This is a genomic window from Sediminihabitans luteus (assembly GCF_002797595.1).
GTDB lineage: Bacteria > Actinomycetota > Actinomycetes > Actinomycetales > Cellulomonadaceae > Paraoerskovia > Paraoerskovia lutea.
Genome location: NZ_PGFE01000002.1, coordinates 112,624 through 170,294, shown reverse-complemented (window position 1 = coordinate 170,294; position 57,671 = coordinate 112,624). Strand labels below are relative to the sequence as shown.

At 68.3% G+C, this 57,671-nt stretch carries 33 protein-coding genes and 2 pseudogenes (2 of these 35 only partly in view); 9 read left to right on the top strand and 26 right to left on the bottom strand.

Going from position 1 to position 57,671, the window contains the following annotated elements:
• The 3 genes in view from CLV28_RS06790 to CLV28_RS06780 are tightly spaced (at most 11 nt apart) and all read right to left on the bottom strand, a layout consistent with a single transcriptional unit that may run on beyond the window.
• Window positions 1-104: the 5' end (the start) of a 5-oxoprolinase subunit C family protein gene (locus CLV28_RS06790; protein ID WP_100422573.1), read on the bottom strand. It extends 781 nt beyond the left edge of the window; the window shows 104 of its 885 coding nt (coding positions 1-104); it begins with the start codon at window positions 102-104; its stop codon lies beyond the left edge, outside the window.
• Window positions 101-709, bottom strand: coding sequence for a 5-oxoprolinase subunit B family protein (locus CLV28_RS06785; RefSeq protein ID WP_239073098.1), 609 nt, complete (start codon window positions 707-709; stop codon window positions 101-103). The genes CLV28_RS06790 and CLV28_RS06785 overlap by 4 nt, the downstream gene beginning before the upstream one ends.
• 11 nt (window positions 710-720) lie before the next feature.
• A complete protein-coding gene (locus CLV28_RS06780) occupies window positions 721-1,542 on the bottom strand; it encodes a LamB/YcsF family protein (protein ID WP_100422571.1) in 822 nt (273 codons plus the stop codon).
• A 141-nt stretch (window positions 1,543-1,683) separates the two neighbouring features.
• Between CLV28_RS06780 and CLV28_RS06775 the strand changes: the two genes are divergently transcribed.
• A complete protein-coding gene (locus CLV28_RS06775) occupies window positions 1,684-3,090 on the top strand; it encodes an ATP-binding protein (RefSeq protein WP_100422570.1) in 1,407 nt (468 codons plus the stop codon).
• Here the strand turns inward: CLV28_RS06775 and CLV28_RS06770 are convergent.
• Window positions 3,065-3,337, bottom strand: a complete 273-nt coding sequence (locus CLV28_RS06770; RefSeq protein WP_100422569.1) for a hypothetical protein — start codon at window positions 3,335-3,337, stop codon at window positions 3,065-3,067. The genes CLV28_RS06775 and CLV28_RS06770 overlap by 26 nt on opposite strands.
• 1,551 nt (window positions 3,338-4,888) lie before the next feature.
• Here CLV28_RS06770 and CLV28_RS06765 point away from each other — a divergent pair.
• The 3 genes from CLV28_RS06765 (at window position 4,889) to CLV28_RS15995 (ending at window position 7,226) form a co-directional block, all read left to right on the top strand.
• Entirely contained in the window at window positions 4,889-6,187 is a 1,299-nt protein-coding gene (locus tag CLV28_RS06765; protein ID WP_157802549.1) for a hypothetical protein, read from the top strand.
• Between the two features lie 222 nt (window positions 6,188-6,409).
• Window positions 6,410-6,661, top strand: coding sequence for a hypothetical protein (locus CLV28_RS15475; RefSeq protein ID WP_157802548.1), 252 nt, complete (start codon window positions 6,410-6,412; stop codon window positions 6,659-6,661).
• Window positions 6,662-6,680: 19 nt separating this feature from the next.
• Window positions 6,681-7,226 carry a hypothetical protein gene (locus CLV28_RS15995; RefSeq protein ID WP_239073099.1) on the top strand — a complete coding sequence of 182 codons (546 nt, stop codon included), beginning with the start codon at window positions 6,681-6,683 and terminating at the stop codon, window positions 7,224-7,226.
• 223 nt (window positions 7,227-7,449) lie between these two features.
• Here CLV28_RS15995 and CLV28_RS16310 read toward each other — a convergent pair.
• The 3 genes and pseudogenes from CLV28_RS16310 to CLV28_RS06755 all read right to left on the bottom strand — a co-directional run.
• Window positions 7,450-7,683: pseudogene (locus CLV28_RS16310) on the bottom strand (tyrosine-type recombinase/integrase); the annotation flags it as partial.
• Window positions 7,683-8,555: a hypothetical protein gene (locus tag CLV28_RS15810; RefSeq protein ID WP_203968085.1), complete on the bottom strand. Its 873-nt coding sequence runs from the start codon at window positions 8,553-8,555 to the stop codon at window positions 7,683-7,685. The gene CLV28_RS15810 and the pseudogene CLV28_RS16310, both read right to left, overlap by 1 nt.
• A 462-nt stretch (window positions 8,556-9,017) precedes the next feature.
• Entirely contained in the window at window positions 9,018-10,454 is a 1,437-nt protein-coding gene (locus CLV28_RS06755) for a hypothetical protein (protein WP_157802547.1), read from the bottom strand.
• Window positions 10,455-10,695: 241 nt separating this feature from the next.
• Between CLV28_RS06755 and CLV28_RS06750 the strand changes: the two are divergent.
• Window positions 10,696-11,942: pseudogene (locus tag CLV28_RS06750) on the top strand (IS256 family transposase).
• Window positions 11,943-12,573: 631 nt separating this feature from the next.
• Here CLV28_RS06750 and CLV28_RS06745 read toward each other — a convergent pair.
• Window positions 12,574-13,853 (bottom strand): IS3 family transposase gene (locus tag CLV28_RS06745; RefSeq protein WP_100422566.1). Its coding sequence is split into 2 segments (ribosomal slippage): window positions 12,574-13,550 and window positions 13,550-13,853, totalling 1,281 coding nucleotides; the frame shifts between segments, so codons are not numbered across the junction.
• 288 nt (window positions 13,854-14,141) lie between these two features.
• On the opposite strand from CLV28_RS06745, the gene CLV28_RS06740 reads away from it, so the two are divergent.
• A complete protein-coding gene (locus CLV28_RS06740; protein ID WP_100422565.1) occupies window positions 14,142-14,555 on the top strand; it encodes a hypothetical protein in 414 nt (137 codons plus the stop codon).
• Here CLV28_RS06740 and CLV28_RS06735 read toward each other — a convergent pair.
• From CLV28_RS06735 to pglW, 7 genes are all read right to left on the bottom strand, one after another.
• On the bottom strand, window positions 14,552-16,654 hold the full coding sequence (locus CLV28_RS06735; RefSeq protein ID WP_100422564.1) for a DEAD/DEAH box helicase: 2,103 nt from the start codon (window positions 16,652-16,654) through the stop codon (window positions 14,552-14,554). The two genes, CLV28_RS06740 and CLV28_RS06735, sit on opposite strands and share 4 nt — an antisense overlap.
• A 2-nt stretch (window positions 16,655-16,656) precedes the next feature.
• The gene (brxD, locus tag CLV28_RS06730) at window positions 16,657-17,991 is read right to left on the bottom strand and encodes a BREX system ATP-binding protein BrxD (RefSeq protein WP_100422563.1); all 1,335 of its coding nucleotides are present in this window, start codon (window positions 17,989-17,991) and stop codon (window positions 16,657-16,659) included.
• Window positions 17,988-19,298 (bottom strand): hypothetical protein, encoded by a 1,311-nt coding sequence (locus CLV28_RS06725; protein WP_157802546.1) that lies wholly within the window; start codon window positions 19,296-19,298, stop codon window positions 17,988-17,990. Before CLV28_RS06725 ends, brxD begins: the two co-directional genes overlap by 4 nt.
• Before the next feature lie 203 nt (window positions 19,299-19,501).
• Window positions 19,502-22,198, bottom strand: a complete 2,697-nt coding sequence (gene pglZ / locus CLV28_RS06720; protein WP_157802545.1) for a BREX-2 system phosphatase PglZ — start codon at window positions 22,196-22,198, stop codon at window positions 19,502-19,504.
• A complete protein-coding gene (locus CLV28_RS06715; protein ID WP_157802544.1) occupies window positions 22,195-26,034 on the bottom strand; it encodes a BREX-2 system ATPase PglY family protein in 3,840 nt (1,279 codons plus the stop codon). Before CLV28_RS06715 ends, pglZ begins: the two co-directional genes overlap by 4 nt.
• A 61-nt stretch (window positions 26,035-26,095) precedes the next feature.
• Window positions 26,096-29,749 carry a BREX-2 system adenine-specific DNA-methyltransferase PglX gene (gene pglX / locus CLV28_RS06710; RefSeq protein ID WP_100422559.1) on the bottom strand — a complete coding sequence of 1,218 codons (3,654 nt, stop codon included), beginning with the start codon at window positions 29,747-29,749 and terminating at the stop codon, window positions 26,096-26,098.
• Window positions 29,746-33,924 (bottom strand): BREX system serine/threonine kinase PglW, encoded by a 4,179-nt coding sequence (gene pglW / locus CLV28_RS06705; protein WP_100422558.1) that lies wholly within the window; start codon window positions 33,922-33,924, stop codon window positions 29,746-29,748. The genes pglX and pglW overlap by 4 nt, the downstream gene beginning before the upstream one ends.
• Window positions 33,925-34,288: 364 nt before the next feature.
• On the opposite strand from pglW, the gene CLV28_RS06700 reads away from it, so the two are divergent.
• Entirely contained in the window at window positions 34,289-35,389 is a 1,101-nt protein-coding gene (locus CLV28_RS06700; protein ID WP_157802543.1) for a DUF932 domain-containing protein, read from the top strand.
• 325 nt (window positions 35,390-35,714) lie between these two features.
• On the opposite strand, the gene CLV28_RS06695 is transcribed toward CLV28_RS06700, so the two are convergent.
• The 11 genes from CLV28_RS06695 to lpdA all read right to left on the bottom strand — a co-directional run bounded on the left by CLV28_RS06695 (window position 35,715) and on the right by lpdA (window position 56,446).
• Window positions 35,715-37,481 (bottom strand): DUF2075 domain-containing protein, encoded by a 1,767-nt coding sequence (locus CLV28_RS06695; RefSeq protein ID WP_100422556.1) that lies wholly within the window; start codon window positions 37,479-37,481, stop codon window positions 35,715-35,717.
• Window positions 37,468-37,788, bottom strand: a complete 321-nt coding sequence (locus CLV28_RS06690; protein WP_100422555.1) for a nucleotide pyrophosphohydrolase — start codon at window positions 37,786-37,788, stop codon at window positions 37,468-37,470. The genes CLV28_RS06695 and CLV28_RS06690 overlap by 14 nt, the downstream gene beginning before the upstream one ends.
• A gap of 141 nt (window positions 37,789-37,929) precedes the next feature.
• Complete coding sequence (locus CLV28_RS06685) at window positions 37,930-38,790, bottom strand: endonuclease/exonuclease/phosphatase family protein (RefSeq protein WP_100422554.1); 861 nt, start codon at window positions 38,788-38,790, stop codon at window positions 37,930-37,932.
• A gap of 145 nt (window positions 38,791-38,935) precedes the next feature.
• A complete protein-coding gene (locus CLV28_RS06680) occupies window positions 38,936-39,640 on the bottom strand; it encodes a DUF6308 family protein (protein WP_100422553.1) in 705 nt (234 codons plus the stop codon).
• Window positions 39,641-39,701: 61 nt separating this feature from the next.
• A complete protein-coding gene (locus CLV28_RS06675; protein WP_100422552.1) occupies window positions 39,702-43,241 on the bottom strand; it encodes a helicase-related protein in 3,540 nt (1,179 codons plus the stop codon).
• The gene (locus tag CLV28_RS06670; protein ID WP_239073100.1) at window positions 43,238-44,659 is read right to left on the bottom strand and encodes a phospholipase D family protein; all 1,422 of its coding nucleotides are present in this window, start codon (window positions 44,657-44,659) and stop codon (window positions 43,238-43,240) included. Before CLV28_RS06670 ends, CLV28_RS06675 begins: the two co-directional genes overlap by 4 nt.
• Before the next feature lie 392 nt (window positions 44,660-45,051).
• Window positions 45,052-46,251, bottom strand: coding sequence for a DUF6361 family protein (locus CLV28_RS06665; protein WP_100422550.1), 1,200 nt, complete (start codon window positions 46,249-46,251; stop codon window positions 45,052-45,054).
• Window positions 46,252-46,401: 150 nt separating this feature from the next.
• Window positions 46,402-47,724, bottom strand: a complete 1,323-nt coding sequence (locus tag CLV28_RS06660; protein WP_100422549.1) for a hypothetical protein — start codon at window positions 47,722-47,724, stop codon at window positions 46,402-46,404.
• A 650-nt stretch (window positions 47,725-48,374) separates the two neighbouring features.
• Complete coding sequence (locus tag CLV28_RS06655; RefSeq protein ID WP_100422548.1) at window positions 48,375-51,746, bottom strand: UvrD-helicase domain-containing protein; 3,372 nt, start codon at window positions 51,744-51,746, stop codon at window positions 48,375-48,377.
• A complete protein-coding gene (locus CLV28_RS06650; RefSeq protein ID WP_203968088.1) occupies window positions 51,743-54,844 on the bottom strand; it encodes a PD-(D/E)XK nuclease family protein in 3,102 nt (1,033 codons plus the stop codon). Before CLV28_RS06650 ends, CLV28_RS06655 begins: the two co-directional genes overlap by 4 nt.
• A gap of 204 nt (window positions 54,845-55,048) precedes the next feature.
• On the bottom strand, window positions 55,049-56,446 hold the full coding sequence (lpdA, locus tag CLV28_RS06645; protein WP_100422547.1) for a dihydrolipoyl dehydrogenase: 1,398 nt from the start codon (window positions 56,444-56,446) through the stop codon (window positions 55,049-55,051).
• Window positions 56,447-56,513: 67 nt separating this feature from the next.
• On the opposite strand from lpdA, the gene CLV28_RS06640 reads away from it, so the two are divergent.
• Together CLV28_RS06640 and CLV28_RS06635 are read left to right on the top strand one after the other, a co-directional pair.
• On the top strand, window positions 56,514-57,101 hold the full coding sequence (locus tag CLV28_RS06640) for a YdeI/OmpD-associated family protein (RefSeq protein ID WP_203968090.1): 588 nt from the start codon (window positions 56,514-56,516) through the stop codon (window positions 57,099-57,101).
• A 30-nt stretch (window positions 57,102-57,131) separates the two neighbouring features.
• A protein-coding gene (locus CLV28_RS06635; RefSeq protein WP_100422546.1) for a squalene cyclase crosses the window boundary here: on the top strand, window positions 57,132-57,671 show its 5' portion. Its footprint extends 438 nt past the window's final position; only the first 540 of its 978 coding nucleotides appear in the window; its start codon is at window positions 57,132-57,134; its stop codon lies off the right edge, out of view.

Here is a 57,671-nt window from a genome sequence, read left to right as displayed (position 1 = left end):
CCGGAGCCGGTCACGCCGAGGTGCGCGAACCCGGGGCGGCCGAGGTCCTGGACCGTGGTGAGCGCCCCGGCACGCACCACCTCGAGGCCGGGCCGCGCGCTCACGCGTCGTCCTCGAACCGCACGCGCGTCCCGGGCACGAGCAGCGCGGGCGGGTCGCGGTCGACGTCCCACAGCGCGGCGTCGACCGCGGTGCCGACGATCTGCCACCCGCCGGGCGACTCGCGCGGGTAGACGCCGGCCCACGTGCCCGCGAGCGCGACCGCCCCGGCCGGCACGACCGTGCGGGGCGTCGCGCGGCGCGGCACCGCGAGCTCGTCGGGCAGGCCCGCGAGGTACCCGAAGCCGGGCGCGAACCCGCCGAACGCGACCCGCAGCTCGGTCGTCGTGAGTCGGGCGACGACGTCCGCGGGGGCGACGTCCCAGCAGCGCGCGACGTCGTCGAGGTCGGGCCCGTCGAAGCGCACGCGCAGGGTCACGAGCGGACCGTCGTCCGCCACGAGCGGAGGTACGGACCACCCGGGCGCGTCCGCCGCGACCCGGCGGGCGGCGTCGGGCGTCGCGAACCCGTCGAGGAGCACGGTCCGCGCGGCCGGGACGACGTCGCGCACCACCACGCGCCCGTCGGCGCGGCGCCGCTCGACCTCGGCGTGGAAGGCCTGCGCGCCCGCGAGGTCGTCGAGCTCGACCAGCAGGGCGGCGCGGCCCACCGGGTGGACGATCACACGAACGACCGCACGTCGACCCCGGCCTCGTCGAGCGCGGCCCGCACCCGCGCGGCGAGCGCGGCCGCACCCGGGGTGTCGCCGTGCACGCACAGCGACCCGGCGGCGAGGGTCAGCGTGGTGCCGTCGGCCGCGACGACTCCCCCGCCGGTCGCGACCGCGACCGACCGCGCCACGACCTCGTCAGGGTCGTGGACGACGGCGCCGGGCTCGGTCCGGGGGACGAGCGTCCCGTCCGGGCGGTAGGCGCGGTCGGCGAACGCCTCCGCGACCGTCACGAAGCCCGCCCCCGCGGCGGCGCGGTGCAGCGCGGAACCCGGCAGACCGAGCACCGGCAGCGGGTCGCCCGAGGCGGTCGACGCGAGCCGGACCCCCTCGACGACCGCGGCCGCCTGCTCCTCGTCGCGCACCGCCCGGTTGTACAGCGCACCGTGCGGCTTGACGTACGCGACACGGCTGCCCGCCGCCCGGGCGAACACGTCGAGCGCCCCGACCTGGTATGCGACCTCGGCGGCGAGCTCGTCGGCCGGGACGTCCATGGCACGGCGGCCGAACCCCGCGAGGTCGCGGTACGAGACCTGCGCGCCGATCGCCACGCCTCGCTCGGCCGCGCGCTCGCACACGCGGCGCATGGTCGCCGGGTCGCCCGCGTGGAACCCGCACGCGACGTTCGCGCTCGTCACGACGTCGAGCAGGGCGTCGTCGTCGGTCAGGGCCCACCGGCCGAACCCCTCGCCGAGATCGGCGTTGAGGTCGATCGTCGGGGTGCTCGGGGAACTCGGGGCGCCTGGGGCGCTGGGCGGGGTGAGGGGTGGCATCGCGTCCAAACTATCGCCCTGCTGCACGGGCGCACAGCCGCGACGGGTGCTCGGTGGCGGAGGCGCACCTCGTCGCGATCGTGGGATGTACGTATCATCCAATGTAGGTAACATCTAATGCGACCTACATCGGAGGTAACCATGGTCGACGGCTTCGTCGGACGACGGCGCGAGCTCGCCGACCTCGACTACGTCCTGCAACAGGTGCGAAGCCCGACCTCCGACCGGCCAGGCAAGGCGATCGCCCTGCGCGGACGCCGCAGGGTCGGCAAGTCCCGCCTCGTCACCGAGTTCGTCGAGCGGGCAGGAGTCCCCTCGATGTACTTCCTGGCCGACGGCTCGCGCCCCGAGCTGGAACGACGTCGGCTGCTCGAGACCGTCGCCGCCTCCGGCCTGCCCGGTGCAGACGCCGCCGGATACGCCGTCTCCGGCTCGTGGCAGGACGCCCTGACCATCCTGGCGCTCGCGGTCCCGACGGACCGGGTGTCGATCATCGTGCTGGACGAGGTCTCCTACCTGACCGGCGACCCAGGGTTCGAGGGCGCGCTCCAGGGCGTGTGGGACACCAGGCTCTCCGCGCTCCCCGTGCTCCTCGTCCTCGTCGGGTCGAACCAGTCCGAGATGGAACGACTCACCAGCCATGGGCGCCCGTTCTACGGACGCAGCGTCGACAAGGAGATCCAGCCACTCACCCCGCAGGACGTGGCGACCATGACAGGCCTCGACGCGACGCAGGCGATCGACGCGTACCTGGTGACGGGTGGCCTGCCACCGCTCGTCACCGCGTGGCGACCCGGGCAGTCGGTCGCCGACTTCATCGCCGATGGCGTGTCCACCTCGGTCAGCACGCTCATCGTCTCGGGCGAACGAGCCCTGTCGTCCGAGTTCCCCTCGGAGACCCAGGCGAAGGACGTTCTACGCGCGATCGGCACGGAGGCCCGCACCTTCACGACCATCGGCCGGGTCGCCAACGTCGACCAACGCGCTTCCCTCTCGCGTTCGCTCGACCAGCTGGTCGGACGCCGCGTCGTCGCGGTCGACGAACCGCTCTCGACCACGCCGGCCCACCACAAGCAGTACCGGATCGACGACCCGTACATGCGCTTCTGGCTCGCGTTCCTGCACGACGCCGCCGACCTGGTCGACGCCGGTCGCGGCGACATCGTCACGCGGCGCATCGCTCGCGGGTGGTCGACGTGGCGCGGGCGCGCCGTCGAGCCCGTCGTGCGGCGGCTCCTGTGGGAGCGAGCACTCGACGACACCGTCGTGCCCGCGTCGGCCGTCGTCGGTGCCTGGTGGAACCGCAAGGGCGACGTCGAGGTCGACCTCGTCGGCGCCGACCGGCGACCCGCCCGGTCCGTCACGTTCATCGGCTCGATCAAGTGGCGTGAGACCGCACCCTTCGACATTCACGACGCCACAGAGCTCGTGAACCAACGGGGCATCGTCCCCGGAGCTGACCGGACCACTCCACTGATCGCGGTGTCCCGCACCGGGGGCAGCGTCGACGGCATCACGACCCTCACCCCGGCGGACCTGCTCGGCTGAGCTCGTCGCCGCCGACGGGCTCGTCGTGCGCGTGGTCGGACTGCGTGTGCGCGGAGGTCGTCCGAGTGCGCTCGAGGCTCCGGCGCGCGTACGTGACGCACAGCAGGAACCACTCGTAGCAGTTCGGCCACTCCTGGACGATCTCGTGGGCGAACCAGTAGACCGGGCGCCCGCCGTCAGCGACCGGCCCCCCGACCCACAGCGCCATCACGTCGATCTGGTGCGGCGCGGCGAAGATCGGGAGCATCTGGTCGCGCGGCGGCCAACCGTCCTCCGGGACAGGCGCTCGTACACGAGGTCGAGGCGCTGATTCGCCGCGACCCACGCGTCACCGGCGCCCATGTCCTGAGGACCGAAGATGTACCCGAACAGGATGACGTCCGGCCACCCGTCGACAAGGCGCAGCAGCTCCCTGTGCTGGGGGTCCAGCGGGCCGCCGAGACGCTACTCGGCCTCGGCCAGCGCCTCCTCCGTCGCGCCCACCTTCGGCGATCGACATCGGGAACAGCCCGGGGTCGAGCAGCGTGCGTTCGGTCAGGGTCTTTGCGAGGTACCCGACCGTCACGTCTCAGCGCGGGAGGCCGCGCTCGTCCATCAACGACGTCACCAACCTATTCGGGGGGCTCGGGCACAGCCTGCCATCCGGGACGCCCGGTTTGTCGGAGAGCGCCAAGGCGGGAGCTGCATGGAGGTGCTGCACCCAGGATCTGACGGACGTCGCGTACCCGGACGCGAGGCGCACCCCGGCAGGTCTAACGAACCGTGAGGTTTGCCTGCAGTTCGCCCTGCAGCTGCACGCATGCATTGGCGGAGGCTGGAAGCGGAACCGGTCGTCTGTGCCTCATGACGGGTTCAGCGGAAACTCGGAACGGACACGCCGATGGTGAGGTTGGTGACGGTGGCTGGGAGTCGTGATGCTGGGGGTCGGTTCCGATGGCGGTTTGATCTACCCGTAGTGGCGGGGGGTGTAGCGCCGGATGCGTTGGTGGCGTGACGCAGTCGAGCCAGTTGCGATATGCGTACAGGCGCCCGCTCGAGGTCCCGCACGCGGGACAACAAGCAGCCCCCTCCCTCGTGCGAGCAGTGACGACGATCGCCCTGCCAGCGTCCTCCACGTCGTCGATCACCAGCGCCGACAACTCTGCGGACACCGTCCTGACCAGCAGCTTCGCATCCAGTACTACGCCAGGTCATGACAGAGTTCCCGTATCGGACGAACCGACCACCAGAAGTGCGCCAGAGCCGTTCATCAGACAGTCCCGCAGGTTGCGTGTCGCCTGACCGCTCGACAGCCCCATGCATCATTCTGTCGTCCGAGGCCGCGACGGTCGCGGCCGGATTGAAGGCGGATAGAACGATGGATGCACCTATTTTGAGCCGAGCGGACGGCCGAGAAGAGCCCCCTGCACAGGCGGCGCTTCGGCACGCCACGCGGGCTCTGCGACTGCACTTGACGTCCCTACCAATCGACTTCAACGACGTCACGACACCGGATCGATTCCTCACTGGTTTAGCGTTCATGTCCGCGCGCCAACGGTTCGAAGCCGCCGAATCCATGATCGGATCCGGATTCGGTGGCACCGTGCTTGGGTCCTTGTGCCGCAGCGTGTTCTTCGATGGTCTCCGGTGGCTGTGGGTGTCCGCCGACCCAGGGACCCGACGGCGTGCACTGCTCGGTGACTTGATTGTAGAGCGGAACCGGATGTGCAGGACTCCGGTCCCACCGGACTCGAGCTGCGGGAACCTCCAGAGATGGCTCCAGCCCATCCCGCCGCTTGCGGACCTGACCGGCGAATCGATGACCTGGCTCGACGCGCCGACGTTTCCATCCGAGCAGGCGCTTCTCGACGACTACCTCACCGGCAGTCCCGCTGACCCATCGTCCGCTTCGGCCAGATCGGCAGCACTCCTGGACGTGGCCGGGCTGCGCGGCGCCGTCTACGTGTTGGCGCACGCTGGGCACGGAAACTACCTCGGCCTGCAGAGCACAGTGAGCGAGGACGGGGTGCCGGGACATGACCTCCGTGCGGACCACGAGGCACTCTTCATGCACGTCGCCTCGGCTGGTGTCGTAGCGACGCTCCTGGGTTCCTCCGCGGCGCTGCCGGACATGTGGCCCGCCGACGTCGAGCAAGAACCGTTCATCGACGAGGCTGTCCGCCTCGCCAGCGTCGTCGCCGCTACGGCGCGCCCGATTCACAAACTTTCAACAACAAAGAAGTTCAACGTCCCCGTCAAAGCCGCAGATCCGGAGCCTCCCACCGGCCTCATCGACCCGCGGGTCATTGTTGCCGCCGCGAATTGGTGGCCCGACACTAATTCCATCCAAGAGGTCGCAGAAAGGGCCGAGGCCTACTGGGACCTGGCCCGCAGCTTCCCTGTAGACATGTGGGGCCACGGCAACCCCGCCCTCCACGAAGCCCTCAACTTCGCTGGGGCCCATTCCAACCTGAACGTCGTTCTCTCCACCTACGACCGTCCCGGTTCTGAAGTCATCGCCGTGTTCGCCGCCCGCATGCTCCTCGAGGAGTCCGCCCGCCTCCGCTGGAGATTCGCCAGCGCCGAGGCAGACGTCTTCAAGGCCAGAGCCACTCAGTACTTCGACGAGATGCGCGCCCGCGCAGCCAAGACCATTGACCTTCTCGCCGGCAGCGGGGTACCGCGCACAGACGCCGTGTCAATCCTTGCCTTGCCCCAGAACGGTACCTACATCGCCAACCCCAACCAAACCGTCGCAAAGGGTCGCACACCAATCCCGACCATCACGTCGATGCTCCGCGATTATGGCCGCGGCTTCCCCGAAGAACGCTGGTTTGAGGTCGCATACTCATTCCTGAGCCAGACTGTCCACGCCACCCCCGTCGGCTATCTCCACGGCATCCGCTACACGGACGAGGGCTGGGACGCCTATAGCATTAGCCCAGAGATGCTCGGACTCGCACTCGACGTTGCCTGCTGGGCCAGCGCCCACATGATCGGTCACTCCAGTGTCATCTTCAGCAATATCAGCGCGGAAGCGATCGCGTTCAGGAACGAGCTCACCAAGGCTGCGTACCGCGTCCACGAAGCAGCCCGCCCTGTCCATGGCCTCGACTGATCCGTGCTCACCCGGGCCATCAGGTGGGGGCCATCAGGTGTCGTCGCTACACGCGGGCGGTATGCCACGAGCGACACGTGGCCCTCGGGACTGCTGCGCGAGTAGGTGACAGGTGGGACTGCCCCGCTGCCCGACGACGAAGGCAGGCGGAGTGGACGCCGACCCACCCGGCTGATCGCACCTGCGGGCGCCCTGACTGCCGCGACACGGTAAGTGTTGTGCGTGCCCGCCATGGTGGTCGGTACTGCTCCGATCGATGCGCGCGGACGGCTCGGCGCGAGCTGCCGGCCGCACGCTCCAATCGGTCACGCCCGCTCGCCCGCCAGCGCGTGGCTGCACGTCGTGACCGCGCGCTCGCCTCCAAACTCAACGGGCACGCAGCAGAACGTCACGGTGACCATGGTGCCGCGACTGCTGTACTGGCACGCGCAGATGAGCCAGCTGGCCCTCGTGGCGGAGACGCCCGAGTCGTAGGGTCTGGCATGCTCTGCCCATGCAGCTCGACTTCCCCACCTTCCACCGTCAGGTCACGCAGGAAGAGAACCTGCTGACGATGTACCTGAAGGGGCACCTCTGGGTTGAGCGCTCGATCGACGAGGCTCTGAGACTCCTGTTCCCGAACCCCGACGCCCTGAGCACACGACTGACGTTTGCTCAGAAGGTTAACCTCATCGACGCGTTTGGACTCTTTGCGGGCAAGACCGAGACTGTACTGAATTCAGTTCGCTCCATGAGCAAGCGTCGAAACGAACTTGCACACCGGCTTGAAGTCGTATTAGATGCCGAACTTCTGGAGGAGATTGCCGAGGCTCTACGCGCGAATCTCCCTGGCGCCAGCGAGCCTGATGCGCCCACGTTCGATAACCCTCGAAGTGCAATGTCCATGTGGTTTTTTGTCATGGTCACGATGATTGAGTACGCGGCTGCCGCAAGAGTGTACGCACAGTCGAAATTGATCGATCCCGACCTCCAGCGACCCCTCCCGCTGGAAACATGGGCACAACTGCCCGACGAGATCCTGCAATATTGGAGGAGCTAGCCATGATTTCGCATTGTAGAATACGGACGTCGGCCAACCGAGGCCTGTCAACCACACCGTCCAGACGACGCCCACAACACCCAGGACAGCGATCGAGCGCAAAGTCGGCCGCACCTCGGTGACGATCCGCGCTCATGCGAGCAACGAGGTAGATGACACGAGCCATCGTGGCTTTCTGGTAGCGCAGCACGACCTTGATGTCGGCATGGCCACCACGGCGCATGAGCTCGGCGAGCGTCGCGCCCTCCTGGGCGAAGCGCGTCAGCCCGGTGTGCCGCAGGTCGTGGAACCGGTAGTTCTGCGGCAGCCCGGTCACGGCGACCCGATGTTCGGCCCAGATCGTGTTCCAACGCGAGGCCGCCATGTGCACCGACCCCTTGACCCGCGTCGGGACAACCGGTGACGACGGCGCCGATCCCACGCGCTCATCGATCTGCTCGCGCAGGCGGTCGATCATCAACGGCGGCACCGCCATCGAGCGCACACCCATCTCGGACTTGGGGTTCGGTGAGCGTCCCCGACGAGCCGTTCTTCTGGCGACGCACATGCAACGTCGCCGCGGTGCGGTAGCGATTCCACACGATGTCGCGGCGCTGGAGCCCGAGCACCTCCCCGCGGCGCAGGTGGCACCCACGCGGCGAGGAGCACGGCGATGCTCCACGGCTGCGGGATCGCCGCATGGAGCGCTTCGACCTGAGTCGGCGTGGCGACGTCGTCCTCCGGCGCGTGGTCCTGGTCATGGCGCACGGACTTGCGTTGCGGCGTGGCGACGTCGGGCATCGCGGCGAGCACGCCATCGTGCACCGCGGCACGCAGGATCATCTTGAGCACGTCGATCGCGTCGCCGGCGATGCCGTTGTGGGTCGTGCCGGGTCGCAGCCGTGATGGGATCGCGACGAGTTCCCGCGCCAGGTCCCGGACAACGGCGGTGTCGACCTCACGCACCAGCGTGTCACCGAGCGGCCCGCGCAGGTAGTTGTTCACCCGACCCCGGTACATCATCACCGTGGCGGGCTTGCGCAGCCGGCCGCCCTTGCCGGGCTCGCTCGCGATGCGCTCCAGCCACCGCTCGGCGTAGTCGGCGAAGGTGACGTCGCGTGCGGCGGCCTCGGCCGCCTCGCGCTCGCACCGGGCGACGGCCTCTGCGGGCGGCTCCCACTCCCCGCGGGCGATGGAGTCGTGGACTCGGTTGAGCCAGGCGCGCGCATCGCTCTTCGTCAGGAAGGTCAGCGGGTAGTCGTCCTCGGTCCGCGCCGATAAGTGCGTCCCGTTGGGAACCGGGTACCACGCCCGCCACCGCTTCGAGGAAGCTTGCGCAGCCGGCCCCACACCTCGCGGCGTCCCGCCGTCGTCCGCTGCGCCGTCGTCGCCTCCGTCGTCAGCGCCCTTCCCCGAGCCCTTCGTACGGCCACGGCCGGGATAAGGCGTGGCACGACGATGCGCGCCCTCGCGCCCGCCAGCCCCCCGAAGGAACGAATATTCCTGCCCGCGCTCGGCCCCGAACGTCCACCCAGACCCTGGTACAGCAAGAGGCCTTGACCCGCAGCGACACCGCAGGTCAAGGCCTCCCACCAGGACGGACGAACCGACCGCTCAGTCCCGGCGGTCAGAGGTTGATCGTCTAGTATTGAGGGCCCAGAATCGTTGATATTCCGCGACTCCTCTTCCCGCGGCTGCGAGTCGTGCCCCCTGCGTGCCCCTTTCGAGCAGCGCTCTTCAAGATCACCGCCGCCGCCCTCGTTCTGCTCCATCCCAACGAGGAACCCACCGATCACGCTGGTGAGAACACCCTCAATCCTGTAGCCGTTCCTTGGCGGACTCCACCCGAGCGAACAAATCGATGGAATCCCATGTGGTCGCGAGCAGCGCGTTTTCGCCCTTGTCAACTGCCGCTGGCTCATGAGTAAACCGCATCAGTCGGCCCTCGGCCCCCGACGCCGCTTCAGCAAGTGTGCTTTCCAGTTCTCCTGCCGAGAGCGCGACCAGCGTCTCAAGTTCTCCGACAGACAGAACCGCCACCGGCATGTCGGACATCGGGAGCTGCTCGGCCAAGATCCAGTTCTGAGTGACATAGAACGGCTCCAGCGTGACGACGAGACCAACGCGGGGCTTGCCCGGATCGAGACGTGGCTCCTCGGCGCAGATGCTCTCGAACTCGTCGCTCGAACGGTTGAGCTGGCGGATCGCATGCCCGATGCTGCCCGAGACGGAACTCATCCAGTCGGAGCCCCCGATGCGCAGCGATTCGATGGGCTGGCGCGCCTTGCACTCGACAAGAACGAGCATTCCAGGGAGATCGAGGAACCAGTCGCAGGAGTCCTTGCGCTCACGCTGTGGGCCGTGCTTGAGTTCGCCTACCACCTGAACCTCACCGTGGACGAGCGCGAGCTGCCGGCCCACGTAGTGCTGAAAGACCGCTCCCAAGTCGTCCGCGAAGCCGCCGCCTAATTTCCTCAGACCGAGATGGTAGATCGCAGGTGGGCTTGCCTTCCGGATGATCGCCTGTCCCCAAGGCGCAATCGGAATCGGCGCCACTCCCTCGATGAATGGTGTGGCGGCCAGCGGATTGAATGCGAACTTCTTCTGCGCGGGCGGCAGGTGCTCCTGGAAAGTCCTGTTGACGGCCTTGAAATCCGTAACGTTCGTCACGAGATGTTCGGTGAAAACCCGACGCAGGACGTCGAAGGAGATGACGTCCTTCAGCCCTTCGAAGGCCGACCCTTCAAGCCAACTCAGGGAGAATCTCCCACCGTTCGACTGAGTCATCACAGTGATGAGAAACACTGCCTCGACGTAGTCGTCGAGCGTCAACCCACCCGTGATGGCCTCGAACCAACCCGGAGTCATGGCCTTGGGACTGAAGTCCTGAGGGTGCTCTGCGGCGGACCCGAAGAGCAGGAGTGCGCGGGCGACTGATGCCATGACAGACGTCTGGCTGGGGAACTGCTCGAAGTACAGCCGCGAGAGAACCTGCCCGAGACCCTCCGTCGACTCTGGATTCCCGAGGAGACCCTCGTCGACGATGTGGATGTTCTGGTTGCACAACTGCATGAGCGTTCCGGCGTCCGCTTCTGGACGATTGAACCGCGCCCAGGCCAGTGCGGTACGAGCGACGTCGCCGATGGTCCACGGCGTCAGTCCGCTTTTGGCATGATTCTCGTCAAACTCCCCCCGAGCGATGGCCGCAGTTGCGCCCGCGGCCTCGATCAACAGGGTGTCCCGATCCACCTTCCGAATGGCACGCCTGAACCCGTCCCATGTCTGTGGCGCTGACTGATTTCTACGTGGATGGAATCTGTAGGTCACCTAGAGATTGTCCCTGCAGCCGGGCTGGCCACGAGTTGAGTCCCTGATAGTGGTGTAGCGCGGTCGCCGGGATCGTCGTCGACTTCTTCGTCGAGACGTGGAGCGGCCACCGCGTGATCCTTCGAGAACAACCCTTCACAGTCCTCTCGAACGGAGCATCACGATGACCGCACCACACATTGTCGACCCTGCCGGCCTGCTTGGCGAGGCCCTGACCGAGGCGTCCCCGGATCTGATGCGCCACCTGCTGCAGACCGTGATCAACGCCCTGTTGTCCGCGGACGCCGATGCGGTCGTGGGCGCGGAGTGGGGCCAACGCTCGCCGGGCAGGACTGCGCAGCGCAACGGCTACCGGCATCGCGACCTGGACACCCGGGCCGGCACGATCGACGTCGCGGTGCCGAAGTTGCGCTCGGGGACCTACTTCCCGGGTTGGCTGCTCGAGCGCAGGAAGCGGGCCGAGGCCGCCCTGATCACCGTCGTGGCGGACTGCTACCTCGCGGGTGTGTCCACCCGGCGGATGGACAAGCTGGTCAAGGCCCTCGGCATCCATTCGTTGAGCACGTCGCAGGTCTCGCGGATGGCCGCGGACCTGGACGAGAAGGTCGAGGCATTCCGGCACCGACCCCTCGGGGATGCAGGCCCGTTCACGTTCGTCGCCGCGGACGCCCTGACGATGAAGGTCCGCGAGGCCGGCCGGGTCATCAACGCGGTCGTCCTCGTCGCCACCGGGGTCAACGGTGACGGGCACCGCGAGGTCCTGGGCATGCGGGTGGCCACCGCCGAGACCAAGACGGCATGGAACGAGTTCTTCGCCGACCTCGTCGCCCGCGGCCTGGCCGGAGTCCGGCTCGTCACCTCCGATGCGCACGCCGGCCTCGTGGAGGCGATCGCGGCCAACCTGCCGGGAACGGCCTGGCAGCGCTGCCGGACGCACTACGCCGCGAACCTGATGGCCATCACGCCCAAGAGCCTGTGGCCCGCGGTCAAGGCGATGCTGCACTCGGTCTACGACCAGCCCGACGCCACCGCGGTGCACGCGCAGTTCGACCGCCTGCTCGACTACGTCGCCGGCAAGCTCCCCGCCGTTGGCGAGCACCTCGATGCCGCCCGCGCGGATATCCTGGCGTTCACCGGCTTCCCGAAGGACGTCTGGACGCAAGTCTGGTCGAACAACCCCGCCGAACGGTTGAACAAGGAGATCCGTCGCCGCACCGACGCGGTGGGCATCTTCCCCAACCGGGACGCGATCGCGCGTCTCGTGGGAGCCGTCCTGGCCGAGCAGCCGACGAATGGGCCGAAGGACGCCGCTACCTCGGCCTCGACCTCCTGAACCGCTGCCGCCTCACCCCGGTCACCGATCCCGGAACGGAGGTCGGCACCGACACCCTCCTCGAACTCTCCGCCTGACCCCACCAGGATCACCGGGCGCTACACCACTTCCAGGGGCTTGACCGAGCAAACCTTCACAGCCGCTCGAACGACACGCGAACTCCTCTTTAGAGTCGATGCCGTCGACGGAGACCGCCGACACCAAAGTTCGTGACGCGCCTCTTGCACCCGTGTAGATCGGCGGCGTCGCGTGACGTGACTCGTTGACCGGTATCGGTCCCGACGCTCGGCCCCCGACTGCGATGTCCCAGACGTGAACACCTCGACGCCGGAGACGGTCCGGCACTGCGCCAACGTCACCTGCAGGGCACCGACACCTGCGGCCCGACGGTCGACCGCAAGGTACTGCTCGCCAAGGTGCGTGAGCGTCGCATCCTTGCGTGACTACATCGCCCGTCGCAAGGGGCTGGCGTCATGGAAGCCTCCAGCCCCTCGGCCTTGCGCGCGCGACGGCTGCGATCGCGTCGTCGATGTCGAACGTCTGCGCCGTCGAGCGAAGTACTGCTCGCCGGGGTGCACGCGCCAAGCCCACACCGCACCAAACCGAGCGCGTCGATGCGCGCGCTCCGAGTGTGCGCAAGCCGTCCCCGTCGAGCGCGTCCGTCACGGGGGCCGATATGAACCGCCCTGGGTCTGATGGAGGCTCTGGTCATTTGATTCCGACCAGGGCTTCGTGGCCCCGCTGAGTCGCGTAGAACCTCCCTTCGAATTCGACGGGCGGCAGGTCGCCGAGGTAGCCGTGCAGCCGTTGGTGGTTGTGCCAGTGGACCCACCCGAGCGTCGCGAGTTCGACGTCCTCCACGGTCCGCCAGGGCCCGGACCGGGCGGGTCCGCGGATCAGCTCGGCCTTGTAGTAGCCGTTCACTGTCTCGGCGAGCGCGTTATCGTACGAGTCGCCGACGGTCCCGATCGAAGGCGTTGCGCCGATCTCCGCGAGCCGCTCTCCGTAGCGCAGGCTCGTGAACTGAGCTCCGGCGTCCGAGTGACACCGCAGCCCGGTCAGGCGGGTGCCACGAGACCAGCGGGCCATCTCGATCGCATCGAGCACCATCTCGGTGCGCATGTGCGCCGCGACCCGCCACCCCACGATCGTCCGCGAGAACGCGTCGATGATGAAGCACACGTACGCCATGCCGGCGAACGTCGGGACGTAGGTCAGATCGGTGACCCACAGCTGGTTCGGCCCGGTCACGGTGAAGTCCCGCTTGACGAGGTCCGGGTGCCGCGCCGAGGTGGGGTCCGGGCGGGTGGTCCGTACCCGCTTCGTCCTGACCGCGCCCTGGATCCCGAGCCCGCGCATGAGGCGGGCGACCTGGTCACGGCCCACGTCGTGCTCCGCCCTGCGTGCCGCCTTCCACAGCTTCCGCGCCCCGTAGACGCGGTAGTTGTCGTCCCACAGGGTGCGCAGCATCGGGCCCACCTCGGCGTCGCGGACCGCACGCGCCGAGGGCGGGCGCGCCTTGGCGGCGTAGTACGTGCTCACAGCCACCTGCACCCCTGCCGCACGCAGCACGGTGCAGATGGACTCGACTGTGAGACGCACGCCGTCGATGACGTCGCCGCGGTTGTCGTCGATGAACGCGACTACTTCCGGTGCTGGCGGTCGAGCTCCGCCCCGAAGAAACTCGCGGCCCGCTTCAGTATTTCGTTCGCCCGCCGCAACTCCCGGTTCTCCTGCTCGAGCTCCCGGATCCGCCGTGCTTCCGCAGTCGTGACCCCGGGGGCGTGCCCGGCATCGATCTCGGCCTGCTTGACCCACTGACGCACCGACTCGACCCCGTAGCCCAGCTGGGTCGCGACCCGCTGCACCGTGCCGTGCTCGGTCCCCAGCTCGGCTCGCAGGGTCCGCACCATCCGCACCGCGGCGGCCTTCTCCTCATCCGAGTACCGCCGCGTCTGCGGCTTGCCCGGCGCCTGCTCCTTCGGCATGGCTCCATCCTCGTTTCCAAGGTCAGGAACCTCCAACAAGCCCAGGGCGGTTCATTGTCCCTCGTTCGTAGGCGCGTGCCCAGGGTCTGTCGTCCATACGGGGTGACCGGTGCCGGTCCGGCCCACCTCGGTGCCTCCATCCAGTTTCACCCTCCCCAAAGTCCGGAATCGCCCGTATCGTCGCGTCCACGACATCTCTTATGAGTTCTTTGACATGGATTGGATAGTTCTATGGGATTTTCCTTCAGTTCGACTAGACGGAAGCGTGTCAACCGGGAGACTCCTGAGGTGAAGCAGATGCTTGCCGGGGCCGGGCGGTACGGGTACAACCGTGGCTCCGGCGCGGAAGCAGAGATCGCCGCGGGACTGATCGACCGCTTCGCTTCCGCGGCCGGCACGTTCATCCCAGGGGCGGAGATGCTTGCCCAGCGACTGGCATTGGAGACGGTCGGAAGCCGCTACCCCCTCGCAGTCGATGCGGCCTGGGCCGTCGCCCTTCACCTTCCTGACCACCAGGCGAACATGTTCGTGCGCGCAATGGGAGCGCAGAAACTGGTCGCCCTTGCTACGTACTTCACTGACGAGTTTCCGGGCAGGGCTCAAGAATCCTTGCTCGGGAAGCGCACCAGACTGTGGAGGGGTCCCGCAGCCATCGCTGCGGTCTTGCTGATGACCGACGCGCAGCAGCCAGGTTTCCGCTAGGTCGATTCGACGCCGTCAAGTCTCAATGACGGCACCTGTCTCGCGTCGACGGCAACAAGGTCGGCACCCTCACGATCCGCGAAGCGCTCCGAAAGTGTCCGTACCGCGGTCCGCTCCGGGAGCGCTGCGGAGAACTTGAGGGTGTCGACCATGTCTGGCGGTACATGTGGGAGGACGTTTTCGAACTCGACGTCGGAGAGTCGGCCGAGGTCGCCCACGCCTCGAAGCACCATGACGTCGTTGTACGACTCCCCTCCTGGACCGTCGAGTCCTGCACGGATGGTCTGGTTGGCTTTGAGGCCCGCCCACGTCCAGAAGTGCAGATCGTGCCCTGACCGGGTGACAACCAGCCTGTCAGGGGCAACCTGATCCGCGCGCACCTCGCGCACGAGGTCCAGGCGCTCGACTGCGCGGCGAGACATCGGGACGTCGGGCGTCTCCCCCAGGAGCACATCCCGCTGGGCACGCATGAGTTCGAAGGACATGGCGATGGCGCCGCTGTGCCATCGGACGTCACCCTTGTGGGGGACGGGGCTGACGACGACCTCGAACCGTTCCCAGTTCACGTTCTCGATGCGCCAGGCCCGCCCGTTCATGAGGATCGGCTTGTTCTCGCCGCTACCCTGCCGTGGTAGAGCAAGAGGCGAGATGAACCCGATCTCCTTGTTGCCAGCGACGACGCGCAATTCTTTCTCTGCGTCGAACGAGCTGAGAAGGTCCATGAAGTGGCGGCGTCCGAACGTCTTCTCGGCCGCGGGCCCGATCATCAGGAGCCCGCCATCATCGACGAGGAACTCCTTATGACGCAGGTAGTCGAGCACCTCCTCGGCGTCGTCCATGAGGGCGAGGTCTCCCCACCACTCGCGCCAGGCGGACGCCCCGTAGGCGCCCTCCTGGAGTGCCAACGCGAGAAGCTGCTGTGCTGTCAGGTGCAGGGGGTGCGGCGGCGGCGTGATGGGCTCGACGAAGCCGCGCTTCCAGAGGAGCAGCAAGCCGGCTGCTTCAAGGAAGGCATCGGAGTTGGTGGCGAGGAACAGCGTGTTGCGGGTCGTACCTGGTCGTCGCCCGGTCCGCCCGAGCCGCTGGAGGAAGGAAGCGACGGTCCGGGGTGCGTCGATCTGGATGACGCGGTCGAGATCGCCGATGTCGATGCCCAACTCGAGGGTGGATGTCGCGACGATGACGGTGTTCTGCGCTTCCGCGAAGGCCTGCTCGGAACGCCGCCGCTCCTCGGCGGACAACGACGAGTGGGAGACGAAGGTCTCGACGCCGAGCTCTCGGAGCTCGAAGGCGATCTGTTCGCTGACTCGTCGCGATTCGCAGAAGACGAGACGCTTCTCTCCGCGATGAAGCTTCGCAATCACTCTCGCTGCGTTGGCCACTGACCCGACGAAGTCCAGCATCACCTCGGGCTCCGGAGCAGAGGCCGCGACCGGTTCGCTGACGACGCGCAGTTCTCGCGCGCTGGTGGCTTCGAACTCGCCCTCTTGAAGCCAGCGGCCGATCTCCTGCGGGTTGCCGACAGTGGCCGAGAGCCCGACCCGCTGAATCGACCGACCGGCGATGCGCTCCAACCGTGCGAGGACCCCCAGCAGGTGCCAGCCACGGTCAGATCCGGCGAAGGAATGCAGTTCGTCGATGACGATCGCCCGGACGTTGGAGAAGAACCTGTCGTGGTCGACGCGCCGGGAGACCAGCATCGCCTCGAGCGACTCTGGTGTCGTCAGCAGGATGTCCGGGGGCTCGGCGAGCAGTCGCTTGCGCTCCGTGTCGCCGACATCGCCGTGCCAGAGCCCGACCGTGCGCCCGAGCCATTCACCGTATGCGGTGATTCGTGGGTAGAGATTGTTGAGCAGCGCTCGCAGGGGCGTGACGTACAGGATCGTGAGCCCCCGCCACTCTCCCTGCACCATCGAGGAGAGCAGGGGAAAGACCGCCGCCTCAGTCTTGCCGCCTGCCGTAGGTGCGATGAGGATGCAGTCGTCGCCCGATCGAACAGCGGGGACGGCAGCGGCTTGGAGCGGCCGCAGCGATCCCCAGCCCAGCGAGTTGACGATGTGGTAGTCGATCGCACCGTCGAGTCCCGCACCCTCGCCCATCGTCAGAATTCCAAATCGATGTCGTCGACCGATGCGACCGGGCGTCGATCGCCCAGCGAGCGGGCCTCACGCTCAACGTCCGTCATCTCGTGGGCTGCGACCGTGAGGCTGTAGTTCACGCGCGGGTCGAAGTCCGGGAACTGGTCCACGCGGTCGAGGACGTCGGCCACCAGCTTCTTGAGGAAGAGTCGGGGAGCGACGCCCGTCTTTCCGCCCAGCTCACCGCCGATGGCGGTTGCGAGGTCAGCGACGTATGCGTCGTCGACGACCGAGTGGATGCGGTCCACGTTGTCGGTTCCCGCGGCGTAGATGTCGCGCACTCGTGAACCAAGTTCGACGAGCGAGTCAGGCGTGAAGCCGTGCAGTCGGATCTGCGTAGCACGAGGGTTGTCGAACCGCGCGTCGGTGCTGAAATCGGTCTGGAGTCGCTGGGCGAGCGGCGCAAGTCGCTGCACACCCTGCTGGCCGTCGTAGAAGGCGGGGGTACCGGTCATCACGAGGTAGAGACCTGGGAACCGCCCAGCGTCAATTTCGTCCATGAGCTGTCGCAGGGCGTTCAGCGACTTCTCCCGCACGTCCGCGCGCATGCGCTGGAGTGTCTCTACCTCGTCCAGCACGATGACGAGGCCTGCATAGTCGGCGTCACGCAACACGGTGAGAAGACCCTGCAGGAATCCGAGCGCACCGAAGTGGTCGAGCTCGCCCCGAACACCAGCAGCGCGACGGGCCGATGCCGCGACGTTCGGCTGGCCGCCAAGCCACGCGAGCAACGCGTCGGCTTCGGGGTGCATTCCGCGAGCAGACATCTGCCGGTAGGCGCGCAGCGCCATCGCGAATGACGGCGCTTCCTTCGAGACGGCGGCGAGCCGCTTCTCGAGCAGTTCATCGGTGCGTTGGTCAGCTTCTCCCGCGCTACTTGCAGCGAGCGCTTCCTGGCCGAGCACGTAGAACCACTCGTTGACCACGTCGCCGAAAGCTGCCGACGTCGTCGTGCGCGTCGAGAGGCTCTCGACGATGCGTCGATAGACCTTCTCGAGCTTGTAGAGCGGCGTCTCCGTCTCGGAGATCTGGACCTCAGCCGTGGCGAAGTTCAGACTTTTGGCACGCTCGGTGAGCCAGCGCGAGAAGAAGGTCTTACCGGATCCGTACTCGCCTCGGATGGCCTTGAACTGGGCGCCGCCCTGCCGGACGGACTCCAGTTCTTCATCGATCGCTACCTCGAACCGTCCGAGCCCTACCGCCATGACGTCAAGACCTTGCTGGGGTACCGTCCCTCGCCTCAGCGCGCCGACGATTTCCTTGCGGCGCCTCGGACTGATGGAACGTGCGGCACTCATCGAGCAACTCCTTCATGACTGATGGCTCGCGAGAGCCCAAACTGCTGTCGCAACAACTCATCGTCAAGTTCGAGGATGCCGTCAGCAAACTCAAGTGTGTCGTAGCCGTCCAGGTTGAGCAGCCGACGCATGAGGGGGATCTGACGGCGGAGATCCCCCGGAGCAAGGCCTGCATCTGCTTCGACAGCCTCGATCGGACCACTCATCCCCCGATGAACGAGCACGGTCAGGACGTCGCGCACGACCTTGTCTGGCGCGGCCGCCCGACCAGCGATCGCCTTCTGCTCCGCGTAGAGCGCCGTCTCGAAGAGTTGCTCGATCCACGGGATCGGCGCTCCAAGCCGAGGTGACAGCACGTGTGCCTCGACGGAGGGCGCCTCCACCGGTCGGACAGGTGCAGAAACGAAGTCGACCAGCGCAGGAACAGTCGCCGGAATGGCCCGGGGCATTCGTGACCGATCCAGCATCAGGCGCAGGTACTGACCCTGCGTGCCCCGGACCATGCCGTGACCGGCGCGAGCCCAGAGCGCGACCTGCTGGGAAGAGGCTCGCACATCGATGTTGCTCGGGTTCAGATAGGCGGTGCCGCCGCCGCGGAGGTAGACGGCCTTGCCGTGACCCGGCCAGCCCTGGTCAGGCTCCGCCAGCACCACCCCGAGCCTCGCACACATGTACTGCAGGTCCACCAGCGACTTCTGAGGCGCACCAACCACAGGTTCACCGTCACGAGCACCAGGCAACGGAGCATGACCTGGCGGTGAGGGAGGAGGGTGCTTCACCTGCGGCACCGGCGGAAGGGCCGGTGCCTGCGGCAGCGCCGGCGGCGCAACGGGCCTCGCGCTGGCCGCCATGCCCGGCGCGGCGGCGGTAGCGGAAGGCAGGTCGAGATCCGCGCGGCGCACGACGGTGACTCCGCGGCTACGGAGGTGGTCTTCGAGGTCCTCGGAGAGGTCCGAGACGAACGCCGCCACCCGCTGGTACCCATCAGGTGCCGATCGCAGAGCTCGTTCGACCTCGCGGTAGGTGAGCCTGTCGAGATGCGTGAAGTCGACGAGGTACCAGGTGCCCCCGACGAGCGGCCTGTCGTCGTGTGCGATCACCCGACGACGGGCCGACGTTCCGTCGACGCCGATCTCCTCCGTACGAGTGAGGCCCGCGCGAGCGATGAAACGCTCGATAGCCGCCTCCGGCTCGCTCCCCTTGTGGCTCGAATTGGCGTCCGGCGACGACGACGACGCAAGCTGCTGCCCCCCCGATCCCGGCAAAGGTCTGCTCCAGGATGCTGCGCAGCTCGGCGGCACCTTCACGGCCGATTTGGAACGTCTGGCTGACCTTTGGCTGGCTCTGTCGGTGCTCGGATCCCAGCGTCGAGAGCTGGAGGATCTGCCCGCCGTTGACGTCGAGGAAGTCGAAGTAGAGGCAGTCGACGTCCGTCGAGTGCCTCGTTCCGTGCCCCTTGACCTCGTGCCGGAACGCGCGAATCACCGCCATGGAACTGCACTCCTCGCGCTCATCCGTTCAGCCCGAACTGTTCCTCGAGCAACGCGACGTCCAGACGCAGTGTGTCGCCGTCAGGGTCGATCGACAGGATGTCGTAGCCCTCGACGTTGAGCACGCGCTTGACGATGGCGAGACCCTGGGTCACTCCTGCGGAGGGAAGTCCGGCCGCGACGGCCACGGTCTCCTGGTGCGCCCGACCGTCTCGCTCGATGAGGGTCCGCAGCACGGCCTCGACGAGGTCGCTCGAGGCCGCACGTCCGGCAAGTCGCATCTGGTCGGCGAAGACGTCGGATCGCATGACGCGGTCGATCAGACCCGAACCGCTTGGGGCCGGGTCGGCTACGGGCGTCGGCGTGACAAGGTCGAACAGTGCGTTGGCAGCGTCCGGCTCTGCGGCCTTACGCCGAGTCTTGCGCGCAGGCTTCGGCGCCGTCGTGGGCTCCGGCTTGGCAGCAATCACTGGGTCGTTCCACCAGGTTGGCGCCTGGGGCGGTGCAGGCGCCCAGCCCTCTGGTGCAGTGTCCGCGAGCGACCGCTGGTAGACGAGCACAGGAACGGTGATCTCTGCCAGGGACGCTCCGCCGTGGTAGCCGGAACGAGCCGGGCCGTACCGGGCGTCGTCGCGCCACAGCATCACGGCCTCTCCGCCCTGTACGGCGACGCGCGGGCCAGACACGTGCACCTCACCGTCCTGAGGCGGCCCTGCCTGGGCAGGTCGCCACCGTGCGTCGCCACCCGTGACAGCGTCGAGCTTCTCGGTGGACCGTTCGACGACGTGCCCGTGATCGGACGTCAATACGACGGTGCGGCCCGCGATCGACGCCGCGTTGAGCAAGGCCCGCAGCGGGTCGAGGTCCGCGATTGCCCACGGGCGGTTGGAGGTGTCGGTCTTGTGCGTGGAGTCGTCGATGGCGTTGATGACGATCCCGACCACAGGCACCGCGGGATTGGCGATGGCGGTGGCAACGTCGTCAGCGAGCTGTGCTCCACCCGAAGCGCGGAGCTCCCCCTTGTGGAAGGTGTTCGCACCAGGGAATGCCGTCGACAAGCCTGACTTCTCGGTGGCGGACGTTCCGGTGGTGATCTCGCCGCAGAACAGGCTTGTCCGCGAGATACCGGTCAGTGTGGGCAGCGCAGCGGCGACAGCGAGGCGCTGCCGGGTGGCCGACGGCACCCACTCCACGAGTCCGGAGCGTCCGACGTCGGAAGCGAGGTCCACGGCCACGGCCGCGCTCATGCCGTCGAGCACGACGAGAAGCACACCGCCTTGGGACTTCCACGGGTTGACGACGGCGCGCAGGACGTCCTCGACACCCAGTGCGGGCCCGTCGTCAAGCATGTCGGCCAGGCTGCGGACCACAGCGGTGTCGCCCAAGTGGACGGCAGCAGATTCGTCACGGGCACGCCGTCGTGCACGCACGCGGTCGATGAGTCGGCCGTAGGCAGCGCCGACGGCGGGGTCGTCCGATCCCGCCCATAGCACGCCCAGGGCGGCATCCACCCAGGCACCGTCGTCCATCTGACGGCGAAGGTCTCCACCGAGCCCGTGTGTCGGTGTCTCGGCAGTGGCAAGCCAGCGGGACAGTCGCACTGCCATCCGGGGCGCGAGATCCTGGCCGGCCACTGACGATTCGCGATGGTCGAGCACCTTGGCGAGCGACTCTTCCACGCCGGTTCCAGCATCCAACGCTGCACCGAGCGCGCGCAGGCGCGCGGTGAACCCCGGCCGAAGGATGGTCGATCGTTCGGAACCTGCCTGCCAGCCGAGGTTGTCGCGCAACAGGGCTTCGGCCTGATCGAGGACGACACCGAGCCGGCTCTCGGGATCGCCCTCTCGGGAGAGCCGGAGCAGGGCGGCCAGGGTGGCGTCGGCGATCTCGCGTGCCTGCAGCGGCGGGAGCGAGCGCCCGCCGAGGTATCGCTCGGCGAGGCGGGTGCGTGCTGCGACCTGCTCTTCGGTGAGGTCCGTTCCGGCGGCCGTGGGCCACAGGACGTCGATGGCGAGGCCCAGAGACAGCGGCTTGACCAGTCCGCCCGGCGCGGCCGTGGTACGCAGAGCAAAGCCGGCGGCCGTGCCGTACTCCTGCTCGGACCACGTCATGAGGTGCGCTTGCAGCTCGGCGTCGACGCCGGCCCACGACGCTCGCGAGCCGTTACTCAGCGCGGTGAGCAGGACGACCCCATCAAGGCCAGCGCGGTCGAGCCCCAGCAGGTGGCAGAGCAGGCCGCCGATGGCGTGCTCGGCCGTGACGGCGAGATCGGTCGACGGCGTCCATCCGCCGGCAGGCTCGTGGTCCAGCAGGGCGGTGGCGGCCCAGTCAAGACGGCGAAGCTCCCTGCTGACTTCGCGCGCATTCCCGAACAGCCCGGGGACGCTGGCCCATTCGTCCGGGTCCTCGATCTGCTGACGGTAGGCGCGAGCCAGCACCGTGTCATTGAGGTCGGCCCGCGGTCGGTCCGTCAGAACGACGAGGTACTCGCCCTCGTCCTGCCCCGCGTACGCGTCGAGGATGGCAAGCTGCGAGATCCCTTCGATGACACGGACCGGATTGCCATCGACGGTGAGGTCACCACCATGCCAGCGGGGGTGGGCACGCAGCACCAGCACGCGTGAGTCCCCGCCCTTCGCGATGAGCTCGGCGGCACGAGAGCGGACGAGCGCCTCCGACACGGCGACCGTCCGCTGGCCGGTGGTCGCGATGGTCACTCCCACCTCCAGCTCACCCGCAGCGTCTTGCCCTCGACCGGCTTGGACAGTTCGTCGGCGATCTGCTGTCCGATCTCCTGGACGTCGACGACCTTGGACACCGTCTGACTCTTCTCCGTGAGCCGGGCCTGCTTCTCTGCGTCAATCAGCAGCTGGATGCGGTCGAGCTCGGCCTGCCGTGCTGCGATGTCGGCATCGCGCGCCTGCTGCTCGCGGCGCTGAGCCTCCAGCGAGGCCTGCTGCCTCGCGAACTCCGCGTCCCGCTCGGCCCGCTGTTCAGCAGCAATGCGCTCTGCCTTTTCGCGCTCGCGCCGTGCCTCCTCCTCTCGCTTGCGGCGTTCGTCTTCATCGCGCCGGCGCCGTTCGATCTCGTCCGGGTCGGCAGCGAGGGACTCGACTGCCTCATGCGCAGCCGACTCGAGGGCCGGCTTCAGCGGCGCGTGGAACTCCGCTTGCATCGCGACGCCGCGCAGCGTGGCGAGAGCCCGCGATGCCCGTTCCCCACCCAAGGTGGCGAGCCGGTTGATGAGCCCCCAGTTCGCGCCGCGGAGCGCGGCAGCGACGTCGCCGGCAGCAGCGATCGACCGTGCGACGGCTTCGGGTTCGTCGGGAAGGTCGAACTGTGCGAGTGCTTCGATCCGCACCACGGGCGCGTCGGACGCAGCAAGCAGCGCCACGAGATCGCGCCCACGGGTGACGGCCTGCCAACGAGGAGCGGCCTCGTCGATTCCGAGCGCTTCGCGATGCGCGGCCAGTTCGGCGGCGGCGTCCGACGTCGTACTGAGGGCAGAGCGCGCCTTGCTGGCCAGGGCCTCACTCACCCGTGTGACGGCTGCCGTCGACAGGTGGTACTCGTCGGCGCCGACGCCGAACAGTGCCTTGGCGCGGCGGAGAGCCGTCTCCCACTCCTCTTCTGAGGGCAGCACCGGTTCGCGAAGCATCATGTCCGGGGTGAGCGCGCCGATGCCGGGCTCGGGCGTGCGACTGCCGGCGCGGAACCACTCGCGGTCGGTGATCTTCGCCCACGCGAGGACGAGGAGGTCCATGGCGTCGGTCGTGATGCCACGCGGTGCGAGCACGCCGCGCAGGGCCCCCACGGTCACGTCACCAGTGCCCGCGGTGCGCGTGAACTCGTCGAACAGGACGAAGTCCTGGGCGCCGAGCGCATAGGTGGTCTCACGCAGGGTGCCGACGCCGTAGGCCGTGACCACGCGGCGGACCTTAGTCCCTGTGGCGCGGTCGACGCCGTCGAGGCGCCCCCCGGCATCCGTGGCCCGACGCACGAGATCGAGGACGGCGTTGAGCTCACTCCGACGCACCTCTTCGGTGCCGCGTTCGATCTCCGGGTGCCTCGGGAATCGCGAGGTGAGTGCGGATCCCAGCACGCCCACGACGGCGTCGCGCAGGGTCGCAGCCGAGGGCTGGGTGGGGGTGAAGCCTTCGGCCAGCGTGATGAAGTTAGTGCCCGTGAGTTTGGTGCCGAGGTTCTCGTCGTTCGCGGAGGAGTCGACCCCGTACGCCTGCCGGAGCAGGGCAGCGAGCTGGCTGCGCAGCGAGTCACGCTGGCTGGTCAGAAGGCGTCGCGCCGGCTCCCGGTCGGCGACGGGCAGGTTGGCCGAGTACTGGTCGAACCGGTCGCCGGTCAGCAGATACTCGAGCTGGACGAGCTTGCCGACGTCATCCATGCGCTGGGTGGTGAGGAAGTGCGGCACCCAGACGACGGTGTCGGTGACGACGCCCTCGCGCTTGAGGTCGTAGATGCGGGCAGCGTCGTCGGACGGCGGCTTGTTCTCGTCGTCGAACGGGTAGTCGACGATGAGCTTCCACTGGCCGTCGGATGCCTTGACCGTCTCGACGGGCATCGCTGAGGTGTCGCGCACGTTGCCGAAAACGACATCGACGGCGCGCTTCTGCCCGCGCCACACGTGGTCGAGCGAGTACTCGCCGGCGTACGAGCCGGTGGCGCTGGCGCTGATCTCCGTCACCAGGGTGTCGCGGATCAGCTTGCGCCGGTTGGGGTGCGAGTCCTCTTGGGTGACGTGGGCGAGGATCGCGTCGAAGTCGACGCCGGTGAGCTGCAGGCTGATGACCGGGTCCGAGGTGGAGCCCACGGTGATCTCGGAGAACTTGCCCTGCCACTCGGTGGCGAGGGTGACGACCTGCCCGGAGACGTTGCCTCCGAACATGGATACCACCGAGCCGAAGTTCAGTGCCGCGAGCTTGGACGCGGTGAGGTCCTTGAGCGACGTCGCGCCGGGAGCGATGGCCGCGACGAGGAGCGTCTTGGCGAGGCGGTCTTCGCGGCGAAAAGCGTGGTTACGGTCGAGCGCGCGGGCCTCGGAGTCGGTCAGCTGATGCTTGTCGAGCAGGTAGGGGCGCATCTTGCCGCGGTAGAACGAGGCGGCGGCGTCGAAGACCTTGACCATGTCCTCGGTGAGCGGCTTAGCGTCACCAAGGACGACGACGTCGAACAAGTCGCCGACGGGGATGACGTCGCCCACGGTCAGCTCGTCACGCCCCCGGGAGAGCAGCTCGCTCATGATCTTCAGGGCGGTGCGCTCGCGCTGCATGATGGCGGACAGCGCGACCATGGCGTCCACGAGTGCTGGGGAGAAGGGGTAGACCTTCTCGAAGTCGACGGCGCCTGAGCCGGCGGAATCGGTGAGCAGGTGCTTCCAGTCGGTCGGGTTGGCTCGCACGCGGGCGACGGCGGAGGCCAGGGCGTTCTTGCCCGCCTCAGACGTCGGGGTGAGGAGCCGCTTGTTGACGATCTGCGGGAGATCGGCAGCAGCGAGCGTGATCTTGTCGAAGCGCTCCTCCCACCAACCAAAGGCATCCTCGAGAGCGACCTGCTCGGCGCCGACGTTGCCGCCGCCGAGGAACTCCTTGAGCGCACGCTGGCGGGCGACGAACGAGATCATCGGGATCGACATCTGCCCGGAGCCGGTCTCGACCAGCTTGGCGACCTTGGACGCCTCGTTGGCGATGAACGCGGAGTCGCGGAGGTGGTTGGCCAGCCACAGCACGAGCTCGTCGAGGAAGAGCACGAGCCCGTCGTAACCGAGGCCCTTGGCGTGGTCAGTCATCACGCGCAGACCCTGGTCGATCGGCAGCCAGGCCGACGTCGAGGTGTACGAGGCGAAGTACGTCTCCACGAGTGCGGAAGCAACCGCCTGTCGATCGGTCTCCGTCGCCGTACCTGCTGCGGCGGCGTCGAGCTCGGCGGCGGTCAGCACTCCACCACTCATGGTGCCGAAGACGGGGTCCACATCCGCAGCGAACTTCGAGAAGAACAGCTCGTCACCCATCTGGGAGCGCAGCTGTTGGGCGTCGCGGAACAGCAGGTCGCTCTGGTTGAGCACGGGCGCCGAGGCTTCCGGGTGCTTCTCCTTGACGGTGTTGAGGTAGCCCTGGAAGAGCGCGCTCTCGAACGATGCGGCGCCGATCAGGTGGTAGTCGACCGCCAGGTACTTCCGGGAGAGCACGTCCGCGTGGGCGGACACCACGGGCTGCAGTCCCTGCAGCGCGCGAGCACCGGGATTGCCGGTAAGCAGCAGGTGCATGACGGCCATGTAGTGCGACTTACCGGCACCGAACGAACCGTGGATGAACGCACCCTTGGCATTGCCGCGCGTCAGTGCCGAGTTGACGAGGGTCAGTCCCTCGTCGAAGGCCTCGGCGATCTTCTCGGTGACGACGTAGTCCTGGAGGGTCCGCTCCGCGGCGGGCACGCCCTCGTGGATCCGCATGACGAAGTCGTCGTCGTGGACGGACCTCGGCACGTCGATCGCGTCGCGCAGCATCATCGCGAGGCCGCCTGCGGTGGGTGTGCTCATCGTTCGCGGGTTCCGTTCCTCAGTGAATTCATGCTCTCGTCGCGCTTGGCCATCGGTTGTGTCATGCCCGACGCCGTCCACGAGTCGCGGCGGGTGGCCGCCACGCGTTGACGTCGTCACGAGTGACCTGGAGCTGCGAGAGGAGCTGGTCGACCTGACCGGTGACTGCCTGCGCGGCGCTCGACCCGAACTCGGGTTCGAGTTCCGTGTGCCACTGGTGCAGCCAGGGCTCCAGCTCGACGAGTCCCGCCACCAGGGGGATCAGCGAGTCGTCGGCTGCGCCCAACGAACGCTGGCTCATGACCTCGCGGACGAGGGCGATCGCCTGATCGCGGTGGTTCCACCCCGCCCAACCGAGCACGGTGGTGGTGTCTCCCTCGCGGCCGACGCCTGGGTAGAGGATGAACCGCTCCTTGGGCACGTCAAGCTTGCCGCGCGCCTTCCAGTACTCGACCTTCCGGAAGTCGGGGGTCGAGTACTTCGGCGGCACCGGGATGGTGACCTTCTCGCCGGCGTCCTCTCGACGCTGGAGATCCCACACGGACTGCCACTCGCGGAACTTCTCCAGGCCGGACGGCTTGTAGCGGTGCGCGGCCACATAGGGAACGGCTTCGGTCGGGGCCAGGGATCCGATGACGGCCGCGAGGTCAGGCTCTGTTGAACCGGTCAGTTCGCGCGCCAGTGCCCGCAGGGTGTCATCGTTGCGCAGCAGGTCAGCCAGCTGAGCGACAGAACTCGTCGCCGGTCCCTGGAAGTCCTGCCAGAGATCCGCATCTTCGAGACGATCGAGGATCGCGGCTTCCAGCGCGTCGCGGAGCTGCTTGGCCCAGGGCACAGTCGCCCAGCGCCGCTTGAACTCGGGACGTTCCAGCAGCCCGATGCCGCGGTCACTCTCCATCAGCGCAAGGCGCTTCTCCACGAGCGCTCGGTAGTCCTCCGGCCAGGCAACCGGCAGCTCGGTGATGGCCTGGGAACCATGGCGCGCGAACCAGGCAGTCGTCTCGCTGCCGGACGCGACCTGCCGCGCCAGACGGATCTCGAAGGCACGCTCACCCAGCATGACGCCATCGACCGACGAGCCCGCGTATGTCAGGTCGTCGTCGATCAGGCCGTAGAGACCGTAGGTCTCCCAGTCGAGCTCCTCTTGCTCAAAGATGAGGCGCTCGCGCAGCCTGGACCAATCCACGGCCGCTGATGACAACGCGTCCGACAGGTTCTCGTCAATGCCCTCGTTGCGCCACCTGTCGATGACCGATCGAGGGGCCACCGCAGCGAACTCGCGTGCCAACTCGTCAAGAAGGGCACCCCGTGCGCGCGGCAGCGTCGCCGGCAAGGGAAACTCCTCGAGCTTGGTACCGGTGAACTCGTACCGGGGCTCCCAGTCCTCGTCACCGATACCGCCACCGATGCCACCGTTGCCCTTGTTGTGACTGACCTGCTTGAGCCAGAAGCACGCCGTCGAGCTGTTGAGCACACCCAGCAGCTCGAGGTGCTGCTCCTCGGTCGCCCCTTCCGGCAGCTTGATCACCGGCGCCGACTGCTTGAACACCTTCCCGCCCCGGTCGAGTACGAAGTGGTTGTGCGTCGCCACAAACGCAAATGTGATGGTTAGAGGAGTTCGCAACTTCTCAGTATAGAGCTCCTGCCACTCCCACCAGGTCAGACCTCGCTCAACCATCGGTGTACCAAATCTCCTCCGACGATTGATGGCCGATCGGAACGACTCGAACACCTTTCTGCTTCCCTGGTCTAAATCGTCGAACCTCAGCACCCGGAGCTCGGAATCGTACGGCCAGATAGCGTACTCAGATTCGCCAATAGAGAAGTCTCGAACTACGTCACCTTCAACAAGCTTCCGCAACGATTCGACCCCGAGTCGAGCGCCGCCGCCCGAACTCCCCAGCATGTATAGCGAGTCTTCTCCGGTGACTGCAGTAATGCCCAATTGTGTTGCAAGCGAGCCAAGCGTCTGCTTTCCCGCATTGTCGATGCGAACCTTCAGGTCGCCCGCTCCACCACCACTAAGCGACCAGGGAAACTCAGAGAGGACCTCGCGGCCGAGGTCCACCACGCTCACGTAGGGTCCATCAAATCCGGGCGTGTCGATCTGTTCGACGATCTCCGACCAAACCAATCCCTTGGAGGGGCTCTTCGGCTGGCCCGGCTCACCGCGAACACCGAGCACCGCCCGGATCGACTCCGCCACGGGACGTCGACGTCGCCCCACGAGGATCACGGTCGGCGTGCCATGCCCGGGGATATAGGCACCCGAAGTGTCGATCACGTGCGTGAGGTCCACCGGGTTGTCGACGTGGTACCCAGCAAAGAGCTCTTCGATGACCTTTCGGCCGAACTCGCGCTTCATGAACGAGTTCGAGGTGATCTGGCCGACGTAGCCGGCTCCGCGACCGGCCTCACCCCTGATCGCGAGGCGGAAGAACAGCTCCATGAAAGGCACCGAGAGTGCATACTTACCGGCCGCCGTGCTGTAGGCCTCCCGGTACTTCTGATTGAGGACCTTATCCTTGACCGTGATGTACGGCGGGTTTCCCACGACAACGTGGTAACAACCAGGCTTGAGAATGCCCAGATACTCGTCGACGTCCTCCGTAGCGTAGGTAAATTCCGCGTTCTCGTCTCCCGTGGCTTCGTCGAGCGTGCCGTCGATGCCGAGGTCGAGTGTGCCGTCATCAAACAGTCGGTCGCCGCCGCCACCCTGCTCACCCAGCAACGAGTCGCCAATGGCGAGGTGGAACCCGAGTTCCGGGACACCGACGAGCGACTTCTCCCCCGCCGCCTGGATGCCGGCGACAGTCAGGCGGAAGCGCGCGATCGCGACGGCGAACGGGTTGAGGTCGACACCGTGGATGGAGTCCATCGCCTTGCGGACGCGCTGCTTGGGGTCCAGGCCTGGCGCATCGGCAGCCCACTGCGCGTTGAGGCGCTCGAACGCTCCGAGCAGGAAGTGCCCCGACCCGCAGGTCGGGTCGATCAGCTTCAGACTGTCCGCACCGAACTCGGCGATCGCCGGCGTGAGGCTACGGTCGAGGATGAACTGCTCGACGAACTCGGGTGTCTGCAGCAGCGCGTAAGTCTTCTTGGCATGCTCGGACAGGTCCTGGTAGAGGTCGCCGAGGAAGCGCGTGTCGAGCGCGGAGTCGGTGAAATCATGCACGAGCGCGCCGCCGTCGTCAGTGCGCCGCCAGAAGCCGACCAGTCCCTTGGCTGCCTCGGCGCTGATCTCCGCCGTCCAGACCGGGTTGTGTCGCGGGTCGACCAGGGCAGCGCCCGCGGGCTGCGCCGCCAGCACACGAAAGGCCTGCTGCAACCAGTCACGATCGTGGTGGCTGGTGTTCACGCGGAAGTAGGCGGTCTGGTTCTCCCGCGCACGTGAGGCACGGTCACCGGGGCCGGCGATCCAGCCCACGGGCACCGGCGTCCCGGCCAACGTGGCCCCGGCCAACAGATCGTTGTCCTCACAGAACCGCACGAACGTCGTCGCGACGATCCACGCCACCGCGGCCTGATCCACCTCGTTGTCACGCCATGCCGTCCATGACAGCCCCGTGCGCTCCCGTTTGAGGGCACGCGCATGTTCACGCTGCAGCGCGGCACCCCACTCAGTGGTGGGGTCGTCGGCCCTCTCCTTGAGGTCACCCTGGAGCGTCTTGAGCTGGCCCTTGAGGTCGGCGAGGAGGGCGGAGGAGTTGATCATGTACGGTCTCCGGTCGGGGTGATGCGCAGCGCGTCAGAGCGCTCGTCGTCGGAAAGCTGGGTGAGGTCACGGGGCAGGTCGATCCAGCCGCTCGGCCCGAGCGGGACGGACGTGCCTTCGAGGAGCGGGGCGCGCGCGTCACCCGGCTTCGCTACGAGAAGCCAGCGGGCGGCCGGGCGCCTCGTCCCGGTATCGAGCAGGGTAGCGAGCAGACCTGACATGCCGTAGCGGAAGAGTGGCCCTGCGTTGGTGAGCAGCAGCGGCGACGGCGAGTTCAGTAGCTCCGCGAGTGCAGGTTCCACCGATCGCTGAACGACCCCCTGGAGGCCCTTCCACTGCTTGCTGTCCCGATCGAGCGCGTCATAGCCAAGCAGGCCTGACCACATGCCGCCGGCCTTCTCGATCTGCTGCTTGGTGGCGGAGACGACCAGCTCGGCGACGTCGAGTACCTCGACATCGAACGTCGCGGCAAGTGCATGGACCGCGGCGGTGTACCGCTTGGGCGCGACGGTCAGCGTGAGCGCGGAGTGCCTCTCGAGCGAATCCGCCAACCGGCGGGTGATCTCCGCGGCGGGGGTCGGGGCGAACTGCGTTGACGTCGATGTTCCCGCCGAGAACAGCGTGGTGTTCTTCGGCTCGTAGATACCGTTGCGATTAACCAGGTCGGGGTACAGCTCACGCATCAGCGCATCGAGCTTCTCCGACGCCGAGGGCAGCGGGTGGGTCAGGTGCGGGAAGCGCGCGCTGACCGTGCGGCGCACCGCCATCTGCGGGATGCGTCGTCCCGGCTTGCCCCGCATCGCGTGCTCGAGGGCCGTCTTCGTGTCCAGCGCCTCCGGGTAGAGCTCCTGAAATCCCGACACGGCTGCGGTCTGACTCGCGGCAGCAGCCAGGCGAAGCAGGCGCGAATCCGGCACCTGCCACTGGCCGGCGTCGTCCAGCTCGACAATGACCTCGCGCAAGGCCGCGAGCGCCGAGCTTGAGGTGACGATGCCACCTTCCACGAGCGTGTCGGCACGGGCACCCAGCTCTCCCGCCAACTCGTTGAGCATGTCCGCAGGCGGGAACGACTCGCCCTCGTCACCGGCGACGTCTTCGGTCAGCGCGAGGAAGTCGACCCGCGCTCCCGGGCGACGGCGCAATGTAAGGACGGGATGCGTCTCCCGGAGGTCGAGCTCAACGATGGCTCGCACCAGTGCGGTGCCGTAGGTGGCGCGCTCCGGGCCGTCGAGCGTCGAACCGCGCAGCGTGACCAGGGCGGCGCCCGCCTCATGCACCGTCATCACGCGGCTCGCGTCGCGTAGCAGGTTCGTCAGCTCAGCCCGCGCGGAGACGAACGACTGATCTCGCGCCCAGTCCCCGACAGCGTGATCGAGCAGGGTGGTGACGCGCTCGCGTGTTGTCTGGAACGCTGTCGCGACGTCGGCTGCCGTGGGCCACCCGCTGGTCTCGTCCAGCCCCAGCAGGGCGCGCGCGAGCGGTCGGTCCGCCGACGGGAGCATCTCCAGCAGATCGGCGATCAATCGATCGACTCCGAGCGCTGCGTCGGGGCCCGACGTCGGCTCCGCTGTGCTCAGAGCGCTGCGCCACTGGCCGATGCGCGCCTGGATCTCCTTGCGGAAGGTCTCCCCGAGGCCGCGGATCCGGTTGATCTTCACCGGAGGTACCCCGAGGACGTCTCCGACGGTGATAACGCCCTCCAGTCGGCGGAGCGCCGACAGCGCCTGCGCGGACAGACCGGACTCCTCGAGCGGAGTGTCGAGCGTGGCGCGGGCAGCGAGCTCGTCGTCCTTCTGCCGCGCGTCGTCGTCGAGGGACAGGCTGGCGAACGCCTCCGTCCACGCGTGGAGCAGGTCTTCAACGTTGGCGAACCGCTCCTTCGCGTCCGGCGACAGCGCCTTGCGGAACAGTTCCGTCAGGTGCGACCCCACGGCTGGGTCAAAGGACGTCGGTTCGACCACGGGCCGCTCGGTCGGATTCGCCGGGGCTCCGGCACCGTTCGGCCACCATGGGAGGACGCCGGTCGCCATCTCGAAGAGCGTGACCGTCACCGCCCACAGTTCAGCGGCACGGTCGTAGCGGGTGCGACGGCCCTTGCCCAGGAACGGGTCGAGGTACCCGGGCGTACCCGAGGCCACGTTCTCCAGGGGCTCGCGTGCCAGCGAGAAGTCGAACAGCATCAAGTGCGGCTTGCGGTACCCCGGGTCGGGGGCGATGCCGAGGTTGGCCGGCTTGATGTCCCGGTGGAACACGCCCTTGACGTCCACCAGGTACGTCATCGCATCGAGGAGATCAGTGCCCCACCGCAGCAACTGCTCCAGCGTCGACTGCCCCTCCTTGGCCAGTCGAGTAGCGAGAGTCTCTTTGCCTGCGTCGGACATGAGCAGCGCGCGACGACCACCCAGCTCGAGCGACTCCTGCAGACGCACAACACGGGGATGGTCGATGCCTGCGAGCACTTCCGCCTCGACGTCGAGGCGACGCCCAGCAGCGTCGTCGCGGGCTACCTTGAGGATGAGTTCCTTGTCATCCCCCGATTCCTCGGTCTGCACCGCGAGAGCCACACCCGACGATCCCTCGCCGCGACGTCCCGAGACGATGAACCGTCCACCGATGACGTCGTCGATCTGTGCGTCGAGCGGGTCTTCGATCTCGGTGCGAGGTGCGTCCTCTTCGGGACGACGCACCTCCCGCCAGGCGAGTCGGACCAGTTCGAGCGCATCCTCGATCGACGCCGGGCGATCTGCCTCGTCGACCGAGGTCAGATCGCCGACGACTTCGGCCAGTGCGTCCGGTAGACCCGCGGTCACCGCGCGCGGGTCGAATCGTCCCGCCTGTTGCTGTACCTCCTGGACCTCGGCGATCGTCGTGGCCGGCGCCTTGCCCGTCAGGACGAGGAATGCCAGGGCGCCGAAGCCGAACACGTCGAGCGGCGCACCGGGGACGTCGTTCACCGACTGGCGAGCCTCCGGTGCGAGCCAGACCAGATCCTCGGCAGCTGCCACGCCGACGAGGTCCGTCACGCCGCGGCTGATCACCGTCCAGCGCGTCGACGATGCCGACTCACGATCCTTCTGCGCCGAGTACCAGTCACGCACCTCGAGGCGCGGGGGCCCGTCCGCCGAGGGACGCACCCACACTCTCAGGGGAGACAGCGCACGGTGGAACAGGTGCCGCTGGTGTGCGTATCGCAGGACGTCGCCCAGCTGATCGACCATCGCGACACGCTCATCGAGCGAGAGCACGCCAGCCTCATCGGTGAGGAACGCGTCCAGTGGACGTTCTGCGTCCTGGTACTCGAAGGCAAGTGCCGGGCCGTCGTCCGTGACCAGGAACTGCTGCGGCACGGCGATTCCCTCGTGCCGGATCCCGAACGTCAGCTGGTACTCCCGCTGCGCCAGCTGCTCGATGCGCTGCCGCTCACCCGCCGACGCCTTGGGCGGGACGTCGTAGAGGCGCAGGCGCTGCCTGATCTTTGGCAGGTTCGGGTGCGTGACCACCACGTCCTGCCAGTCCACACCCTCGGCCACCGGATCGGACTCGGCGACGGCGAAGTCACCCACCATCCGCGTCTTCGGCGTCGGGCGGAAGTCGGCCTTCTCGCACAGGTGCCGAACCAGCTGTGCACGCGGGGGATCGATCGCATCACTTGGGTTCGCCGGCGGTGTCGCGAGGAACTCGCTCAGTCGCTGCAGCGGCGGCTTGGAGCTGACCTCGTAGGTGTCGAGCTTGATCACGCCTGCACGGCCCGACGGGTCGACCGCGAACGTCGACCCCTGCCCGTGCATCACGACGAGAGCGTTCACCCACGGCACCGACCGCTCCATCTGCGGTCCCGAGGCATACGACTTCAGCAACGACGCGAGCCGCTTGCCCTTGCGGTCCGTCACCAAGAACGGGTTCGGGTGCGTCTTGCCCGGCTGGTACCAGCGCTGCGAGTTACCCGTGATTGTCCCGTGCCACCCCTTGAGCTCCACACAGAAGAAGCCCACCGGCGTCAGCAGCAGGACATCGACCTCCGCCGTGCGGTTGTTCGTGTCAATGAAGGTCAGGTTCACCCACGCTGTCGTGCGGCCGTCGTCAGGCAAGACCTCGCGGAACGCCTCCAGGGCAGCAGCTTCCTCCGGCGACGCCGCCGGACCCATCACCTTCCAGTGTGGCGAGTCAGCCTTCATCAGATTCGTCGTGCTCCGTGGGGTGCGGCATCAGTGTTGTTGCAGGCTACGTGCTGCACGGACAGCCTAACGGCGCCACCTCGCTAAGGTCGGATTCAACAGGTGACCAGAGCCGCGGCCTTCCGCGGATCTCGCTGTGCCACAGCCCGAGGACACTGACCGATTTCACCCGATCCGACCCGCAGCCGCGGTCGCGGCGTGACGTATGTTGCCAACGCGTCTCACCTGCGCACTTGTCGCGGACAGATGCTGCAACACACCCCGGACCGATCCCCTTCCTGATAGTGGCGCCCGCCGACTTCATGGACCACCCCGAGGACGACTCCCACACGGAGCCGACCCCCACGCCCGAAAGGCCGACACGTTGTCACGCGAGACCGCGGAGTGGCTCAACACCCAGACCCTGATCGGCTTCGCGCAAAGGCGTGGCAACGCCTGGCACTATCGCAAGGCACTTCAGGGCACGGAGCCCAACCACTACGACGCTGCGATTCCCCCCGACGACGTCCGTCGTCGGCTCTTTCACTGGGAAGGCGTCTACCGACGCGTTGCCGTTGAGGTCCCGGCGACAGGCCTCGACGACTGGACTCACCAGGACGAGCAAGGAATGCCCATGCGCTGGGCGGTGCTGGACGGGAAGCGAGCAACCGACAGGTCGGACAGGACCACCGGCGAGGTCTTCTCGGTCGTCAGCAGCGACTACCAGCTGCACCAGTACGGCGAGTGGCTCATCGACAGCGTCGAGACGCTCCTGCACGGGGGCTTGCAGATCAGTTCGGCCGGGCTTCTCAAGCGCGGCGCCATCGCGTGGGTCGAGGTCTCCATCGCCGAGAACCGCAGCACCTCACAGGGGGTGGAGTACCGCCCGAACCTCCTCGCGACGACCTCCATGGACGGCGGCAGCGCCACGATCTACAAGCGAACGATCACCGACGTCGTCTGCGACAACACCCGCGCCGCTGCCCTGAAGGAGTCCGGCGCCGACCTGCGGATTCGACACTCGAAGCACTCAGAGCTGCACGCCGTTGACACGCGCAAGGCGCTCCAGATCATCGAGAGCGCATCCGACGCATTCGAGGCACAGGTTGCCGAACTGTGCAAGACGAAGGTCACCGACGAGCAGTGGGGCGCGATCCTCGAACGACTCGTCCCGATCGACCGCCAGCGTGACGCGAAGTACGTGCTCAAACTCAAGAAGCACAAGCGCGACACCTTGGACTTCCTCTACCGGAACGATCCCCGCTGCTCGCCTTGGAACGGCACTGCGCACGGCGTGGTCCAGGCAGTCAACACTTGGGAGCACCACGCCCGGCAACCGCAGCGCAAGGCGCTGCAACTCGACTCCATGGCACAAAACGCGTGGCGTTCCGACCGAAACATGCAGCTGACGGTCGACGGACGCTTCGAGGAGATTGATCGGAAGACCTATGGACTGATCCGGGACGTCGTCGATCAAGCTGCCTGACGGCCATGCAAGACCCAGGCCTCCGCGCAGGTGGCCAGTCAATGCTGGAAAGACCTCCGACCTCCTCACCGCGGTCGCACCTAAAGTCGGCGCGTATCCCATCGGAGAAGTCCTGCCGCCAGACCTGGGTTCAGGCGGTGGCCTGCCTACGAGACCAGATGTCCTTCGTGACAGGCCATCGCCCAGACCTTGCGATGGCGCCGCACCCTACATGCTCGCGGGTGACGGGAGCCGCATCCGGGCGCTCGCGGGACGGACGCAGTTCCGCAGACCAGGCCTGACTCCCTTTCTCGGTCAGATCCTGCATCCAGAGGAGCCGGCCGATTCAGAAGAGCACTGCCGAACCGGTCGCCTCGGGAGGACTGATCAAGGGGCCGTTGGGCGCGAAGTACGGACGCAGCCGCTCTCGGAGGCCGAGATCACAGACGTAGACGTACGTGCCGCGGATTCCACGTGTGAGCAGCACGCTGTAGATGTTGGCGACGAAGGCGAGAAGATCCTCGTCCGAGTACTTGATTCCCAGCTGCGGATTGTTTTCCTTGCCCTTCTTGTCATGATAGTTCGCACGGTCGAAGACGATCCGTCGCTCGGCCTGGTCGTATTGAAGATCCGGGCCGATGATTACGCCGGCGAAGTTGAGGTCGTAGCCCTGGACAGTGTGGATCGAGCCGACCTCCTCCGCTGATCGCGCTGAGTTGATCCAGTCGGTCGCGACCGTGTTCCAGCGGAAGCCGTGGCCACCGATCTCGATGTCGTAGGCCGTCGGGTTCTTCTTGGTCACCCACGGCCAGGCATAGCCCGCGACGAGTCGTGCCAATCCGTGCTCATCGTTCCTTGCCTGAATCTCGGCTGCCATGGCTCCGATGTCGTCGAAGAACCTCAGGTCGTACGGCTCGAACGACTCAGGGATCGCAGGCGGTTCATTGCTCAGGGCGCTGCGAACGTAGCCGACGTAGTCCGAGCCTGCACGGACTCGCATCTGGGACGTCAAAGCGTACTGGCGTCCCGCTCTAGACGCCTCGTCGACCAGGCGCCGCTGAATCTCCTGGCTCAGATCAGCTGGCTTGATGCTCTGAAGCCTGTCGAGCAGGAAGATCTGCCGTCGGCTCTGCGTCCTGATCCAGTCAAGTTGGGTGTAGCGGGCGTCATCACGACCGAAGAGTCGCTCGTTGATCTCCGCGAATCTCAGGTTCTGCATCGCAGACGGCTGGTTGGCCCTCTGATTGAGCCGGTGAGCCTCGTCAACGATCAGCAGGTCAAACCGCTCCGCTGCACCCCCAACATCGAACGGGGAGAGCACCATCTCTGGGCTCAACCCCGGCGTCTTCCTGAAAACACCCTGCAGGGTCTTGCGAAGCGACTGTTGGGGGACGACCAGCCCGAACCTTCGACTCTCGAGCAGCGCTTGGTGCTCGTCGGTGAAGAACTCGGAGAACATCGTGTCGGCATCGAACACTTCCTGGAGGTCCGCGCTGGCGATGTCCTGGAGCAACTTCAGCATGAACACGGCGATGATGGTCTTCCCCGTACCGGGAGAGCCTTGGATGACCATCGTGTCGTCCGTATCGCTGTCGAGGTCCTCGAACAACCCCTCGAGGATGTCCGTCACCACAATCATCTGCTCCTGCGAGAGCGCCTTGAACGGTGAGTACTTGAACAGGTCGCTGTTCTCGATCTCCGGGATGCTTCGCTCGAACAGTCCCAGCTCGCGCAGCTCGTCGAACACGTGCTGGAAGGTCTGCCGGTACTCTTCCCGATCGAAGTACTCCGCATCGACGACGCCGTCATTGCGGTTCAGGACCTGGAAGCTCTCGTCACCAGCAAAGTACCGGATGAGATGCGACTCCAGATCGAGACACACCGACTTGTTGAATCGGTCGTCCAGCACGATCTTCAGCTGCTTGAGGCCCGCCTTCGTCCGAGAATGCTGCTCCATCCGTTTGACCGCGTTGCCCGTCTCCCCGACGTACACCTCGCGCCCGTTGTCGAGGACGTAGACGACAGGCCAGTTCAGGTACCTACGGTCGAGCGCCTTCAGCTCGGCACTCGTCCCACTCGAGAAGCCGTGCTTGACGATCTCAAAGCTGGTCATACTTGGCGCTGCTCCCTCGGGCCTTCTCCACCGGGTACTTCGAGCGTGTCGTCTCGAGCTTGTCGAGGACGATCTGATCCGGGTCAAGTCCCAGCCGGTCCGCCATCAGGAAGCAGTACGACAGCACGTCCGCGAGTTCCTCCTGGACCGCCCCGAGGTCCGGATTGCCGCCCCACTGGAAGCACTCGAGCAACTCACCCGACTCGATCGCGATGCTCTTCGCGAGGTTCTCCGGGGTGTGGAACTGTTCCCAGTCGCGCTCCGCAACGAAGGTCCGGAGCGCCTCGCGTACTCGGTCGTGAGGCATGTGCGACAGCGTAGCGATTGACGGACGTTCGATACCACGCGGACCGGAAGTCGCGGCCATCCTGACCTGCACGAAGACATCTCCAAACCTCCGAGCATGCCGCGATGACTGTCACGGAGTGGCCAATGTCCGGATCAAGGTCTACACGTCGAAGGCCGTGAGAATCGGGCGGTGGTCGCTGTGCTGCGGCCACTCGAGGTCGGGGTCGGCCCAGCACTCGCGACGCCGGTCACGCAGGCGTGGTGTAGCGAGGAAGAAATCGAGCTGATGCGGCCGGTTCTTCGGGTTCGACTGGTAGAGAAACGTAATGACGTGCCGACAGTCGACATCTGGGCAGGGGCATCGCTCGAGGCGAGGTTCGTCAGGACGACGGAACGGACCGAGGACGTCGAGCCCGTACGCTGCCAGCCGCTCGAAGACGGTCATGCCGCGCCGGCCCCAGATAGTGCCGTCGGAGTACGAGTAGAGGTTGAGGTCTCCGGCGACCAGAACGTAGTCGCTCGCTCGCTCCTGGAAGATCGGCGTGAGGTCGGAGATTGCGCGATGCAGCGTCGCCTCCGGGTACATCGTCCCGGAATCCAGCATGCGATCACAGATCCCATAGAGGCTGATGACCGTGACGCGGGCGCCGCGGTCGGTTTGGATGTCCCCGACGGCGAACTGGCCGGGATGACTGCGGGCGAACTCCCCGTCGACCACCTCGTGCAGCGCTGAGGGATCACGCGGGACGACCAATCCTTCACGGCTGGCGATGGCGGACGCGAAGTGTCGTCGCGTTGGCTTCAACGAACCGTTCGCCGCCCGGTAGCGCCCGGGCACGGCAATCCGCCAGCGGCCGGCATCCTCGACAGGCGGGTGCAGCTGCCACCCGCCCCTGGCGTCTGCTGGCCGACGGGCCTCCTGGAGTAGTGCCACGGACACGTCGTGTTGCTCGGCCAGGACATCGAGTCGTGACCAGGCGCTGTCGCGCTGGTTCATGTTCCACGACGCGATCGTGAGCACGCCCCGATCGTCACGCGCGTCCCGTACTCCTGTCCACCGGAACGGGAGCTCTGCGTGCAGGACCTGACGGCAATCGCAGTGCCTGGCACGTCGGCGGGTGACCCGGGAGAACAACTGCTTGCGGAGCACTCCTGGGCAAGCCCCGTCAGGCAGATCGGGCCATACTGTCAAGCCAGAGGGCGGCATCGAGCACCCGGAGTGGTTCGACGTCGAAGACGCACTCCCGTTCCTCGGACGCTGCCTGGCCGCGAGCGCGTTGGACCGCCTGCGTCATGGCTGCCGTGACGTCGGGGTCGGTGACCAGGTACCGCAGGGCTTGTAGTTCGAGTCGACCATCTCGTGCCAAACCCAGACCGAGGAGGGCGCGCACCTTGGTGTCGCGGACGGGAAGGAGGCGAGGACGCTTCCGTGCTACGAGCTTGGCCGCGGTCACCCATGGATCGGACTGTCCCTTCGTGGTCGGGTCGGCCAGCGCTTCCTTGGCGACCTCATGGAGGCGCCAGGCCGACTCGAGCACGGCAGCGCTCGCATCCTCCAGTCGCGCTCCGGGGTCGACCGCCGCCAGGGCGTCGAGAAGGCGAAGGCGATGCTCACCATGGTCCAGAACTCTTCTCGTCGCGGCGGGACCCACCGTGACTGACAGCATCGAGAGTGCGTGGAGATCAGCGCCGGTGACGTCGTACGGGTCGTTCGGTGCGATGGAAGCAAATGTCGCGCCGGCGTAGCCGCCCCGCACGTCGTAGTAGCGCTCCAGCGGAGCCGAGGCCAATGCTCGAAGCGTTGATTCCTTCGCCGCATCAAGCTGCACCCGCTCGATGACGGGCCAGCCTTCGGGCACGTGATCTCCCATCTGGCCGACCGTACTCGCTCGACCCCACTGCTTCACCATCGAGTCCGATCACCGCGACCGGCTACCACGCCAGATCCCTTGGCAGATCGAGACCCAGCGCGTACGCGCTCCCCTCCAGCTCCCGACGACCAGGGAACGCCAGCCACCGTCCGCCGTCGTCGTCTCGCCGGATGCGCGCGCCCGCGGCCCCTCGCAGGTCGCTGTAGCCGGCGCGACGACCGATCTGCTGGTACTCGGCGTACGTCACGGCACGGCCCTCCCGTACGTTGATCGCGAGCAGGCCGCCGTCGTAGAGCACCCGCGACCACAGCACGGCATCGCGGCTCCCCCACGGGTCCGGCGCCACCGGCGGCTCGTCGGTTGCCGGGTCGAACACCTGTCTTGAGGCGTCGTCCGGCCCACGTTCGTCTGCCGACGCCTCGACGGGCTCCGGCGTCAGGTCCACCCGGAGCCAGTCGAGGTCGACGCCGCTCTCTCCCACGTAGCGCAGCAGGTCGTCCTGACGGGGCTGCCCGATGACGAGCCGGTAGGCCCCCACAGTCCGCTGCAGGCGCCGATAGTGCTGCGCCTCGCGGCTCAGCGGCAGGGCCGGAACATAGCGTTCGATCGCGGCACCGCCCGGAGGCGCGTACACCCAGAACGGGGTGATGTCCGAGCCGCCGCCGGCGCACGCCTTCTGCGCCGTTGAGAACACTCCTGCCCAGGGGTCGGCCGCCACGTCGTTCAGCACCGTCTCCCCGTGGACGGCCGCGACGTTCTTGCGCACGGCGTGCCCCTTGTAGCGGTGGACGCGTCCCTCGCGCTGCTCGAGGTCGACAGGATTCCCCGGCAAGTTCCAGTGGACCAGGGCGTGACTGTAGGTGTGGAAGTCGAGGCCCTCCTGTCCCACGGACGTCGACGCCAGGACGAACGGGCGGAACGGCGAGTTGTATGCGACCCGCACGGTCGACTCGCGCACCGCCGTTTGCTCGCTGGTGACGGCACGTCCGTACCGGGCGGCGAAGTGGCTGGACATGCGGTGCTCGTCGAGCTCGACTCGTCCGTCCCGTACGCGGACGTCCTCCACGACGTTGGTGGCGGCACGGATCGACAATGCCTCGGCCATGACGGCCGCGATCGTCTCGGCCCGTTCGAGCCGGTGGGCGCCCTGCTGACCTTCGGACTCGACCAGCACGTGCGCATACTCGTCGAGCACGGACTGCAGCACCCCGTGGAGGCAGTGGTCAAGAACGGCACGCCAGTACCGGTCGTCGTCTTCCGAGCGCAGCAGGGCGACGATCTCGGGCTTGTTGAACAGGGAGCGCAGCCCGAGCGCCACGTTGAATGCCTCGCGCCGAATCACGGGGTGGGTCAACGACCGCTCACCGCCTGTCACGCGGGACAGCGCTCGCAGCGCGCACGCGCCCGGCCCGGCGACGGCCAGCCGCGACAGCACGTCAGTCAGATCATCGGGTCGCCGGCCCAGCTCAAGCGAGGTGACCTCCTGGGCGAGCCGCAGGTGAGCGGCGAAGCCTGCTCCCCCTTCGTGCCGTTCGTCCTCGGCAGCGCGTGACAGCGCCAGCTCCCAGAACGATTCCTCGTCATGCGATCGAGCCCGATCGAGGAGCATCGGTGCCGCCCAGTACCACCGGTCGTCAGCACGGGCTTCGTCACGCCCGGCCGGCAGTTCAACGAGTGCGGTCTCGATCCGTCCACGGACGACGTCAAGCACCGTGTTCTGGTTTGCCTTGAGCGTCCCGAGCTCACGAGCGACGTCCAGCGGATCACCGAGACGCGCCAGCACCGGCGATGGGTACAGCAGTCCGAGCGTCGACATGGCTCCCGGCCGCGGATCGTCACCGGCGACCATCCGGAACTGCAGCGGCGGCGTCGTCGGGCGGTCGTCATAGCGGGTCGGTGTTCGACCGGCCTCCTCCATCGCCGCCAGCGGTACCTCCATCGCTCGCCGTTCGGCGCCGTAGCTCATGACAACGGCCACCGCCTTCGGCACGACGGACCACGCCGAGAAGAGCAACCGCTTGGTGAACGCGCGCAGTTCCGGCTGCGCATAGGCGCCAGCAGGTGCGTAGTACGGCAACGACGGGGGCACCCACGCCAGCCGCCATGCACCTCGGTCGAGCACGTCGGTCACCAGGCCACGCATCTTCGCGTTGCCAGGGTCGAGCGCTCGGTAGTGGCGCACGTCGTCCCAGTCAAGCAGACCTGCGCCGCTCGCGAGCGCCGCCGCGACGTCGGAGTCGCCGCGTTCGACGGCGGCCTGGAACTTCGTCCGGACCTGGTACGAGCCTCGCTCCATGAGGTTGAGCGGGTATGGGGTCGATCGCCAGTACTCGAAGACATCGTGGCGGTCGATCTGGCGTGCGACGTCGTCGAATGCCCGCCAGGCGCGTAGGTCCCCCGCGGTGAGGTGGGTGCCGTCAAGGACCTTCTCGACGAGCATGCCGTCCCGGTCGGGGGTGGAGGCGAGTCGTTCGGTGCGGCACATGACCTGGCGCAGCTCGTGCTGGACGCGATCACGAGCGGCGCGGGCTAGCGCCGGATCGCCGCCGTCAATCATGTTGGCCCGCATGGTGCGCAGTTCACGTTCGACGACGGCGGCGCGCTCGTCGCCGCCGAGAAACTGGATGGTGCGCGTGAAGTCGCGGTAGTGGTCGTCACCCTCCGGTTCGTCGGGCAGCGTGTACATCTTGTAGGGCGTCGCCGAGAGCAGCAGGACCTTGGCGTCAGGGTGGTCGAAGACCGCGTTCGCCAGGTCCGCGCCCTCGTGATCGGTGTCCAGGAGGTCTTTGAACCGCTGGAACTCGTCCAGGATCACCAGATCGGGTTCCAGGTGCTCGACCGCGGCACGCGCAACGAGCTGGCGGAGCGCGCCGACGAGGCGGTCGCGACGACGCGCGAGCTCGCCGTCGGCGATGCGCCGTCGCCACGTGAACTCCTGGACGCAGGCCTCCAGCTCGTCGGCAAGCCTGCTGCCCTCTGGACCCCAGGCTCGCCCGACCTCCACCTCGAAGGAGCGGCAGAGTTCGGCGTCGAGGTCGGTCCGGTCGATGGCGGCGATCTGGCGCTCGAAGTTCTCCCGACTCATCCAGCCCTGGAAGAACTTCGCCCAGGCCGAGCGGCTGGTGATCTCCCGTCCGCGGGTCGTGGCAAGCATCTGGTAGAGAAGTGCGCGTTCCTCCGCCTTCCCGCCCGTGCTCCCGACCTGGAACGACGTCCCGGGCGTGAACGAGACGAAGTTGACCCTGCTGGAACGCAGGTCCCGGATGACGTGCGGCAGCATGGTCAGGCGATCGGCATGACGGTGCTCCCGGCCGCCGACCACGTTCAGCCGAGACAGGTTCTGTCGGGCGATCTGGCTGTTGGAGCAGATGTAGACGACATCGATCCGCCGCTCCGGGTCGTCCCACAGGTGGTCGACGGCCTTGGCGATCACGCCCTTCGCAACCATGGTCTTGCCGAGACCGACCTCGTCGGCGACGAGGAATCGCTTGGTCGCGTCAGCATCGGTGAAGAGCCTTCGGAAGGCGTGCTCGACGGTCGCGCGCTGGAAGTCCTTGAGACTCGCCAGGGTGCGATCGACGTCGGGGCGGGTCTCGTTCACTCTCGTCCCTCCTGATGGACCTGCCAGACGACGTCCCACAGCTCGTCGAATCCGTCGGGCACGAGCTCGTCGGCGTGCTCCATCTCGCGCAGCTCGTCGACGAGGCTCGCTACCCGGGCGAGCGCGTCCACGTCCCGACCCGTCGCCCGGACCAAAGGTTCGAAGAGCGCGATGTCCTCCACGCTGCGCTGGCCCTCACGGCCGAACCCGTCGGCATCGGCCCCGGCGATCTGCGCGAAGAGCGCGTCGTACGACGGATCCCCGAGCAGGAAGACGAGGTAGCGCAGCACGTCGGCCTTGCTCCGGAGCACCGAGGCGACGGCGTCCTGACGGCGCGAGTCGATCGCGCCCGTGAGTTCCGCCTTGAGCACGCAGGCCCGCTTCACGCGGGCATCGCCGTCGCCGCCGATGGTCTCGACCGCGATGAAGGGCGTCACGTTGGTCGGCGCCACAGCCCACTCGGTTCGGCCTGCCAGGGGGCGGGACTGACCGTCCCCACGCAGGGAAGCGAGCCACACCGTCGTCTCGCCGGGAACGGCATCGGGAAGCGTGAGCTTCAGGGTGGCGGTGACGCGATCCTCGTCGAGGTGCTCGACGTGGAGGGTCGGTCCGGCGACGGCAAGGGCCCGATGGAAGTCCTCGATCTCGTACGAGGTGCGGATGGCCGCGTCCTCGACGCCGTCTTGCGAAGTGACGGCATGCTCCGACAGCAGCTGCCGCAGCCCTGGCGCCTCGGGCGAGCCGTCGAGCGTTGCCGACACTCCGCACTGCGACGTCGGCCCGACGAGGACGGCGTCGAACTCGACGCTGCGCCCCCACGGCGCCGCCGTGAGGTTGGCGCTCCCGGTCACCGTCATGGACTCCGAGCGTGGAAGGTCGAGCACGAACGTCTTGGCGTGCAGCCCATCGCTGGCGGCGCCCTCGACCAGGGCCGCAGCAGGAGTGTCGCCGTCGTCGCCGACCTGGACTTCCGCCAACCTCTGCAGCACGGTGGTCTCCCAGCCGTCGAGGGTGGCCGCACCGAGCAGCTCGAACGTCTCTGGACGCGACACCAGGATGCGGTTGTTGCTGATCGATGCCAGCTCGCCGACGGCCTTGGCCGTGAGGAACGGACTGATCGCGAGTAGTCGTCGCGCATCGCTCGGGAACGGCCACACCGCGTCGTCGTCGAGGCCGATCGGCAACAGCTCACCGTGCGTGAACGGAGCGGGCGGCGCGAGCCGCACTTGCGAGAGCGTGGCGGCGAGGTTCTCGATCTCACGGGCTCGTCGGGCGTCGACCCCGCGGATCGCGAGGCCCGGGAGCGCGGACACGAACTCAGCGGCGGGGCGTGCGTCGATCGTGCCGTCGTCGGCCTCGTCGAGGACGAGCGCCGTGTCCCACGACCGGTCGAAGGTGAGGTTGCGGCTGAGCACCACGACCCGGTGCCGGTGCCCACCACCGGGCTCGACGAACCGGAGCGCCCACACCTTCGGATGGAAGAGCGTGCGGCCCGCGGGAGGCATGACCTCCAAGACGCTGTCCTCGACGAACGTGAGGATCGGGCGGTACGCCGCCGGGACGTGGATCCCCCCGGCCTGGCAGAACACGGTGGTGTGGTCGGCGTGACGGCGCACGGCCTCGAGAAGCCGCACCGGGTCGGTCGAGAAGACGTCGTCGCCCTGGTGGTCGTACAGCGCGAAGGACAACGGCGCGAGGAGCATCGCCGTGAGGTCCAGCGAGTAGGACGTGCCGACGGCGACATCGACGCGGTAGCCGGCCGGCGGGCGCAACGCGTCCGTGAGCATGACACGGGTCTGCGGGGTGAGCATCAGGCGGCCTTCATTCCCTCGCGGGCGGTGTACAGGTCGCGGAGGTGCGAGCGCGCCACGAGCCAGCGGAAGTCGTTGCGACCCACTCCACTGGCGCCGTTCCATCGGTCGAGGGCCGCCTGGTTGAGGAGCCGGGCGCGGCCGCCCTTGATGTTCTTCTCGCGCGTCGCGACCAGACTGCGGGCCTCGCTGGAGCTCGCGACGTCGTCGTCCGCGGCGACCAGGTCCAGCCACCGGTCCACGAAGGTCGCAGTCATTGGCCGCAGGTTCGGGTTGCCACTGCGGACGGTCCCCCAGAAGTCCGCGCGGTTCCAGCCGGTGAACGTCCGCGCAGCCGCGACAGACTCACGCCAGCCGTCCAGCGCTTCGCGGTACTCGTCGGCGCGCTCGACCTGTTCGGACTTCTCGGCCAACAACAGGTTGTACAGGAGCGCGCCGCCGTTGATCGCCAGGCTGTAACGCTTGGCGTGATCCACCACGTTGCGCAGGTTCTCCGGCGCGTCGGCGAGGTTGTCGATGTCCCACACCCGGTCCGGGTCGTTTGTTGGCTGGTGATGTACCAGCCAACCCAGCATCGAGCCCCGCGCGGACGCCGCAATGCGGTCCGACAGATACTGCTCCTCCTCGGGCTCCAGCGTCAGGACGGCACTGGTGAGAAGGTTCCGTGGGGCGGGCGGCAGATGAGGATCGATGCCGGAGCCCGACGTGTTGCCTTGAGACTCCGGGTCGTCGGCCCGCACCGAGCGCCGGTCCAGTGCCCGGAGGTCGTGCGTCCGGCGGAAGTAGGCATCCACCGAAGCGACATCGCGGACGCCCCAGGCGCCCAGAGCCGACCAGTACATCGCACTCGGCAGCTGATTCAGGCCCGAACGGGCCGTGTTGCCGATGACGCCCTGCCGCTCACCGCCCTCCAGGAGGCTCGTGATGAGGCGGAACTCCAGGCGGCGAAACTCGGCGCTCATCTCCCCCGGACTGCCCTTGGCCTGCGCGCGCTGCATCAGCCATGGCACGAAGAGGACGTAGCGCAGACGCGTGTGCAGCACCGAGGTCCCCGGGAAGAGCAGATCGGAGAACGCATCACGGATCGTGCCGACACCGAGGTCGTCCACCGTGCCCGACTCCCGGAAAAGATCCACCACTTCGAGCATCTTCTGTCGCTGCACAGCGTCGACGTCGAGCCAACCGAACGAGGACACCATGGTGGCGATCCTGACCTAACGAGCGATGGGTGACCAGCGCATCCGTCCGGTTTCACCCGAATGCACGCTCGGTCAGGACGCATGATTCGGGGCCACGACAGTGCGTGCAGTTCCGATGCCCGGCGGCCCAGCGGGGGCCGCTGCGTCATCTCAGTCGACCCGCGCGTCGTCACCGGCGCCCTGTCGACGACGGGTCCGGTCGGCCAGGACACCGAAGAACTTGCTGGTGGCCTCACGTGCACGAGCGACGCCGTCGGCCCCCGCGTCGAGTGCCTTGACCCGAAGATCACTGGTCTTCTCGACCGCTTGGGCGCTCCGCCGTCGTGCAGCGACGAATGCATCCTGCCCGGATTCGACCGCCTGGTCCCGGGTGTCCACCACAGCAGCAAGCCAACGACGCGCCTCGGCAGGCTCTGACTCCGACACGAGCTCGAGGCGCGTCTCGAACTCAAGAACAGCCCCGACCACCTCGTTGCTGGCGGCCACGACCTTCGGCGACGCGAAAGGACTGAAAAGGACCTTCTGGTTGGCCCTGCTCGAAGCGTCGTTCATGCGACCGACGAGCTGGCGGCACGCGTTATCGATCATGTCCAGGCGCTTCTGACGCGCCCGGCGAAGCCCGACACGATGCCGGTCAAGTTCCTCAGGGTTCGCGTCGGCGACTCGGTCGAGCTCGAGGACGTCGATCTCGTCCTGTACCTGCACCGACCGGGCGATCACCGCAAGCCATTTCGCGACCGACGTCCGGGCGTGCTGAGTCGCCTTGACCAGGTCTCCGAGGTCCTGCTCGTGCTCGAGCCCGTCGGCCAGTGCATCGAGCTGGCGCACCGCGTACGCCTGAGTGCTGGCGATCGTCGCCGCACCACCTTGGAGCTTCGACCAGGTGATCTCCGGAACTCGGCCCACCTCGTCACGGACCGTGATGGCGTCGTCGACCAGGAGCGATACGCCGATCATCTCGGCGAGAACCGCGTCCTTCTGCGCCCGCAGGATGTCGTCGACCTTCTTGTCGATCTGCGCGAGGTACTCGCGGAGCTCGTCGATCGACCGCTGCAGCTCGCGCTGAGCCATCATCGTCCCGATCGAGGCGAGTGCTGCAGGGTTCGTGACAAGCGCGGCTGGCGAGTTGACCACCTGGATCCACGACTGCACGTTTCCCGGCTTGCCGATCATCGCGTGGCTGATCGCCGGATCGTCCTTGGTCACCTGCAGGCCGAACTCGCGCACCTTCGCCGCAGATTCCTCCGTGAGCTTGAGCCAGCGGCCCGACTCAGCCGCCATCTGTCCGCCCGCCTGGAGCGCCAGTCCGCCAAGCCCGCTGGCGCGGTGCGCTCCCTCCTTGGCCACGTGAGCAAGCGACTGCGAGTCCACGCTGACCAGATCGAGGTCGAGCATGAACTGCTCGATCGCATCTTCTGCACCGACGACAGCGAGACCGCTGCCATCGCTAACCAACTCAAGCTCGGCGCTCACTGGTCCTCCTGTTCGACTGCTGACCGAAGCCTAGAACGCTCCCGATGACGGCCTCGCCTGCGAGGTGCCCTTCCGACCGCGGCGGCGGGTGAATTCGCCGCAGTCGTCTGCGACGACGTCCGATCGGCAGGGTCGTCGACCAACGAGGGACGCAGGGAACGCCCAGGCCCGGACCCGCCCCGTGCACCGCTCGCCCGGCTCGACTCATGTGCCCGTCCGGCCTCGGGAACCGCGGGGACGCATGCGGGTGACGCGTAGTGCGCGCCACCGCGAGCTCGACCTGGACCTTGCGCGACTCCTGGCCCTTGAGGCTCACGAGGACGTGAAGGCGGCGGGACTGGACGGCACATCCGCCTGCCGGCGGCCGGCACGTCGAGCGCCTTCTCGGCGTGGATGACCCACTGGGCGAGGATCGACGCGCTGGCCGGTGGCTTGGCCTTGGGCGTGAGGTCCGCGAGCGTCTTGGCAGGGAGCGCCTTCTGGTAGCGCAGCACCACCGTGATGTCGGCGTGGCCGCCACGGCGCGGCGCGACGCATCGGCCCTCACCCACCGCGTCGACGACATCGCGCTGCCCGCCCACCGTCAATCCTTGTCACCCGGCTCATCGGAACCGCTTCCTGGGCCCGCAGACCAGCCCCACGTGCCATCTTCACGTCGACGGGGGAACGGCTATCGGTACCGCGCGCTGCGGGTGTAGGAACAACAGCTCCGCGCGCACCATCGCGCCTGTCGCGTCCCCCAGACACCGTGCGTACGCCCGCAGTTGCGGCGCGTAGTACTCCAGCCGGCTCGAGTACGCCCCCGCCGGCACAGCGTCGGTCTTGTAGTCCACGACGACCAGCGACCCGTCGTCGTCGCGGAAGACGAGATCCACGTACCCCTCGAGCACGGTGCCGTCGTCGTCGACCGTGCCTACGTACGTCTCGCGCCAGTGCTCCCGCGTCGCCGCACGTTGCACCAGCTCGCTGGCCACCGCTGACCGCACCAGCCCCGTGACCAGCTCCTCGGCGCCGACCACCCCCTCGGCAACCGCCTGCGCGGCGACAGCCTCATCGACACCGTCGCCGGTCGCGAGGTCGACCGCCTGCAGCACACCGTGCACGGCGCGGCCGATCGCGGACCCGTAGCGACCCTTCGACCATGGCGGGAGCTCGAGGTCGCGGGCGCCCTTGGCCTGGCCCTGGGCGATGTCGTCGGGCTCGGCCAGCACCACCGCGGGCTCGGTGCCCTCGAGTCCGGACGCACTGATCGCCGCGTCACGCTCGCTGCGCGTGCGGGCGGCGGTGACGCCCGCCAGCCAGTCGTCGTACGGCGGCAAGGGCGCGACGTCGCCCTCGCCCGACGCTGCCACGGCGCCGGATGCACCGTCAGACGATGCCGCGAACCGCTCCTCCCCAAGGTTTCCCGCGCCACCAACGTCGGCGAGCAGCTTGGCCGCTGACTCCGTCTTCGAACCCTCTACGCGGTGCAGCGACACCACCAGGTGGTCTCGCGCCCGGGTCGCGGCAACGTACAGGAGCCGCCGCTTCTCCAAGTCGTCCATCTGCTCGTCCACGGGCTGCGCCAGGGCGAAGTCGTCCGTCTCCACGCCGGCGCGGAGCCGCACGGAGTAGCCGCCCTCGGGTGGCCACAGCAGCTTCAGCCCGCGACGCCCGCCCCCGCGCGACGTCATCCCGGACAGCACGACGAACGGGAACTCCAGCCCCTTCGCGGCGTGCACGGTCATCACGCGGACGGCCTCGACGTCTGTCTCCGGCAGCACGGACTCGGCCACCCGCCCTGTCTCGGTGCCCTGGTGCGCCGCCCACGCGAGGTACGCGCGCAGCCCGCCGTGCGATACCTCGCCCCACGCCCGCGCCTGGTCGACGACGAACCGCAGCCGCCGCCACACGTCCCGCGACCGTGCGTCGAGAGCGGCGACCTCCAGCATCCGCCGCTCGTCGACGATCCGTCCGAGCAGCTCGGACGGCGTCGCCCAGCGCGAGTCGAAGTACAGGCTGCGCAGCCACACCAGTGCTGCGGCGACCGGCCCGTCCGCGACGCCGGGCGCTGTCGTCCCCTCGAGCGTCGAGAACACGGTGAACCGGCCGCCGGCGTGCTTCCATCGCCACAGGTCGTCGTCGCCGCAACCGAACAACGGCGAGCGCAGCGCCGTCACCAGCGACAGCTCGTCGCTCGTGTCCGCCACGGCGCGGGCGCACGCGAGCAGGTCGCGTACCTCAGCAGCCTCGTAGACCAGCGAGCTCGCCTCCGCCCGGTACGGCACGCCCGCCCGCCGCAGCGCGTTCTCGAGCTGCGGCAGCGACGTCCGCGCCGGGACGAGGACGGCGACGTCCCGCGCCTGCAGCGCCCTCCAGCAATCGCCGCCCGACGCCGACCGGTCCTGCACCTGCCACCCCTCCACCAGCGCCTTGGCGACGACGCCCGCGACGTCGTCCGCCTCGCGCTCGCGCAGCACCGTCGCGGTGGGCCTGTCCTCGTGGGCAGCAGCGCCGAGGACGACGACGCCCGGGGCGCCGGGTGCCGTCGTGCCCGACACGGTCCCGCCCAGCTCACGGCGGTGATAGGCCAGCGGCTCGTACTCCGGCTGCCGCTCGTGCTCCTCGACGATGACCCGCCCGAACACCGCGTTGACCCAGTCAAGCACCGGCGGCACGGTGCGGAAGTTCGTCGTCAGGCTGACCCGCTCCCCCAGCGTCTGCTGCGCCGCCAGGTAGGTGGCCACGTTCGCGCGCCGGAAACGGTAGATGGACTGCTTCGCGTCCCCGACGACGAACAACCGGCCCGCTGGCACGTCGACGTCCTGCCACCGCTCCGCCGTCGCGCCCGCCCCACCGGCGATCCGCGCGGCCAGCTCGATCTGGATGGGGTCGGTGTCCTGGAACTCGTCCAGCAGCAGGTGTGTGTACCGGTCGTGCAGCGCCGCGCGCACCTCCGGCTCGCGGCGAAGCAACCGGCGGGAGAGGACCAGCAGGTCGTGGAACTCCAGCCGTCCCTCGCGACGGCGGTCCTCGGCGGCGTCGAGCACCGCCCGCGCGGTCCACCGGGTCAGCAGCCGCAGTGCGCGGTCGACGACGCGCTTGGACTCCGCCGTCGCGGCCTCCGCAGCGGACCTTCCGGCGTTGCGGACCTCGCTGACCGGCACGTCCCAGTTCGCAGCGCGTCCCTTGTTCCCGAACTTGAGTTCGCCGACCCGATGCAGCGCCAGGAGCCGGCCGGCGTCGTCCACCGCGGCCTCAAGGACGCCGAGCGCGCCCTCCAGCTCGGCGAGCTTGGGGAGCATCGTGTCCCCCGGCTCCGTGCAGTGCTCCCGCAGCGCGAGCACGGCACGAGCTTCGCGCACGACGCCGTCGACGACGGGCCGTACTACCGGCTCGGCCTCGCCGACCAGCACGCGCTCGTCGATGAGGTCCCAGTCGGACCCGAGCGCCTTCGCCAGCGCCCGCACGTCCTTGAGCTGCACGCCGCCCCCGAGCGCCAGGAGCAGCGCGGGCGCGATCTCGTCGTCGTCGAGCAGCGCGACAAGCATCGCGGACCACTGCTCCTCGAACGCGACCGACGACCCGACCTCGTCCATCCCTTCGAGGAGCGGCGGCAGCCCGGCCGCGATGGCGTGTTCGGTGAGGATCCGCTGCGCGAACGAGTGCAGCGTGCCGATGGCGGCCCCGTCCAGGTCGTCGAGGGCCTCGTCGGCGCGACGGCGCAGCTCGATGGCGTCGACGCCGGCCCAGGCGCGCAGTCTGTCGCCCGCGACGTTCGTGGTGTCGGCGTGGCGGCGCGCGTCCTCGAACGACCCGCGCAGCCGGTCGCGCAGCTCTGCGCCCGCCTTCTCGGTGAAGGTGACGGCGGCGACGTTCCGCAGGCGGACGCCGTCGCGCAGCACGAGGGTGCGCACGCGCTGCACCAGTGCCGTCGTCTTGCCGGAACCCGCGCCGGCATTGACGAAGAGCGTGCGATCGGTGGCGTCGGCGATGAGCTCGCGGGCGTCCTGGTCGACGACGACAGGGGGCGTGGCGGTCATGCGTCCGTCCCTTCGACGAGGGCGTCCGGCTCGATGAGGCGCACGAGCTCCGCCAGCGCGTGCGCAGAGCGCTTGGCCTCCCACCGGCCGCGGGCCTCACCGTGGCCGATGGCGTCCGGGTTGCAGTACCAGCACGAGATGAACGCGTAGTCGGGCTGGGCCGGCGGCCGCTGCGGGAACAGGCCCGCGGCGATGGAGCGCGTGAGGACGCCGAGCGCGTCGGCGAACTGCTCCTCGAGCTCGAGCGTGAGCGGCACCTCGATGCGGCCCGGATCCTTGCCCACGAACCAGTAGGACGCCTCGACGGCCGCGGTCCCGTCCCCGAACGCGTCGCGGGCCGCCTTGCCGTAGACGGGCAGCTGCAACTTGGTCCCGGCCACCAGTGTGTCGCCCTTGGTGATGTCCTTGAACCTGCCCTGGCTCCCGGTCTTGAGGTCCGTGACGAGGACGATGCCGCCCGCACCGACATCCACCTTGTCCGCGCTGCCGCGCAGACGGACGCGACCGCCCGGCCCGCCGTCGAGCCCAACCACCGCGACCTCCACCTCGGGCGACGAGCCGTCGTCGAACCCGAACCGCAGCTCGCTGGCAACCGGGCGAGCGCCGAGGGCCGCGCGCCACGCGTCGTCGGCGTCCAGGAGCGTCAGCATGTCCGCCTCGATGGCGGCACGCTTGTCCTCCCACAGGCGAGGGTGCCCGGTGAGGCCGCGGTTCTCGGCGTCGTCGCACAGGCTGCGCGTGATCTCCACGGCGCGACGGCGCGCGGACGCGGGCCACGGCTGCCCCGACCCGGGCGCCTCCCCGCTCGCGAGGAGCTCGGTGACGAGGGCGTCGTGGGCGCCGTGGATGATGTTGCCGACGTCGAGGGGGCGGACGGTGACGATCTCCTCGGGCTGCTCGATCGGGCGGACGCCGAGGAGCCTCGAGACGAAGAACGCGTGCGGGCACACCGCGTACCCCTCGAGCATGGTCGGCGAGACGGCGCGGCCGGACGTCGTGTAGTCCGGCAGTCCGTCGACCCCGGTGAGGTCGCCGTCGAACCGGGTGAGCGCGGACGAGCGTCTCGCAGCCAGGAGGGTGTGAGCGGCGGTGACGACGACGTCGTCCAGGCTGCCGGTGAGGGCGGCCCGAATCCGCCACTCGGTCCCGGTCGCGGGGCGCGGGGTGCGGCGCAGCTCGCCCGCGAACGACGGCGCGGTCACCATCGCGTCGCCGAGGTCGGCGTCCTCCCAGGCGGTCGCCGACATGGTGGGGTCGGCGGCGAGCCCGCGCAGCGACGGCAGGAGCCAGCGGCTGGGCAGGCGCTGGCTGGACGAACGCAGATCGCCGCGCGGGAACGACGCAACGGCGTCAGGAGCGGCCGCGAACGCGGCGAGCAGGTGGCGGAACTGCGTGTTCAGGCGGTCGCGCGGGGAACGGAGCGGTGCGACAGCGGTGCGCACCGTCTCGGGGAGCAGCGCGTCGGTGCGGGGGCGGCCGGGGCACAGGTCCTCGCTGAGCCCGACCACGACGACGAGATCCAGGTCCAGCCCGACGGCGGACGACAGCGGCGCGACGAGCACGCCGTCGCCGGCCTTGCCGACGCGCGGGCGGGCGTTCTCGAGCTCGGCGCGCAGGACTTCGGCGAGCGCCTCGAGGGAGGCCGCGGCGCCGACGTCGTCGAGGACGGCGAGGCCGCGCAGCACGGTCGTGACGACCGCAGCGGCGTGCTGCTCCTCGGGCGGGAGCTTCCGGATGTCCTCGCCCTCACCGATGAGTGCGGCGACCAGGTCGAGCGCCCACACCGACAGCTCGCGCCAGGTTGCGAGGGCCGCGCCGGCCGCGAGCTCGTCCCGCAGGCGCGTCGCGAACGCCAGCAGCTCGGCGCTCGCCTCCGCGCGACTACGAGCAGCGCGGATCGCCCACGGGCGCTCGTCGTCCTCGTCCGCCGCGGCCACCCGCTCCGCGCTCGCCACGAAGTCAGCGAGCCGCCCGCCCCAGTCCGTCCCGCCGACGATCCCCGCCTCGCGCGAGATCCGCTCCCACCGCGAGACCGGGACCCGCCCGCCGGCGAAGTCGCGGACGGGCGCGCCGGCGAGAGCGCGGAAGAGGTCCGCGCGGGGCAGGTCCGCCGGGCCGAGGGCCAGCAGGTCCAGGACCGTCCGCGCGAGCGCGCGGTCGACGACGGGCCGCGAGCCGGGGCCGTTGACGCGAATGCCCGCCTGCGCCAGGTGCTCGTGCAGGAGCCGGGCGTAGGGGTCGCGGGCGGTGTAGAGGACGGCGATGCGGTCGGCCCTGGTGTTCTCGAGAGCCGCGACCACCTCGCGCACCGCCCCGCGGACCTCGTCGTCCGAGTCCGACGCGTTGGCGGCACGCGTGGCGGTAGGAACGGTGTCCCTGGCGGCGTCGACGCCGAGATCGGTCAGGTGCCTGTCTCCCCGCTCGGTACCCGTGACGCCCGCGACGACGACGACGTCAGTGGCACCTGCGAGCGCGTCGACGAACCGGTGCTCCGGGAACGTCAGGTCCTGCGGCAGGTAGAGGACGACCGGGTCGGGCTGCGTGGCGGCGGAGACGCGGGCGGCAGCCGCGTCCAGAAGGTCGCGGGCGTCGTACCAGTGCGGCGCGAGCGCGGCGCTGACGTCGCGGTGCAGCCGAACGAGGTCGCGCGTGGTGGCGGGACCCGCGGACGCGATCGCGTCCAGGTCGGCGGGGTCGACGTCGCGCAGCTCCCGGTGGGCGGCGGTGAGCGCCTCCACCGTGGCCGTGTGCTCGGCGACCTCGACGAACAGCCCCGGGTCCCGTGCGAGCGCGACCCGCCACGCCGCTGCCACCACCGGTACCGTGGCCGGACGACGCGGCGCGAGCGACGACGCCGAGAGGCGCTCGGCGAGGCGCGCGAGCGTGGTGATCTCCAGGCCGGCGACGCCTGGGCCTGTCGTGCGAGGGCGGTCGATGCCGTGGCGTGCGAGGTGGCGGCGCGCGACCGTACCCGCCAGCTGCGTCGGTGCCACCACCACGACCTGCCTCATCGGGTCGTGCTGCTTGAGCTCCGACACCACCGACCGCAGGCGGTCCAGAGCCGGCGCACCGTACGGCGTGTGGACTGTGTGGAGCACGGCGACCTCCTTCGCGTCGACCTCCAGGTCATGGAAGCACGCCAAGCCACCGAGCGCTCGGACGAGCACATGCCGAAGCCATCTCTGCCCGACCCCGGCCGTCCACCCTGACCGCGGCACAGCAAGAGGCCTTGACCCGCGGCGACACCGCAGGTCAAGGCCTCTCACCAGGACCGACGAACCTGCCCGTTCCGTCCCCGGCGGTCAGAGGTTGATCATGTGCCCCGTCAGCCCGTGGAACCCCTCCTGCAGCGCCTCGCTGAGCGTCGGGTGCGTGTGCACGTTGCGCGCGAGCTCGGTGGCCGTGAGGTCCCACTTCTGGGCGAGCGTGAGCTCGGGCAGCAGCTCGGAGACGTCGGGGCCGATCATGTGCGCCCCGAGCAGCTCGCCGTACTGGGCGTCGGCGATCATCTTGACGAACCCGGTGGGCTCGCCGAGGCCGTGCGCCTTGCCGTTGGCGGTGAACGGGAACGTGACGACCTTGACGTCGTGCCCTTCGGCCTCGGCCTGGGCCTGCGTGAGCCCGAAGCTCGCGACCTGCGGCTGGCAGAACGTCGCGCGCGGCATCATCCGGTAGTCGCCGAGCTCCTGAGTCTCGGCGCCGCCGATGGTCTCGGCGGCGACCACGCCCTGGGCCTCGGCGACGTGCGCGAGCATGAGCTTGGCGGTGACGTCGCCGATCGCGTACACGTGCTCGACGGTGGTGCGCATGCGCTCGTCGATCGCGATCGCGCCGCGCTCGGTGAGCTCGACGCCCGTGTTCTCGAGCCCGAAGCCCTGCACGTTCGGTGCGAAGCCGACCGACATGAGCACCCGGTCGACCTCGAGGACGCCGGCTGCGCCGTCCGACCCCGTGTAGGTGACGGTCACGGACGTGCCGTGGTCGACGACGGTCTCGACCTTGGTCGAGGTGAGGATCGGCACGCCGATCTTCTTGTACTGCTTGGTGATCTCCTTCGACACGTCCGGGTCCTCGTTGGGCAGCGCCCGGTCGAGGAACTCGATGATCGTGACGTCGACGCCGTAGTTGCGCAGCACGTACGCGAACTCCATGCCGATCGCGCCCGCGCCGACGATCGCCATGCGCTTGGGGAGGTCGGCGGTGAGGATCTGCTTCTCGTACGTCACGACGTTGTCGGACAGCTCGACCCCGGGCAGCAGGCGGACCTTCGAGCCGGTCGCGATGATCACGTCGCCGAACGTGACGGTCTGCACGCCGTCCGCGGTCGCGACCTCGATGGTGCGCGCGTCGCGGAACGTGCCGCGCCCGTCGATCTCGGTGATGCCGTTCTTCTTCATGAGGTAGTGCACGCCCTTGACGCGCCCGTCGGCGACCTTGCGCGAGCGGTCGAACGCCGCCCCGAAGTCGAACTCGGCGGTGCCGGAGATCCCGAAGGTCTTCGCCTGGTGCGTGAAGATGTGCGCGAGCTCGGCGTTGCGCAGCAGCGCCTTCGACGGGATGCACCCGACGTTGAGGCACACCCCGCCCCAGTACTTCTCCTCGATCACGGCGACCGAGAGACCGAGCTGCGCTGCGCGGATGGCGGCCACGTACCCACCGGGGCCCGCACCGAGGACGACGACGTCGAAGTGTGAGGTCATGCCTGCGAGCCTAGGGCGCCCGGCGGGCCGGTGCCCGGCAACGTGAGCGACGCGACATACTGGCCTCGTGGCCACCGCCGACCTCCCCGACCTGCTGATCGTGCCCGACGTCGCCGCGTGGCGGGCCTGGCTCGACGAGCACGAGGAGACGTCAGACGGCGTGTGGCTCGTCCTGGCGAAGAAGGGCACGACCTCCCCCACGTCGTTGTCGTACGCGCAGGCGCTCGACGAGGCCCTGTGCAGCGGGTGGATAGACGGACAGAAGCGCAGTCGTGACGCGGCGACGTTCCTGCAGCGGTTCACGCCGCGCCGCCGGGCGAGCATGTGGTCGGCGCGCAACGTCGAGCACGTCGCGCGGCTCGAGGAGGCCGGGCGCATGCGGGCGCGCGGGCGTGCGGAGGTCGAGCGCGCGCAGGCCGACGGACGGTGGGACCGCGCGTACGCCGGGTCGGCGACGATCCAGGTGCCGCCCGCCCTCGCCGCGGCGCTCGAGGCGTCGCCCGAGGCCGCCGCGACGTTCGCCCGGCTCGACGCGGCCAACCGCTACGGCGTCCTGCACCCCGTGGTCACGGCGGCGAACCCGGCGACGCAGGCGCGGCGGATCGAGCGTGTCGTGGCGCAGCTCGCCACGGGCCGCGGCCCGCACGAGCGGTGAGCGTCGCACCCCGGTCGTAGTCTCGGTCGCATGAGCACCCGCGACGTCCGCTGGCTCCTGGACACCGACCCGGCGCTGCGCTGGCAGGTCGAGCGCGACGTCGTGCACGCGCCGCCCGAGGTGTGGCGCGCGACGCGGGCGCGCGTCGCCACGGAGGGGTTCGGCGCCCGGATGCTCGCGCACCAGGACGACGACGGCCGGTGGGCCGGCGGCGCGTTCTTCCCCGCGGACTTCGGGCCCGAGAGCCCCGAGGCCCAGTCCGGCGCCTGGCAGCCGTTCACCGCGACGACGTGGTCGCTCAACGCGCTGCGCGAGTGGGGCGTGGACGCCGAGGTGCTGCGCGCGCGCCGTACGGCCGAGAAGCTCGACGCGACCTGCCGCTGGGAGTACGACGACCTGCCGTACTGGGGCGGCGAGGTCGACTGCTGCATCAACGCGTGGACCCTCGCCAACGGCGTGTGGCTCGGTGCGAACGTGAGCGCGCTGCGCGCCGAGATGCTGCGCCGACGCCTGCCCGACGGCGGCTGGAACTGCGAGTGGGTCGAGGGCTCGGTGCGTTCGTCGTTCCAC

What these genes read in the sequence shown, in the direction of transcription:
- CLV28_RS06680 (WP_100422553.1), bottom strand. Translation starts at nt 39,640, where the DNA reads ATGGGAGATCACGTGCCCGAAGGCTGGCCCGTCATCGAGCGGGTGCAG.
- pglW (WP_100422558.1), bottom strand. Translation starts at nt 33,924, where the DNA reads ATGAAGGCTGACTCGCCACACTGGAAGGTGATGGGTCCGGCGGCGTCG.
- lpdA (WP_100422547.1), bottom strand. Translation starts at nt 56,446, where the DNA reads ATGACCTCACACTTCGACGTCGTCGTCCTCGGTGCGGGCCCCGGTGGG.
- CLV28_RS06655 (WP_100422548.1), bottom strand. Translation starts at nt 51,746, where the DNA reads ATGACCGCCACGCCCCCTGTCGTCGTCGACCAGGACGCCCGCGAGCTC.
- CLV28_RS06735 (WP_100422564.1), bottom strand. Translation starts at nt 16,654, where the DNA reads ATGGGCGAGGGTGCGGGACTCGACGGTGCGATCGACTACCACATCGTC.
- CLV28_RS06770 (WP_100422569.1), bottom strand. Translation starts at nt 3,337, where the DNA reads ATGCTCCCGATCTTCGCCGCGCCGCACCAGATCGACGTGATGGCGCTG.
- brxD (WP_100422563.1), bottom strand. Translation starts at nt 17,991, where the DNA reads ATGAGTGCCGCACGTTCCATCAGTCCGAGGCGCCGCAAGGAAATCGTC.
- pglX (WP_100422559.1), bottom strand. Translation starts at nt 29,749, where the DNA reads ATGATCAACTCCTCCGCCCTCCTCGCCGACCTCAAGGGCCAGCTCAAG.
- CLV28_RS06665 (WP_100422550.1), bottom strand. Translation starts at nt 46,251, where the DNA reads ATGGTGTCCTCGTTCGGTTGGCTCGACGTCGACGCTGTGCAGCGACAG.
- CLV28_RS06695 (WP_100422556.1), bottom strand. Translation starts at nt 37,481, where the DNA reads ATGACCAGCTTTGAGATCGTCAAGCACGGCTTCTCGAGTGGGACGAGT.
- CLV28_RS15995 (WP_239073099.1), top strand. Translation starts at nt 6,681, where the DNA reads ATGCAGCTCGACTTCCCCACCTTCCACCGTCAGGTCACGCAGGAAGAG.
- CLV28_RS06715 (WP_157802544.1), bottom strand. Translation starts at nt 26,034, where the DNA reads ATGAGCACACCCACCGCAGGCGGCCTCGCGATGATGCTGCGCGACGCG.
- CLV28_RS06780 (WP_100422571.1), bottom strand. Translation starts at nt 1,542, where the DNA reads ATGCCACCCCTCACCCCGCCCAGCGCCCCAGGCGCCCCGAGTTCCCCG.
- CLV28_RS06690 (WP_100422555.1), bottom strand. Translation starts at nt 37,788, where the DNA reads ATGCCTCACGACCGAGTACGCGAGGCGCTCCGGACCTTCGTTGCGGAG.
- CLV28_RS06765 (WP_157802549.1), top strand. Translation starts at nt 4,889, where the DNA reads ATGACCTGGCTCGACGCGCCGACGTTTCCATCCGAGCAGGCGCTTCTC.
- CLV28_RS06775 (WP_100422570.1), top strand. Translation starts at nt 1,684, where the DNA reads ATGGTCGACGGCTTCGTCGGACGACGGCGCGAGCTCGCCGACCTCGAC.